This is a genomic window from Mesorhizobium sp. WSM4813 (assembly GCF_055811555.1).
This window is the reverse complement of record NZ_JBVVQU010000055.1, coordinates 1-44,977: the sequence shown is the minus strand read 5'-3', so window position 1 is coordinate 44,977 and position 44,977 is coordinate 1. Positions and strand designations below refer to the sequence as shown.

At 59.8% G+C, this 44,977-nt stretch carries 47 protein-coding genes and 1 pseudogene; 33 read left to right on the top strand and 15 right to left on the bottom strand.

Going from position 1 to position 44,977, the window contains the following annotated elements; genetic code table 11:
• Nucleotides 1–181: 181 nt before the first annotated feature.
• Nucleotides 182–619 (bottom strand): CBS domain-containing protein, encoded by a 438-nt coding sequence (locus AC0L25_RS26010; RefSeq protein WP_473598135.1) that lies wholly within the window; start codon nucleotides 617–619, stop codon nucleotides 182–184.
• Nucleotides 620–903: 284 nt separating this feature from the next.
• On the opposite strand from AC0L25_RS26010, the gene AC0L25_RS26005 reads away from it, so the two are divergent.
• On the top strand, nucleotides 904–1,314 hold the full coding sequence (locus AC0L25_RS26005) for a DUF427 domain-containing protein (RefSeq protein WP_473598134.1): 411 nt from the start codon (nucleotides 904–906) through the stop codon (nucleotides 1,312–1,314).
• A gap of 55 nt (nucleotides 1,315–1,369) precedes the next feature.
• Here AC0L25_RS26005 and AC0L25_RS26000 read toward each other — a convergent pair whose 3' ends face one another.
• Nucleotides 1,370–1,786 carry an HD domain-containing protein gene (locus AC0L25_RS26000; protein ID WP_473598133.1) on the bottom strand — a complete coding sequence of 139 codons (417 nt, stop codon included), beginning with the start codon at nucleotides 1,784–1,786 and terminating at the stop codon, nucleotides 1,370–1,372.
• 159 nt (nucleotides 1,787–1,945) lie between these two features.
• Nucleotides 1,946–2,185, bottom strand: a complete 240-nt coding sequence (locus AC0L25_RS25995; RefSeq protein ID WP_473598132.1) for a hypothetical protein — start codon at nucleotides 2,183–2,185, stop codon at nucleotides 1,946–1,948.
• Between the two features lie 252 nt (nucleotides 2,186–2,437).
• Here AC0L25_RS25995 and AC0L25_RS25990 point away from each other — a divergent pair, with 252 nt between their 5' ends.
• On the top strand, nucleotides 2,438–2,779 hold the full coding sequence (locus AC0L25_RS25990) for a hypothetical protein (RefSeq protein WP_473598131.1): 342 nt from the start codon (nucleotides 2,438–2,440) through the stop codon (nucleotides 2,777–2,779).
• A 49-nt stretch (nucleotides 2,780–2,828) separates the two neighbouring features.
• Here the strand turns inward: AC0L25_RS25990 and AC0L25_RS25985 are convergent, their stop codons facing one another.
• From AC0L25_RS25985 to AC0L25_RS25970, 4 genes are all read right to left on the bottom strand, one after another.
• Entirely contained in the window at nucleotides 2,829–4,223 is a 1,395-nt protein-coding gene (locus AC0L25_RS25985; protein WP_473598130.1) for a PAS domain S-box protein, read from the bottom strand.
• 169 nt (nucleotides 4,224–4,392) lie between these two features.
• Nucleotides 4,393–4,557 carry a DUF3309 family protein gene (locus AC0L25_RS25980; protein ID WP_473598129.1) on the bottom strand — a complete coding sequence of 55 codons (165 nt, stop codon included), beginning with the start codon at nucleotides 4,555–4,557 and terminating at the stop codon, nucleotides 4,393–4,395.
• A 314-nt stretch (nucleotides 4,558–4,871) separates the two neighbouring features.
• Nucleotides 4,872–5,093, bottom strand: coding sequence for a hypothetical protein (locus tag AC0L25_RS25975; protein ID WP_473598128.1), 222 nt, complete (start codon nucleotides 5,091–5,093; stop codon nucleotides 4,872–4,874).
• An 8-nt stretch (nucleotides 5,094–5,101) separates the two neighbouring features.
• The gene (locus AC0L25_RS25970; protein ID WP_473598127.1) at nucleotides 5,102–5,284 is read right to left on the bottom strand and encodes a hypothetical protein; all 183 of its coding nucleotides are present in this window, start codon (nucleotides 5,282–5,284) and stop codon (nucleotides 5,102–5,104) included.
• 164 nt (nucleotides 5,285–5,448) lie between these two features.
• Here AC0L25_RS25970 and AC0L25_RS25965 point away from each other — a divergent pair, with 164 nt between their 5' ends.
• The 5 genes and pseudogenes from AC0L25_RS25965 (at nucleotide 5,449) to AC0L25_RS25945 (ending at nucleotide 8,940) form a co-directional block, all read left to right on the top strand.
• The gene (locus AC0L25_RS25965) at nucleotides 5,449–5,880 is read left to right on the top strand and encodes a hypothetical protein (protein WP_473598126.1); all 432 of its coding nucleotides are present in this window, start codon (nucleotides 5,449–5,451) and stop codon (nucleotides 5,878–5,880) included.
• Between the two features lie 383 nt (nucleotides 5,881–6,263).
• Nucleotides 6,264–6,470: a sugar phosphorylase gene (locus tag AC0L25_RS25960; RefSeq protein ID WP_473598125.1), complete on the top strand. Its 207-nt coding sequence runs from the start codon at nucleotides 6,264–6,266 to the stop codon at nucleotides 6,468–6,470.
• Between the two features lie 63 nt (nucleotides 6,471–6,533).
• Nucleotides 6,534–7,940, top strand: coding sequence for a Do family serine endopeptidase (locus AC0L25_RS25955; protein ID WP_473598124.1), 1,407 nt, complete (start codon nucleotides 6,534–6,536; stop codon nucleotides 7,938–7,940).
• Nucleotides 7,941–8,125: 185 nt separating this feature from the next.
• A pseudogene (locus AC0L25_RS25950) lies at nucleotides 8,126–8,212 on the top strand (DUF2267 domain-containing protein); the annotation flags it as partial.
• Nucleotides 8,213–8,475: 263 nt separating this feature from the next.
• Nucleotides 8,476–8,940, top strand: a complete 465-nt coding sequence (locus AC0L25_RS25945) for a YbhB/YbcL family Raf kinase inhibitor-like protein (protein ID WP_473598123.1) — start codon at nucleotides 8,476–8,478, stop codon at nucleotides 8,938–8,940.
• 28 nt (nucleotides 8,941–8,968) lie between these two features.
• Here AC0L25_RS25945 and AC0L25_RS25940 read toward each other — a convergent pair whose 3' ends face one another.
• A complete protein-coding gene (locus tag AC0L25_RS25940; protein ID WP_473598122.1) occupies nucleotides 8,969–10,444 on the bottom strand; it encodes an FAD-dependent oxidoreductase in 1,476 nt (491 codons plus the stop codon).
• A gap of 365 nt (nucleotides 10,445–10,809) precedes the next feature.
• Nucleotides 10,810–10,977, bottom strand: coding sequence for a Thivi_2564 family membrane protein (locus tag AC0L25_RS25935; RefSeq protein ID WP_352957945.1), 168 nt, complete (start codon nucleotides 10,975–10,977; stop codon nucleotides 10,810–10,812).
• A 444-nt stretch (nucleotides 10,978–11,421) separates the two neighbouring features.
• Between AC0L25_RS25935 and AC0L25_RS25930 the strand changes: the two genes are divergently transcribed.
• On the top strand, nucleotides 11,422–12,696 hold the full coding sequence (locus AC0L25_RS25930) for a cation:proton antiporter (protein WP_473598121.1): 1,275 nt from the start codon (nucleotides 11,422–11,424) through the stop codon (nucleotides 12,694–12,696).
• Between the two features lie 409 nt (nucleotides 12,697–13,105).
• Nucleotides 13,106–13,750 (top strand): hypothetical protein, encoded by a 645-nt coding sequence (locus AC0L25_RS25925; protein WP_473598120.1) that lies wholly within the window; start codon nucleotides 13,106–13,108, stop codon nucleotides 13,748–13,750.
• Nucleotides 13,751–13,866: 116 nt separating this feature from the next.
• On the opposite strand, the gene AC0L25_RS25920 is transcribed toward AC0L25_RS25925, so the two are convergent.
• Nucleotides 13,867–14,925, bottom strand: coding sequence for a LacI family DNA-binding transcriptional regulator (locus AC0L25_RS25920; RefSeq protein ID WP_473598119.1), 1,059 nt, complete (start codon nucleotides 14,923–14,925; stop codon nucleotides 13,867–13,869).
• A 211-nt stretch (nucleotides 14,926–15,136) separates the two neighbouring features.
• Here AC0L25_RS25920 and AC0L25_RS25915 point away from each other — a divergent pair, with 211 nt between their 5' ends.
• The 7 genes from AC0L25_RS25915 (at nucleotide 15,137) to AC0L25_RS25885 (ending at nucleotide 22,724) form a co-directional block, all read left to right on the top strand.
• On the top strand, nucleotides 15,137–16,126 hold the full coding sequence (locus AC0L25_RS25915) for a substrate-binding domain-containing protein (RefSeq protein WP_473598118.1): 990 nt from the start codon (nucleotides 15,137–15,139) through the stop codon (nucleotides 16,124–16,126).
• 89 nt (nucleotides 16,127–16,215) lie between these two features.
• A complete protein-coding gene (locus AC0L25_RS25910; RefSeq protein ID WP_473598117.1) occupies nucleotides 16,216–17,730 on the top strand; it encodes a sugar ABC transporter ATP-binding protein in 1,515 nt (504 codons plus the stop codon).
• Nucleotides 17,723–18,724 (top strand): ABC transporter permease, encoded by a 1,002-nt coding sequence (locus tag AC0L25_RS25905; protein WP_473598116.1) that lies wholly within the window; start codon nucleotides 17,723–17,725, stop codon nucleotides 18,722–18,724. Before AC0L25_RS25910 ends, AC0L25_RS25905 begins: the two co-directional genes overlap by 8 nt.
• Complete coding sequence (locus AC0L25_RS25900) at nucleotides 18,721–19,716, top strand: ABC transporter permease (RefSeq protein ID WP_473598115.1); 996 nt, start codon at nucleotides 18,721–18,723, stop codon at nucleotides 19,714–19,716. The genes AC0L25_RS25905 and AC0L25_RS25900 overlap by 4 nt, the downstream gene beginning before the upstream one ends.
• A 5-nt stretch (nucleotides 19,717–19,721) precedes the next feature.
• The gene (locus AC0L25_RS25895) at nucleotides 19,722–20,570 is read left to right on the top strand and encodes a sugar phosphate isomerase/epimerase family protein (protein WP_473598114.1); all 849 of its coding nucleotides are present in this window, start codon (nucleotides 19,722–19,724) and stop codon (nucleotides 20,568–20,570) included.
• Nucleotides 20,571–20,574: 4 nt separating this feature from the next.
• Entirely contained in the window at nucleotides 20,575–22,035 is a 1,461-nt protein-coding gene (locus tag AC0L25_RS25890) for an FGGY family carbohydrate kinase (RefSeq protein WP_473598113.1), read from the top strand.
• Nucleotides 22,032–22,724 (top strand): class II aldolase/adducin family protein, encoded by a 693-nt coding sequence (locus AC0L25_RS25885; protein ID WP_473598112.1) that lies wholly within the window; start codon nucleotides 22,032–22,034, stop codon nucleotides 22,722–22,724. The genes AC0L25_RS25890 and AC0L25_RS25885 overlap by 4 nt, the downstream gene beginning before the upstream one ends.
• A gap of 151 nt (nucleotides 22,725–22,875) precedes the next feature.
• On the opposite strand, the gene AC0L25_RS25880 is transcribed toward AC0L25_RS25885, so the two are convergent.
• Nucleotides 22,876–23,388 carry a phosphatidylglycerophosphatase A family protein gene (locus tag AC0L25_RS25880; RefSeq protein ID WP_473598111.1) on the bottom strand — a complete coding sequence of 171 codons (513 nt, stop codon included), beginning with the start codon at nucleotides 23,386–23,388 and terminating at the stop codon, nucleotides 22,876–22,878.
• A gap of 315 nt (nucleotides 23,389–23,703) precedes the next feature.
• Between AC0L25_RS25880 and AC0L25_RS25875 the strand changes: the two genes are divergently transcribed.
• Nucleotides 23,704–24,330: a CDP-alcohol phosphatidyltransferase family protein gene (locus AC0L25_RS25875; protein ID WP_473598110.1), complete on the top strand. Its 627-nt coding sequence runs from the start codon at nucleotides 23,704–23,706 to the stop codon at nucleotides 24,328–24,330.
• A gap of 67 nt (nucleotides 24,331–24,397) precedes the next feature.
• Here AC0L25_RS25875 and AC0L25_RS25870 read toward each other — a convergent pair whose 3' ends face one another.
• Nucleotides 24,398–25,072 carry a protein-L-isoaspartate(D-aspartate) O-methyltransferase gene (locus AC0L25_RS25870; RefSeq protein ID WP_473598137.1) on the bottom strand — a complete coding sequence of 225 codons (675 nt, stop codon included), beginning with the start codon at nucleotides 25,070–25,072 and terminating at the stop codon, nucleotides 24,398–24,400.
• 477 nt (nucleotides 25,073–25,549) lie between these two features.
• On the opposite strand from AC0L25_RS25870, the gene AC0L25_RS25865 reads away from it, so the two are divergent.
• From AC0L25_RS25865 to AC0L25_RS25830, 8 genes are all read left to right on the top strand, one after another.
• Complete coding sequence (locus tag AC0L25_RS25865; protein ID WP_473598136.1) at nucleotides 25,550–25,843, top strand: hypothetical protein; 294 nt, start codon at nucleotides 25,550–25,552, stop codon at nucleotides 25,841–25,843.
• Between the two features lie 308 nt (nucleotides 25,844–26,151).
• A complete protein-coding gene (locus tag AC0L25_RS25860; RefSeq protein WP_473598109.1) occupies nucleotides 26,152–27,501 on the top strand; it encodes an SGNH/GDSL hydrolase family protein in 1,350 nt (449 codons plus the stop codon).
• A gap of 443 nt (nucleotides 27,502–27,944) precedes the next feature.
• Nucleotides 27,945–29,336 carry an endo-1,3-1,4-beta-glycanase EglC gene (gene eglC / locus AC0L25_RS25855; RefSeq protein ID WP_473598108.1) on the top strand — a complete coding sequence of 464 codons (1,392 nt, stop codon included), beginning with the start codon at nucleotides 27,945–27,947 and terminating at the stop codon, nucleotides 29,334–29,336.
• 105 nt (nucleotides 29,337–29,441) lie between these two features.
• Nucleotides 29,442–31,184, top strand: a complete 1,743-nt coding sequence (locus tag AC0L25_RS25850; protein WP_473598107.1) for a type I secretion system permease/ATPase — start codon at nucleotides 29,442–29,444, stop codon at nucleotides 31,182–31,184.
• Nucleotides 31,184–32,494 (top strand): HlyD family type I secretion periplasmic adaptor subunit, encoded by a 1,311-nt coding sequence (locus AC0L25_RS25845; protein ID WP_473598106.1) that lies wholly within the window; start codon nucleotides 31,184–31,186, stop codon nucleotides 32,492–32,494. The genes AC0L25_RS25850 and AC0L25_RS25845 overlap by 1 nt, the downstream gene beginning before the upstream one ends.
• 142 nt (nucleotides 32,495–32,636) lie before the next feature.
• Nucleotides 32,637–32,885 carry a hypothetical protein gene (locus AC0L25_RS25840; protein ID WP_473598105.1) on the top strand — a complete coding sequence of 83 codons (249 nt, stop codon included), beginning with the start codon at nucleotides 32,637–32,639 and terminating at the stop codon, nucleotides 32,883–32,885.
• Between the two features lie 577 nt (nucleotides 32,886–33,462).
• Entirely contained in the window at nucleotides 33,463–35,994 is a 2,532-nt protein-coding gene (locus AC0L25_RS25835; protein ID WP_473598104.1) for an NAD-dependent epimerase/dehydratase family protein, read from the top strand.
• A gap of 189 nt (nucleotides 35,995–36,183) precedes the next feature.
• Nucleotides 36,184–36,489 (top strand): hypothetical protein, encoded by a 306-nt coding sequence (locus AC0L25_RS25830; RefSeq protein ID WP_473598103.1) that lies wholly within the window; start codon nucleotides 36,184–36,186, stop codon nucleotides 36,487–36,489.
• Nucleotides 36,490–36,639: 150 nt separating this feature from the next.
• On the opposite strand, the gene AC0L25_RS25825 is transcribed toward AC0L25_RS25830, so the two are convergent.
• On the bottom strand, nucleotides 36,640–37,851 hold the full coding sequence (locus AC0L25_RS25825; protein ID WP_473598102.1) for a serine hydrolase domain-containing protein: 1,212 nt from the start codon (nucleotides 37,849–37,851) through the stop codon (nucleotides 36,640–36,642).
• A gap of 481 nt (nucleotides 37,852–38,332) precedes the next feature.
• Here AC0L25_RS25825 and AC0L25_RS25820 point away from each other — a divergent pair, with 481 nt between their 5' ends.
• On the top strand, nucleotides 38,333–38,857 hold the full coding sequence (locus AC0L25_RS25820) for a metallophosphoesterase family protein (protein WP_473598101.1): 525 nt from the start codon (nucleotides 38,333–38,335) through the stop codon (nucleotides 38,855–38,857).
• A gap of 30 nt (nucleotides 38,858–38,887) precedes the next feature.
• Here AC0L25_RS25820 and AC0L25_RS25815 read toward each other — a convergent pair whose 3' ends face one another.
• The gene (locus AC0L25_RS25815) at nucleotides 38,888–39,916 is read right to left on the bottom strand and encodes a ribonuclease Z (protein ID WP_473598100.1); all 1,029 of its coding nucleotides are present in this window, start codon (nucleotides 39,914–39,916) and stop codon (nucleotides 38,888–38,890) included.
• A 267-nt stretch (nucleotides 39,917–40,183) separates the two neighbouring features.
• On the opposite strand from AC0L25_RS25815, the gene AC0L25_RS25810 reads away from it, so the two are divergent.
• From AC0L25_RS25810 to AC0L25_RS25780, 7 genes are all read left to right on the top strand, one after another.
• Nucleotides 40,184–41,338, top strand: coding sequence for a DUF3182 family protein (locus AC0L25_RS25810; RefSeq protein WP_473598099.1), 1,155 nt, complete (start codon nucleotides 40,184–40,186; stop codon nucleotides 41,336–41,338).
• 155 nt (nucleotides 41,339–41,493) lie between these two features.
• Nucleotides 41,494–41,694 carry a hypothetical protein gene (locus tag AC0L25_RS25805; RefSeq protein ID WP_473598098.1) on the top strand — a complete coding sequence of 67 codons (201 nt, stop codon included), beginning with the start codon at nucleotides 41,494–41,496 and terminating at the stop codon, nucleotides 41,692–41,694.
• On the top strand, nucleotides 41,691–41,903 hold the full coding sequence (locus AC0L25_RS25800; protein WP_473598097.1) for a SpoIIAA family protein: 213 nt from the start codon (nucleotides 41,691–41,693) through the stop codon (nucleotides 41,901–41,903). The genes AC0L25_RS25805 and AC0L25_RS25800 overlap by 4 nt, the downstream gene beginning before the upstream one ends.
• A 19-nt stretch (nucleotides 41,904–41,922) precedes the next feature.
• Nucleotides 41,923–42,144 (top strand): hypothetical protein, encoded by a 222-nt coding sequence (locus tag AC0L25_RS25795; RefSeq protein WP_473598096.1) that lies wholly within the window; start codon nucleotides 41,923–41,925, stop codon nucleotides 42,142–42,144.
• Nucleotides 42,145–42,456: 312 nt separating this feature from the next.
• Entirely contained in the window at nucleotides 42,457–42,675 is a 219-nt protein-coding gene (locus AC0L25_RS25790) for a hypothetical protein (protein ID WP_473598095.1), read from the top strand.
• A 223-nt stretch (nucleotides 42,676–42,898) separates the two neighbouring features.
• Nucleotides 42,899–43,426, top strand: coding sequence for a YciE/YciF ferroxidase family protein (locus AC0L25_RS25785; RefSeq protein ID WP_473598094.1), 528 nt, complete (start codon nucleotides 42,899–42,901; stop codon nucleotides 43,424–43,426).
• 258 nt (nucleotides 43,427–43,684) lie between these two features.
• Entirely contained in the window at nucleotides 43,685–44,320 is a 636-nt protein-coding gene (locus AC0L25_RS25780) for a LysE family translocator (RefSeq protein WP_473598093.1), read from the top strand.
• An 86-nt stretch (nucleotides 44,321–44,406) separates the two neighbouring features.
• On the opposite strand, the gene AC0L25_RS25775 is transcribed toward AC0L25_RS25780, so the two are convergent.
• Nucleotides 44,407–44,724: a hypothetical protein gene (locus AC0L25_RS25775; RefSeq protein ID WP_473598092.1), complete on the bottom strand. Its 318-nt coding sequence runs from the start codon at nucleotides 44,722–44,724 to the stop codon at nucleotides 44,407–44,409.
• Between the last annotated feature and the right edge of the window lie 253 nt (nucleotides 44,725–44,977).

Below are 44,977 nucleotides of genomic sequence, written 5' to 3'. Positions count from 1 at the left end.
GTGGCCCCCCCCAAAAAAAAATTTTTTATCAACCTCCCCCTCCCTGGGTGTCTGGGGGGGGGGGCCGCGGGGGGGGGGGGGGGCGGGGGGGGCGCGGGGGGGGGGGGGGGGGGGGGGGGCGCCCCCCCCCCCCCCGCCAAACAGGATACGTTGATTTGTCACTGCCGTGTCGCCGCCTCACTCAATGAGCAGCCTGCGAACGCTCGCCGCCCGGCTTCGAGATGTCGCTTAAAGCATCTCCGGCTTCTGCCGCCTCGCCGCTCGTCGCGAGATCGCCAAGAGAGATGATGCCGACGAGCCTCTTGTCGCGGTTCAGAACCGGAAGCCGACGCACCTTCAGATCGCCCATGTTCTCAAGCACATGCTCGACGTCTTCGTCATCGAAACAGTATTTGACCTCCGGGGTCATGACATCACGCACCTTGGTGTCAGGTCCCATACCCAATGCTACGCCGCGGATCGCGATATCACGATCGGTGATCATCCCGACCAGCCGGTCGTTGTCGCCCACCGGCATCACTCCGGCGTCAAGCTTGCCCATGATCTGCGCTACTTCGCGAATGGACTGTTCGGGGTTCGCGACCTGGACATTCCTCGTCATGCAGTTGCCGACTTTCATGGCAATCTCCCTTCATTTGCGAAGCCCGCCGCCGATGCGGTGTTGGTGACCAATGAACGAAGTTTTCGGCGGTAACGTTCCCTTGAATGTGCATTGGATGGCCCGCAAAAGGTTTTCAGCTGCAGCTGGAAGGCTGGGAAAAGCCTGCGCCGCGGGGTCTTGCGGCATGTCTTTGACGCGGAGTCGAACCACCCGACGTCACACTCCACTGAGCCTGTCGCTGCTGGAACCCTGATGGGCGATCCGACGTTCCAAGGAGATGAAGCAGCCAACGGAGAAGTCGAATGCAGCCCTTAGCCGCAAATTCCGCCAGCCGTCCCCGCGCGCTTACGATTACCCGGTTCAATGGAACCGTGACGGTCAGGTTCTCCGATGCGATTGTTGCCTCGACCGAGCGGGCAAAAGTGCTCCATGAAGATGGACACGATCCCGTCTTCTATATCCCCTTCGAGGACATCTACTTCGACCTTCTGGAGAAGACGAACACCACAACGCAGTCCTCGGTGAAGGGCACGGCGAGTTACTGGCGGGTTCACGCGGTCGGCGGAGCGGCTGACGACTTCATGTGGGCCTACGAGACCCCCGACACGCCGGCATTGGCTATCGCCCGCCATGGTGCCTTCGATCCCGAGAAGGCGCGGATCGATGCCGATCCTGCCGAGGACAAGCGACATACGCCTCACATCCCCGAGTAAAGCGGCGCTTGAATTTCCACATCGGCCCGTAACGCCGCAGGCGGCAATCTTTTCGTCATTCGGAGAATTCTTGGTCGATGATCCGCAGGCAGTCTTCATATTTCGATGTCGAGGTGCCAATCTGCTGTGCCTGCCACAGATTGTCGGCGAGATCTGCGCGCTTGACTGGCAGCGCCAATCGGTTGGCTGCTGCTCTGCGCACGAAGGCGAGATCGTCCTCGTCCGGCCGGCGTGTCATGGCATCGACTGCCGACACGATGGATGTTCCAAAACCAGCCGCCTCGAGCCGATCGCGGTCCCAACCGTCGCTTTTCTCAAGAACGTCGTGAAGGTAAGCAACGGCCTTTTGGTCGAGGGTTTGGACAGCGTCAACGACCCGGCGGCAATGTTCGATATAGGGCCGTCCGGTCTTGTCCGTCTGCCCGGCATGAGCTCGTTCGGCGATTTTTGCTGCGCGGTAAAGCACGCTCACTGCTTCGATCCTTGCTGGCCTGTGTGTTGATGAAACCAGCCTTTGCTCCTATGCACGGCGTGCCTCAAGAAAGCGTGTGGCGCGGTAGCCCGTGTCACGAACGCGCGACGATTGGCGGAAGTTCCAGAGCGCAGGCCAGACGCGCGGTGTCCGAGGCGGCTAGCCGCCGTCGGACGGTCCATCGACAACCCCGGAACTGGGCAGAATCCCAAAATCCTGTGACTTGGCACCTTGTGCTGCCGTCAAAAATCCGTCTGCATGGAGACCGCGCCGCAGCAACTCTCTCACCGCCGCCGACCGGCTTGGCATGCGCCTTTCGAAGCGCCAGTTTTCCAATGCAGCCAATTCATCAGCAGTCAGCATGATCTGCAGTCGTTCGGGTCTTTCCAAGTCGGCCATTTTTGCCCTCCAGCCGCTCAAAATTAGTATTTGTCTAAGATTTAGGAAGAGTCTCATCGCCCGTCAAGACCGGTTCATACGCTATCGGCATGAAAGGCTGACAGTTACTGTAATGCCTCGACGGCACAGTCTGTACTATGTGATAACTCATTGATTTTATGCGATAATTTTATCGATGCCCTTGCCATTCGGATCGATGTGGCGCATGCTTTCCAACGAGGGACAAACCGCTCCTGAAAGAGAGGGTTTTCCATGAGATACGGTTACTCGGCTCATTTGTGTCAAGACGTCGACTTGGAAGTTAGGGCAGCCGCGCGCTATAAGGGAATGGTCAATGTCACTACGGTGGCCGAGGCCGTGCGGCTGAGAAACATCGCGGAAAACGTTGCGCTTGAAGACATCGAACGCCTGGTACTTTTGGCGGCCCAGTTCTGCGGGGTGGCGATGGAATTTGACAGCTTCACAGTTCTTGAATCACACAACGTCGATCGCCGCTCAGTGAATTGCGATGCTCTGCCTGGCAGCGGCGGCTTCGATGTTCTGCAGGACAGGACTGTTTCGCTCTATCATCGCCAGCCGGACCGAACGCAATAGGTCCGTCGGTCGAAAGATTCAGCTTCACGGGCGCATTCAAACGGTCACGTTATCCCGCAACAGACGTCTGGACGAAGGATAGCGGCGCCTCGAGCGTCCAGGTGACGCCTTGCTCATCGAATTCCAGCCGGCCGCTGCCGCTGAGAGCCTGCGGCGCCACTCGCTCGAGGACGACCACTCCGAAACCGCGCCCCTTGACAGCGTCCATGATCGGCCCGTCCAACTCACGCCAGACCAGTCGAAAGGTTTCGGCACCGCCGCCGGCAGCGATCACGTTCCAATCGATTTCGACGCGCCCGCCGCTGCAGGACAGCGCGCCATGTTTTGCCGAATTGGTGGCAAGTTCGTGAAAGGCTATGCCGAGATACTGCACGGCGTTCGGCTGCAGCATCAGCATTGGCCCGGCCATCGACACGCGGGACTGCGCTGCGAAGGCCTTGAGCTGTGCCTGGATGAGCTCGCCGACCGTGGCGCCGCGCCATTCGGCATTGACCAGGAGATCATGGGATTCCGAGAGCGCCATGATGCGCTCCCGAACCTGCCCGAGGAAGGCCTCAGGTGTGCTCGTCAGCCTGCTGGTCTCGCGGATCATCGAGATGATGACCGAAAACTGATTCTTCACCCGATGATTGACCTCGCGCATGAGCAGACGGATGCGCCGTTCGTTCTCCTTGTGAGAACTGATGTCGCGCGCGATCTTGGAGGCGCCGACGACCCGGCCAATGGTGTCGCGGATCGGCGAGACGGTGAGCGAGACCGAAACGAGGGTGCCGTCCCTGCGCAGGCGCATCGTCTCATAGGAGGGGACGCGTTCGCCGGCGCGGATGCGGCTGATGATCGAGACTTCCTCGTCGAGACGGTCGGGCGGAATGAGCATCGTCACCGGCCGGCCAATCGCCTCGGCAGGCGTGTAGCCGAACAGACGTTCTGCAGCGTCGTTCCAACTGGTGATGATGCCGTTTATATCCTTCGAGACGATGGCGTCCATCGAAGACTCGACAATGGCGGCAAGACGCATGCGGGCTTCATCGCCCAGCGTCTGGGTGCGCAGGTCGAGCAGCGTGTTGATGGCACCGACAACGTCGCCCGCTTCGTCGCGAAGCAGGCGTGGGTGAGCCCTGAACGGGACGAGTTCGCCATCCGGCCGCTCCGCAATCGCCTGGTCCCACGAGACATTCCGTCCTTCGCGCAGCGCCACAGCCATCGGACACTCGCCATGTGCCATATCCCGACCGTCAAGATGACGAAGCTTCCACGAACCGCACCATAGGTCCCGACCGATAACGGGACGATGGCCCCAGAGCTCAGCTGCGGCTTCGTTGAAGAAGGTGATGCGTCCCTGCCCGTCGACGGTGTAGACGGCGACTGGCAGTGCCTGCATCAGATCGGCAGCGGGAATGCCCGGAACTCCGAGGCCGACATCGGCTTGTTCAACGAAGTTCACTTATGGCGCCATTCTCGTGGATTTCTGAGCGGCTATAATGCACTTGAGCGATTTCGGTTCCGTACGGGCAATCACGTGCGCCCCCCTTTGCCTGCAGCCTCGGCGACATTCCTGGACAACGCATCAGGGCGACACAGGATCGTCGCCAAATTGTTCGCCTAATCGTGTACTAAATGCGCCCGAGAAGGACCAGGATAATAACGATCAGCAGCACGAGACCGAGGCCGCCGCCACCATAATAGCCGGTTCCGTAGAACGGTCCACCACCCAGACCGCTGAACCCGCCAAGCAAGATAAGGATCAAAATGATGATTAGTATGGTTCCGAGGGTCATGGTGGCTCTCCCATTCTTGCGCTGCCGCGCCATACAAGGGCACGTCGATGCGCCTGTTGATGACGATATGAACTCCCAGAGGGGGCTTCCCGTTCCACCGGAAGTAGCATCGTTGTCGCTCGTCTAGCGGGAAAAGCCGGTAAGTTCACGAAAAGCCCGCCGGCCAGGAGCCAGCGGGCAACAGGCTTTTTCAGCCGCGACGGAGGGCAAAAAGCTACTCCGGCGCGGTGCCCCAAAGTTGGAAGCACCTCGCGATTTTCAGCAGAAAATGCGAGGCGCCACACCGCAGGCTTCACGAAGACGTGAACAACCATTCATCTTCCCGGGTGTGCCGGTCGGGTGCCGCCGCCCTTCTTTTCGGGGTCATGAGTATGGTGGCTGTCGCGTTCGCCTCCACCGCCTGAGATCTTGCTGCGGCTGCGCAGATCGGAATCGGCTGGCGGCTTTTCTATCACCAGCGGCTCCTTGGCATTTTCGTGCGATGCGCCAGGACCGCCATGGCGGATGCTGGCGCGGGTCTTCTTCGACGTTGACATGAAATCACCTAACGGTCCTGCTGGTGGCCTTGATGGGTCGTATTGACCCTCGTGTTGCCCTGCTGGCCCTGTTTGTCGGGATTTGGGGCGGAATGGCCGTGCTGCGTTTGGTCGACAGGAACCGACTTCTCATCGCCGGGACCCTTAGGGCTCTGGTTCTGTGCCGGAACGGGTGGTGGTTTTGTGCTCATGAGGTTCTCCTTTCACTAGCCAAAACAAGCTGGCCCCCAAGAAGGTTCCTGATGCGAACCGTGCGAGGGGCAAACTCCTCCGATTCCGGCCTTGTCGGCGCGTCGCAGCGCAATAGTCTTTTTGTTAGGGCGTGGGCGTTTCGACTTATCGAAAGGAGCCGACCATGAAACACCAAACACTCGACCAACTGCAGACAATTGCAACAGTTGAGCCCTCGGCGACATACCCGACCATGTCTCGGACGCAGCGGATCGAGCGTTGGGCAAAGCTTCTCGAGCAAAATCCGCGGCGTTGCCTCGGAGCGCTTTCAGGCACCGAATATCTCAGTCCTGAAGCCCGTGCCGTAGCGCGTGGCGCGGGGTCGCCGATCACCGTTGCCTATGAGGATCCGGTGCTGCGCGCCATGGGTCTGAAAGATGACACCTACGGCGAGGCAAAGCGCTTCTTCGAGCTAAGCGACTGGCAGTTGCACAACATCGTCTGTCACTGCCACGTCGGTGCTACGATGCAAGCGCGATGGGCTGCCGCCAGAGTTCGCCGGACAATTACCGGCAACAGACTTCTGGGTTGGCTGAGGGCAACGTTTGTGCATTGAGGCCAGCCAGAACGGTGACGACCAAGTCTTGATCGTTCTCGTTAGCGGCTGGCCGCAAAAGGCTGGTGGCATCGTCGGCGCCGCAGTGTTGATCGAGCCGATGCCGTGCTTTCCGAGCGGCCGGGTGAAGACCTCATGCTCGCCCGGTCGGGGCTCATTGTCGGCGAGCACGATTTGGAGCGGAGCCCATCTAGAGGGTGACCAGGATGAAGCTCGACTTCATGTGAACACGGCCCGCGCCTATGATCCATGCCACCACAGATGCATCGTTGGCGAATCTCGTCCCTGTGACATGCCGCAGATATCATCAGGGAACCTTTCTTGGGAGACATGGTTGGAATGTGCCGCCGAAAGAATCCGGGCCTGTGCCAAGGAGGTTCGCCATGAAGCTTCGCGAGTTGATGGACCAAGTGAAGGATCTGCCACCGGATACTCTGGTCTGTGCCGCCGAGATTGACGAGGCCTTCGCTGCCAATGTCGCTGGCATAGAAACAATAGAAAGCGCGCGGATCGAAAGCCGCAAACCGGACGGAACCGAAGCTGTCGAACTCGCCAACGGGAACGACAAGGTCGTTGTAATCCGCTGGTGAGCCCCGGCTCATGCTGGAGCCGTCGCATGCTTGATCACAGAACGCTGGAGGAGTCCGCAGACCATGTTTCCGGTATTGAACAAAAGACTGTGCGCCGGCCTGATCGCCGGAACTCTGATGCTCTCGGCCGGCGGGTTTGCTCCGCTCGCAGCCCAGGAAATCCCAAACGACTTCACGGCGATCGTGCGCGAGAAAATTCCGGCCGTGGTCGCAATAACCACCCGTCAGATCATCCAGGACCAGGCGACGCTGGACGACTTTTTTAGTCCTTTCGGTGGCCGCGGCCTGGGACAGGCTCAGCCACGGGTGCGAGAGGCTCTTGGCTCCGGCTTTGTCATCAGCCCCGATGGGTACATCGTCACCAACAACCATGTCGTTGCCGATGCAAGCGAAATCCATGTCGTATTCTCCGACAAGGAGACTTTACCTGCGCGGCTCGTCGGCCGGGATCCGGCAACCGACCTCGCGGTGCTGAAGATTGACCCACGGTCCAACATGACAACGACCGCCTGGGGTGACTCCGATGCCGTACAACCCGGCGCATGGACGATCGCCATCGGCAGTCCGTTCGGGCTCGGTGGGACCGTCACCGTCGGCGTGCTTTCGGCCCGTTCGCGCGACATCAATGCCGGTCCTTACGACGACTTTCTCCAGACGGACGCCTCAATCAATCGCGGCAATTCCGGCGGCCCCCTGTTCAATGCACGCGGCGAAGTGATCGGGGTCAACACGGCCATCGTATCTCCCACAGGTGGCAGCATAGGGATTGGCTTTGCCGTACCATCCCGCACCGCCCGCAACATCGTCGACCAGTTAATCAGCACTGGCCGGATCGAGCGCGGTTTTATCGGGGTGCGTCTCCAGGAGATCACGCCGTCGATTGCCGAGGCGCTTGGAATAGCCAGCAGCAAGGGAGCGCTGGTCGCTTCGGTCGAACCCGGCAGTCCGGCAGAGCAGGCAGGCATCCAGGCAGGAGACGTGATTACTCGCTTTAACGGCAAGGACATCCAGAGCGTGCACGATTTGACGCTCGCGGCTGCCAGCCAAAAGCCGGGGACAAAAACGACGCTGACAAGGAACCGCGGGAGCAGCCAACAGGAAATAGCTCTAACGATCGGACAACGCGACGATGAGGAGCAACAGACCGGCGCCGTTCCAAAGTCGGAAACGGCCGACATGCGTCTTGGATTATCGCTCAGTCCAATTCCAGATGAGGCCCGCCAGCAGCTCGGACTCCAGCCGGACACCACAGGCGTATTCGTGCAAGAAGTGGCTCCCAACAGCCTCGCCGCCGAGAACGGCTTGCAGCCCGGCGATGTGATCGTCTCGGCCAACAACCGGAATGTAACGCAGCCGTCGGATATCCAGGAGGAGTGGACGAAATCGCGCCAGCAGAACAAGCCCATATTGTTCCGCATCAGCAGGCAGGGGCAATCGCTTTTCGTTGCCGTTGCCACGGCCAAATCTTGACGGGCCAATCTTGGCGGGAATGCCTTAGGTGTAAGCTTGGCGACTGAAGCTTGGCGAGCGCAAACCTGGCCGAATAGATCAAACGCTTTCGCGGGAGGCGGCCTTTGGGGTTGGGACGGGGAACAACAGCCGACCAAGGCCGTTTCGTCCAATGAGCCATTCAACCTGTTGAAAAGGAGGCTTCGATGAGCGCCACCGGACTCGACGTATTCGACAAAACGCTGCAGACCACAAACATCTGGCTCGACGAGATCATGGCCAAGATCGGACCAGCCTTCCAAGACGCCCGAGAAGTTGCGATCGCTCGACGAGTTTCTAGCTAAAATCGAGGCGGAGCTTGAATTCACCCGACGGGCCAAGACTGCATTTCAGGGTCGTATCCAAGGTGCTCGCTCACCATGTGGGAGAGGGCAGATGACCACGGTTTGGGAATCCCTGCCGGCAGAAATCAGGCGCGTCGCGAAACTCAGCAAGCGGCGTGAATACCGCCAGATATCGGCGGTCTCGGCCGTAATGCTTCTTTGAGGAAATGGAAATGCCACTCACCCTTATCAGCCCTGCGTTCCCGGCCGGCGGGAAAATCCCTGAAAGGTATACCCATGACGGCCAGAACGTCTCGCCGCCGCTGAAGTGGTCCGGTGTTCCGGACGGTGCGAAGAGCCTTGTTCTTGTCGTGCAGGATCCCGATGCGCCGAGCGGGATTTTCGGGCATTGGGCGGTGTTCAATATTCCGCCCGATGCCAGCGAACTCGCCGAGGCGCAGGATGGCAAGCCAGGTCCGTCGGCACTTCGCCAAGGCACCAACGATTTCGGCAATGCCTATTACGACGGCCCGCAGCCGCCAGTGGGGCATGGGGTCCATCATTATCATTTCCGGCTGGCCGCGCTCGACGTGCCGAGCCTCAGTGTGCCGGGACAGGCGGGCGTGCAGTCTGTCTGGAAGGAAGCCCAGAAGCATGCGCTGGAGCAAACCGAGCTGGTCGGAACCTACGCGCGGTAACGCTGGGCCGTGTCAGTCGCCGCCTTTTTTACAGCGCGGCCGGGGCAAGCGGTTTTCGAGCCGGGCCGTGGACGACCGAACCGTCGGCGGCGAAAATCGAGCCATGGCAAGGACAATCCCAGGTGTTGTCCGCGTTGTTCCAGGTCACGGTGCAGCCCTTGTGGGTGCACGTCGCCGAAACGGGGTGGAGCACCCCTTCAGTGTCTCTCCACGCTGCGATCTTTTCGTCACCCCTGACGATCACACCGCCCATGCCGGGCCCGATGTCGTCGAGGCTTGAGACAATCGATTGGCTGCGGCCATTTTTATGAAAGTCCTCCGGATAAGACCGTGCCGGATTATAGAGCTTTTGCCATGGGGTCAGCCGGGCGCAGATCAAATCCGCGATCATCGCGCCTGCGGCCGTTCCATTGGTGATGCCCCAGGCGTTGAATCCCGTGGCGATATGAAAGCCGGAGGCTTTGTCCGGATCGGGTTCGCCAGCATACGGAACTCTATCGGCCGTATCATAATCCTCGTTACACCAGCGCCACGCAACGTCCCCAACCGGAAGGCTCATCCTTGCCCATTGTTCCAGCTCGACGAACCGTTTCGCCACGTCGCCGTCCTGGCCCGTGTCGAACTTGGGACCGAGCGCGACCAGCAGCGGGCCTTCGGCATCACGGCCCATGCGGATTGAATGCGTCGGATCGTCGATGCCGATGAACATGCCGTCGACAGCAAGAGGGTCATCGACCCGAAACGCCATGGCTGTGTGGCAGCGCGGCTGGGTCCGGTTCGCCATACCGATGGGGCTCTTCACTGTCATGTTGGTGGCGACGACCACATGCTCGGCGTGAACGGTGCCCCTGTCGGTGACGACGCGCCAGCGGCTTGCCTCGCCAATCGAGATCGCGCGGCTGTTTTCGAAAATCCGTCCGCCACGGGCCGTCACCGCTTGAGCCAGGCCAACCAGATACATCGCCGGATTGAACTGAGCCTGGTCGGAAAAACGCAGAGCGGCGGCCGTTTCGAAAGGCAGCGGCGCCCGCTCCAGAACATCGGCGTCCAGCCCAACTTGGCGCGCGGCCTCTGCCTCGGCCACGATCTCCGCGCGCCGGCTTGCATCGCAGGTGTAGGTATAGGCGTCCTTGTTCTCGAGATCGCAGGGGATTGCATAGTTGCGAACCCATTCCCGGATATGGACAGCGCCTGCGGAATTCGCATTGGCATAGGCTTGCGCCAGGTCCCGCCCGAAAGTGTCGATGAGATGGTGGTAAATCAGCGCGTGCTGCGTCGTGATCTTGGCCGTCGATCGGCCGGTCACCTGGCCGCCGGTCCGCAGGCCTTCGACGACGATTACCGACCGACCGGCCTCGCAAAGGCGAAGCGCCGTCGTGAGCCCGACAATCCCGGCGCCCACGACAACGGCATCGGCATGGATCGAGCCCTCGAGCGGGGGATAGTTCGTAGCGGTGGCTGCCGCCACCCAACAGCTTCCCGGTTTTCCCGAAAGAATGGCCATTTCACCGGCGTCCCATGCGTTTCGATGCATCTCCATCGACAACCCGCGCCGGCGCGAAAACGTTCCGGATTTGCCGTCTTCAATCGTTGTTTGGCCGTCCCGAAACTACAAACGCCCCCGGAACATGCGAGGCGCAAGCCATCACCCGATCGTATTCGTCGCTGCGCGCCGCAGTGCGTCGGCGCGCAGCGACATTTTGGCCCCGATCGAATTGGGGATGCGCCCGCAGGCCCAAAAAAATCCAGGAAGACAATGATGAGCCTGAGGCGTAGCTTGCCCGCTTCGGCGATGAGGAAATCAATTTTCTGCATGACGTTCGCGCCGTGTGCCACGACAGCCCCATGGCCTATGGCGTGCGTGGTGGCTTAAAACACCGCGAGGTACTTCAGCAGCGAAATGATGCCGATAATGATCACGATAATCTGGGCAATCTGACGAGTACGACCATCAAGCGGCAGCCGGTTGATAAGATACAGCACCAGCACGATTACGAGGAAAGTGATCAGAATACTGATCAAAGGAGTGCCGGCCATTGTCCCTCCGTGGCACGAAGAAAGCAAGCCAGCAACACCGCGTTGCGTGGTCGAAGATTCCCCCATGCATATTCAAATCCTAGCACTCAGTGCGTGATTCGAACAGCCTGGCTAGTGGTGTCGATAAATCGGCTTTGTCGATATCTCTGGGTGGACACGATAGGTGACGGCGCGTGATCTTGCTGATCCCCGGCGGTGTCAAACTGCAAACCAGCGTTTGCATTTGCTCACTCGCCAATAATAGGCGAATGATTCAACGACATGATGCGATCTTCTCCAGCAGAAAAGCGAGCTGCCCTTAGGCCGGACAGCAGTTCCATATCCGTGTTACGATGGCGTCGGTCGAGCGACTCGCTGGGTAAGCACATGGCGGGCGAATATTGGGTGAAGTCGGGTTGGAAGCAGGTTGGCGCTTCGAACATGCGTTCAACGGTCTAAACCCACATGCAGTCCGATGCCCTCCTCTTGGCGGTTTTTGGAGCAATCGTGCTCGTTACGGCCTGGCTACCCATGCTTCTCAGGAAGCTTCCGCTTTCGCTGCCAATGGTTTGCATCGGGATCGGGGTTCTTTTGGTTTGGTCACCATTCTCTCCGCTCGTCGGGGTGAACCCACTTGAGAACCGGGTACTAACCGAACGCCTCACAGAGTTGGTTGTCATCGTCGCCCTTATGGGGGCAGGCCTGAAGCTGGACCGGCCAGTGAGTTGGCGGGGTTGGGAGTCGTCTTGGCGCCTCCTCGGCATCGCCATGCCTCTGACGATCGCAGGAATTGCATTTCTCGGCTGGTCAATGCTCGGGCTTGGCCTTGCCGCAGCACTTCTGCTTGGAGCTGCTCTGGCGCCAACTGATCCTGTTCTGGCAAGCGACATACAGGTTGGTCCACCTCAATCCGGCAAGGAGGATGACGTGCGCTTTGCTCTTACCTCCGAGGCCGGCCTCAATGATGGAGCGGCGTTTCCGTTCGTCTATCTCGCCATCGCAATTGCGCTGTCCAGTGAGTCGGGCGAGCCTTACTTCACACGCTGGCTCGCCGTTGATGTTCTATGGAAGATCGCCGCAGGCGTTGGAATCGGATGGCTGGGCGGAAAAGTCATGGGCTACCTTACGTTTCATCTACCAAAACGGTCGGGTTTGTCAGAGACGAGAGACGGCTTTGTTGCGCTGGGTATCACCTGCCTTGCGTACGGCTCGACCGAAATGCTTCACGGCTACGGCTTCCTTGCAGTGTTCATCGCGGCCGTGGCGCTACGGTCCGTCGAGCGCCAGCACGAGTATCATGAGAGCTTGCACGACTTCGCGGAGCAGATTGAGCGATTGCTGATGATGGTTCTGCTGGTCTGCTTTGGGGCAGCCATCGCAGAAGGGTCGATATTTGGCGCCTTGAGTTGGCAGGTGATCGTCATTACCGCCCTGGTGCTGTTCGTTGTACGACCGATCGCGGCGTGGGTTGGGCTAATCGGATTTCCGGCGTCATCACGCGAAAAGGCTGTGATTGCTTTTTTTGGAATACGCGGCCTTGGGTCGTTCTACTACCTCGCATTTGCACTCGGGCAGGCTGAATTCGACGGTGCGACAATTCTCTGGGTAACGGTCTGCTTCACCGTTTTGAGTTCAATTGTTATGCATGGCGTTATGGTCACCCCGGTCATGCACCAGTTGGACCGCGGCCGACCACGCTCTTGGATGAGGATGCCCGGCGCTCGGCCAAGACAGAACTAACGCGTTTGGGGTCCGCGCCTAGCGAAACAACGATGCGTGATCGACCCAATCGCAACGCGGACTTTGTTGCCCCAGTTGGCGGAATTACTGTCCGTCCACAGAGCCGGCCTCTGGAGCAAATTGGTGCGTAAGGGAGAGAGTATCGCGTCGGCGGGCTGCCTTCATTGAGCCTTGCCGGCCTTTCGTTAGTTCGCCCTGTCTCTAAGCGCCGTCCTTAGCAACCCGGCGACAACTATGGCCACGATTACCGACTGAGGCCGTTGTCTTCGCGAGCCGTTTGGCAGGGCCGAAAGAAGAGCTCGAGGTATAGGATGACCCGCATCCAGTATTTTGGCGACAAACCAATTCGTACCTTGTTTTTCCCTGTGCAATTGCGAACCATGGAAATGGATTGATTCGGAGCTTGTCTATGCGGGGACTGCAAGTGGCGCTGGCTGCGGTGATCTTGAGCACTTCAGTCAGTTCTGGCCTCGCCGATGACAACTCTCCCTTTATCTATTTTGCCAGCCAAGACCCTTTCACAGAGGGTCTGCCGACGAAGAATGATGTCTATGTCTTTGGTGGCGTGTTTGCGAGCGGGGCCTTCGGGGATACGATCAACGTTTTTGGTGCCGACTATACTGACAATTATATAGTCGGGGCCGCATACGGTCGCGATCTCGTCGATATAAGCGCTGGTTTCGTTCTTGGTGGCGTCACCGGCGCGGCCATAAGATTTGGCGAAGACGATGATACATCAGGCGAACTTTGGGCCGGAGCGCGACTTCGCCACCAGGGCCTTGTCATTGGTGATTTGGCGATTGCGCCCGCACTGACGGCTGGATTCAGTGCCGTTACAGGCCCTACCGAGATCGAGCGCGAGCGCGAAATCCGCTACGATGGCGATGCATCATTCCTCGGCTTCGTTGGTGCGGAGCTTTCTTTCAGATTGAGGCAAGCTCCCAAAGTCGAACTTGTCTACCAACTCCATCATCGATCCGGCGCCAACGGTACAATTGGCGATATGAAAGAGGGTTCTAATGCGAACACTCTTGGAATCCGTTATCGCTTCTAACGCTCACTGCTGTTGGTCCTTTGCATTCGCCCACGTGCCCCCGTATTGGGCTCACAGTGAAGACGGCGACACTGTCTTGAGGGTCGGCACGATCGCCCTATAGCACCGATTCACCCTCAGGATATATCCTTCAGAGTGTCCAGCGGCCCTTTCAGTGCAGATCTGGGCTGGATCAACTCTGGCGCAATCAGAAAGGTTTGCGGGACCGTCGGCGGTCCATCGATCAGCTCGAATGCCTTCGTGATCATCGCCTCAACATTCTGCCGCACCATGATTACCGGGAAAGGCAGGAAGGAGCCGAATGGATCATAGTCGTAGCAACCGACGACAAGCTCACTGAACATCTCCGCCGGCCGGCCCGCCATGAAACGCAGCAGACCTTCCATATTGATCGACGAATTGATGAACAGCGCGCGCGGCAGCTTGCCATGGCGTCGGTAAAACGCCTCGAAGGCACGCAACGTTATATCAGGCGAATACCCGGAGGATTGCACACCGTCTTCAGGGTCGGCGCCCAGCAGTGCTTTTTTGGTCGCATGGAAAGCGGCGATGCGTTCGCGGCTCGCATGGTCGTTGCGGCCGCCAAACAGAAACAGCTCGTCCGGCCGCAGGGGATCGTCACTGCCGAAGTGGCGGATGATTGCCTCCGTCAGCATCCGCGCGCCTTCATAATTGTCGCTGATCACCGAATGCGCCTTCGCTCCCGGCAGGTCGATGTTGATATGCCTCAGCCCCGCCGCTTCGCAGACCTTGTGGACGCCGTCCGGATCGGTGGCGCCGACGATGAAGAGCTGGTCGATTGAATAGGAGATCAGCGTCTCTGCGGTCCGCCGTTCCTCTTCCGGGTCGCGGCTGGCGCTAACCACGACCGGGCATTGACCGCGGCTGCGCACATGCCCCTCAAACGTCTGCGCCATGGAGGAGAAGTAGCGATTGTCGTGGACGGGCAGCATCAGGCCGACCAGGCCCGATCGCGAGCGTCGCAAGCCTCGCGCCTGCAGATTGGTGGTGTATTGGTGGAGTTCGGCGAGGCCGAGAATTGTTTGGGCCGTACTTTCCTTGATGCGGCGCTTGCGCCAAGTGCCGTTCAGCACGGCACTCACGGTCGACGGAGAACTGCCCGATAGCAGGGATAGGTCATAGATCGTCGCCTTTTTCTTGACCCGCTGATCCATCTGGCGCCTCCGGCGCGTCTATTTGGAGCAATATCCCGCTTGACGAGAGCTTCTCGATGCACAATAGTTTCTGCACCATCGATTGTGCAAGCGAAAACCGGTGGATGATCGATGGGGAAGTGCCCCGTCTCTTTCGGGGAGGTTTCTAACGGCCGCCGTCGTTCGACGGCTCGAGTGTGTTCCCACTAGGAACGTTATGGGAGGAGTACAGATGAAAAAGATCATGATCGCGGCGCTTGCCGCGACCCTTATGCTTGGCGGATCATTCGCTGCGATGGCACAGCAGGCCGGCAAGGTCGGCGTCGTCGTCAAGATCGGCGGCATTCCGTGGTTCAACGCGATGGAGGCGGGTATCAAGGAGCGCGGCCAGAAGCTCGGGATCGACGCATTCATGGTCGGCCCGACTAGCGCTGATCCAGCACTGCAAGTTCGCGCCATCGAGGATCTGATCGCGCAGGGCGTCAAGGTCATCGGCGTCGTGCCGAATGATGCGAAAGTGCTTGAACCAGTGCTGCAGAAGGCCAAGGACGCCGGCATCATCGTCATCACGCATGAATCGCCCGGCCAGAAGGGCGCCGACTGGGATTTCGAACTCGCGTCCGCGACCGGCTTCGGCGAGGCTCACGCCAAACTCCTGGCGGAAAAGATGGGCGGCAAGGGTGAGTATGCAGTGTTCGTCGGTTCGCTGACGGTGCCGCTCCACAATGCCTGGGCCGATGCGGCAATCGAGTATCTGAAGAAGAACCATCCGGACATGAAACTTGTCGGCGAACGTTACGGCGTCGCCGAGGATGTCGACAAGAGCCGCAGCACTGCGCTTGACCTGATCTCCGCCAATCCCGGCTTGAAGGGCTTTCTCGCCTTCGGCAGCCAGGGCCCGATCGGTGCTGGCCGCGCAATCGAAGAGCGTCGGAAGGTGGGCGAAATATTCGTGCTCGGGCCATTCTCGCCAGGCCAGGGCCAGAAGCTCATCAAAAGCGACGCGATCTCCGGCGGCTTCATGTGGAATCCGAAGCAGGCGGGCGAGGTTTTCGTCACGCTGGCCGACCATCTCATGAAGGGCAAAGAGATCAAGGATGGCGATACGATCGAAGGCCTAGGGACAGTTAAGCCCGACTTCGAAAACCGCAATATCATTGTCGATCAGCTGGTCCCCATCAACAAGGACACTGTCGACGATCTCGCGGCCATGGGCCTGTAAAGTCTCCCAAGGCTAGTGGCAGCCGGGCTGGCCTCGAGCCGGCCCGGCTGCAGGATTGCAAACGCGATTGGATCCAGGTTTCAAACCCGATGGCTGATCAGGCACCCGATGGCGCCGCACCACGGCCGCTGCTGTCGCTTCGCAACGTCAACATGACGTTCGGCGGCGTGAAGGCGCTGAAGAATGTCAGCTTTGAGGTGCTGCCGGGCGAGGTGCATTGTCTCGCCGGCGAGAACGGCTCCGGCAAGAGCACGCTGATCAAGGTCATTACGGGCGTGTACAAGCCCGAGGCGGGCGCCGTGATCGACTATGATGGCCAGAGCTACTCCCATATGTCGCCGGTTACGGCGCAGGCCGGCGGAATTCAGGTCATCTGGCAGGACCTCGCCCTGTTTCCCGAGATGACTGTCGCCGAGAATATCGCGTTCCAGACTGTCATCGGTCGCTGGCCGCGGCTGGTGAATTATGCCGAGATCCGCCGCGTCGCGTCCAACGCCTTGCAACGCCTTGGTGTTACCTTCGATGTCGATCTAGCACTCCACCATTTTCCCATCGCGCAGCGGCAGATCGTAGCAATCGCGCGTGCCCTCGTCGGTGAGGCGAAGCTCGTCTTCATGGACGAGCCGACGGCGTCGCTCACCCAATCCGAAACCGACTATCTGCTAGACATTGTGCGCAATCTGTCGGCGTCGGGCGTTGCCGTTGTGTTCGTCAGTCACCGTCTGGCGGAGGTTCTTGAAATCTCCAGCCGCGTCACCGTCCTGCGCGACGGCGCGCTGGTTGGCGTCTATCCAACCAAGGGCCTGACCCAATCGCGCATCACCGAGCTGATGACCGGCAAGACCTTCGACTATTCCGTCCTGCATCGCGATTTGAGCACGAGCCCGGTCATGCTTGAGGTTAGGGGACTGTCGCGACCCGGCGAATTCGAGGACGTGTCCTTGACAGTCCGCCGCGGCGAGACGCTCGGCATCACCGGGCTGCTCGGAGCAGGGCGCACCGAGCTGGCGCTGACATTGTTTGGCATGCGCAAGCCGAAATCGGGCTCTGTAATCCTGGACGGCAAACCCGTTCGCTTCGGTTCCAACCGTGACGCGCTCGCCGCCGGCGTCGCCTATCTTTCGGAAGACCGGCTGTCGCTCGGCCTCATTCAGCCCCAGGCGATCGCCGATAACATGGTCATCGCCTCGCTGGACAAGATCCTTTCGGGCGGTTTCATTTCGAGCGATCGCAAGCGATCTTTGGTCAATCGCTGGATAAGGGATCTCGGCGTCAGGATCGGAAAGCAGGACGACGCGATCTCGACCCTGTCAGGGGGAAATCAGCAACGTGTCGCCATTGCCAAATGGCTGGCGACCGATCCGAAACTGCTTATCCTCGACGCACCGACGGTCGGCGTCGATGTCGGCGCGCGCGCCGGCATTTTCGACATCGTTTCCAAGCTGGCGGACAGCGGCCTCGCCATTATCCTGATCTCGGACGAGGTGCCTGAAGCCTATTTCAACGCGGACCGTGTGCTGCACATGGCTCAGGGTCGCGTTGTCGGCGAATATGCGCCGGGCGCCACGACCCTCCAGGCAATCGAGGAGGCGGTCTATGCGTAGGTTTGTCCGCTCCCACGCAACGGAACTGGCTTTGCTGGCCGTTATCGCAGTCATCTGCGTCTTCCTCTCGTTTGCGACAGACCGGTTCTTCACCGTTGGGAACGCGTTTGACCTTCTCAACACCAGCTCGGTCAACATCATCTTCGCCGTCGGCCTGCTCGTCGTGCTGATTGCCGGCGGCATCGACATTTCCTTCGCGGTCGCTGCCTCCGTTGTGCAATATCTGACGGCGACCATCCTTGGATGGGTCGGCGGCGGCAATTGGATTATCGGCCTCATCATCGCCGGCGCATTGGGCGTCGCGTTGGGCTGCATCAACGCCTTCCTGATCCACGGATTCAGGATCATCTCGATCGTCGCCACGATTTCGACCTTCAATATTTTCTTCGGCTTGCTGATGTTCTTCACAGGCGGCGTGTCGATCTACAATCTGCCGGACTGGCTCACCACCCGCGTCGTGCTGTTCGAGCGGGAGATGGCTGACGGGACCTGGGCGGAGATCACCCTACCTGTGCTCATTATGGCGATGTGCGTGTTCGCTACCTGGGCGTTGATCACTCGCACCACCACTGGGCGCCAGCTCTACGCATTTGGCGACAATCCGGAGGGCGCGCGCCGCTTCGGCATCAATATCGGTGCCATGCAATTCATCGCCTTCGGCTGGCTGGGCCTGATGGCGGGCATCGCCGGTCTCGTCCAAGCGCATTACGCGCAGGAAGTAGTGCCGAACGCCCTTTATGGGCGCGAACTCGACGTCCTGGCAGCCGTGGTCCTCGGCGGTGCGCGGCTTGGTGGCGGCAAAGGCAGCGTGCTCGGCTGCATTCTGGGCGTACTGCTAGTCTCGATCACCCAGAACGGACTTAATTTGATGGGTGTGTCGCCTTTCGCGTTCAAGATGATTGTCGGCGCCATCATTCTTGCCGCCATCACCTTGTCGAACACCAGCATCGAACGCCTGCTGCCGTTCCTGAAAAGCCGGCGGGTGCCTTCATGACGGTTTTGATTGGACGCGTCCGCAACGCGCTCGGCCCCGAATTGGCAGGTCCGCTCGCCGCGTTCGTAGCTGTCATGGTCGTGTTCGGCTTTGCCGCGCCGAACTTCTTGTCCCGTGCCACCTTTGGATCGGTCGCCTTCCAGCTGCCGGAACTCGGCCTCCTCACGCTTGCCATGCTGCTGCCGATCCTGACCGGCGGCTTGAACCTGGCCATCACCTTCACGGCCAACATGGCCGGCCTGACGCTGGCTTGGGTACTGCAAAGCCAAGGAGGCGTCGACGCCGGCATCGGCGCCTTTGTCCTTGGTTCGGTCCTTGCCATCGCGGTCGGAGCGCTGAGTGGGCTGATCATGGGGCTCGTCATCGCCTACACCAAGGCTCACCCGATCCTGGTCTCGCTATCGATGATGATCTTCCTGCGCGGTCTCGGCGAATTCCTGACGCGCGGCGGCGACGTGTCCGGCATTCCCGGCTTCCTCGCGGCGATCGGTTACGGTTCGATCTTTGGCATCCCGGTGCCATTGCTCATCTTCATCGCTTGCGTGCTGATCTGGCATGTCCTGCTGACGCGCATGAAGCTAGGCTTCAACACCTATATGATCGGCTCCAACATCGAGGCCACGCGTTATTCCGGCATCAACACCCGCAAGGTGCAGGTTCTCGTCTACACATTGTCCGGCGCGATGTGCGCGGTCGCCGGCATCATCATGCTGGCGCGCTTCAATTCGGTGCGTGTCGGCCACGGCGAGTCTTATCTGCTGATCACCGTGCTTGCCTGCTTTCTCGGCGGGGTCAATCCGTTCGGCGGCTTCGGTCGGGTGATCCCGGTCTTCGTTGCGCTGGTCGTGCTCCAGCTTCTGTCCTCGGGACTCAATCTGATGGGCGCAAACCAGCATCTTGCGACGGCGGTGTGGGGCATTTTGATGATCGCTGTGATGATCCTGCGCTGGCTTGCCGGGCGCCTCAAATTCCTAAACACAAACAGAGGGTGAGTTAGATGCATGGTTTTGGGGTCCACACCTCGATGTGGACGATGAACTGGGATCGGGCCGGCGCGGAGAAAGCAATCGCGGCTTCGATCAAATACGGGATGGACTTTATCGAGATCGCGCTTCTGAACGCGCCGGCGGTCGATGCCGCGCACACACGCGCCTTGCTCGAAAAGCACAATCTTCCTGCCGTTTGCTCGCTCGGCCTGCCAGAGCGCGCCTGGGCCTCGGTGCGGCCGGATGCCGCCATCGAACATCTCGAAGTGGCGATCGACAAGACTGCGGAAATGGGCGCGCTGGCGCTTTCCGGCGTGATTTTCGGCGGTATCGGCGAACGCACCGGCCTGCCACCGACGGAAAAGGAATACGATAACATCGCGCATGTGCTGACCGTCGCCGCCAAGCACGCCAAGAAGCGTGGCATCGAGCTCGGAATCGAGGCGGTGAACCGCTACGAGAACCATTTGATCAACACCGGCGCGCAGGCCGCCTGGATGGTCGAGAAAATCGGGGCCGACAACATCTTTGTTCATCTCGACACCTACCACATGAACATCGAGGAGAAGGGGGCCGCTAATGGCATTCTGGCCGCCCGCGACCACCTGAAATATATCCACTTGTCCGAGAGCGATCGCGGCACACCAGGCACAGGCAACTGCCCTTGGGACGAGATCTACGCGACGCTGGCGGCGATCGGCTTCAAGGGCGGACTTGCCATGGAAAGCTTCATCAACATGCCGCCGGAAGTCTCCTACGGTCTCTCAGTCTGGCGGCCGGTCGCCAAGGACGAGGCCGAAGTGATGGGCAATGGCTTGCCGTTCCTGCGCAACAAGGCTCGCCAATACGGTCTGATCTGAGACGATGGGTGACGGGCAGAAGACGGACGGCGCGAGGATCGGCGTCTTCGATGTCGGCAAGACTAACATAAAGCTCTCCGCGATGACGCTCGACGGCGTGCTCGTGGAGAGCCTCTCTGTCCATAACGAAGTGCGGCCCGGTCCACCTTGGCGGCAGCACGATCTCACGGACATTAGCGACTGGCTGTTCGGCTCGCTTGCCACTTTGTGCCGTCATCATCCGTTGGAAAAAGTGGTCGGCACTGGACATGGCTCTGGGGGTGTTCTGGTGAACGCAGATCCCGACGAGACTTGCGCCTTGCCGATGATTGATTATGAGCAGGACCTGCCACCTGCAATTCGCGATGGCTACGCGCCGCTTTCGGGCGATTTCTTCGATCGCGGCAGCTCGATCATGCTGAAGGCCGCCCACCAGGCGCGCCAGCTGTACTGGATGCAGCAGGTTGATCCGGAGAGCGTCGCTCACGCTCGTTGGTATCTGGGCTTGCCCCAATATTGGGCCTGGCGGCTGTCAGGCGTACCATCGGCCGAAACGACGATCCTCTCGGCGCAATCACATCTGTGGAACAACGTGCGCAAGCAGTGGTCGCCCATTGTGGCGGGGCAGGGGTGGAGGCGCCTCATGCCACCATTCCATCCGGCCTGGGAGACATTGGGGCCAATCCGGCAGGATCTGGCGCGCCGGCACCGCATACCGGAAAACCTGTCTGTCCTGACCGGCGGCCACGACAGCAGCCTGAATCTCTACCGCTACCAGGCGGCAGGCATGCGCGACGCCTGCGTGATCTCTACCGGAACCTGGATCGTCGGAATGTGCGCGGCGACACCTCTCGACCAACTCGATGAAAATCGCGGAATGGTGCTGAACAGCGACGTGACCGGACGCCCGGTCGGCGGCGTTTTGACGATGGGCGGACGAGAGTTCAGTCATGTGGCAGGGCAGGGGCAAGAAGGAAGTGCGGCCGACGCTGCGCTGGTCAGCTTGTTGATCGAGCGGGGCACTTTCGCATTGCCATCGTTCGGCGACGATGATGGTCTGTTTCCCGGCAGCGCTGGGCGCGGCCGGTTTGAAGGGCCGTTTGCAGAAACCCCTGCTGAGCGCAAGGCGCTCGCAGTGCTCTATGCCGCGCTGCTGACGACCGAATGTATCAATGCACTGAACGAAGACGGGCTGGTTGCATTGGATGGCACCTTCCTGAGGGATCCGCTCTACGCCACGTTGGTTGCCGCGCTGCGGCCAAACGCCGAAACGGTCTACAACCTCGACTCCTATGGCACCGCTGCGGGTGCGGCGCTACTTGGCGAACATGAAACTCGTGACACACCGGCTCCGATAGCACTCAGCCTGCCGGCCGCCTTTGCTGGCGATCATGCGGCGCTCGCAGCCTATGCACAGCGGTGGTGCGAACTGGCGAAGCGAAACAACTTGCAACAGGACAAGACCAGCAAAAGGAACGATCGATGACTGATGACAGCGCTCTGCGCCGCGAGATGGTGGATGTTTGCCGCAGGATGAACTCCAGCGGTATCAACCAGGGCAATGCTGGCAACCTGTCGGTGCGCTGCAGCGACGGTTTCCTGATCACGCCTTCGTCGCTGCCCTACGAAACGATGACGCCCGAAGACATCGTCGAAATGGACTTTGACGGGACCTATGTCGGCCGACGGCCCTCCTCGGAATGGCGCTTCCACCGTGACATTTTGAGGGAGCGGCAGGAGATCAACGTCGTGCTGCATTGCCACTCGCTCTACGCCACGACATTGGCCTGCCATCACAAGACGATCCCGAGCTTCCACTATATGACAGGAGTGGCTGGCGGTACGACCATCCGCTGCGCGAAATACGCAACCTTTGGCACGCAGGCCTTATCCGACAATGCCCTGGTTGCACTCAAGGATCGCTTCGCCTGCCTGCTCGGCCAGCACGGCCAGATTTCGCTCGGCAAGACCATGGAAGCCGCGTTGTGGCTGGCGAACGAGGTCGAAACCTTGTCGCGCATGTATGTCCAGGCGCTTACCCTTGGCGAGCCGCCGGTCCTTTCCGACGAGGAGATGACGCGGGTGATCGAGCAGATGAAGAAGATGAGCTATGGCCAAGCGCCGGATCCGGAGGGAACGAACGATTTGGCGCGACCGCGCGGTGGAGCGGCCTAACACTGCTTTGGTAGCTTTTTGTGGAGAGATGCCTGAGGCCGCGTGGGCAGCGGATTGGCGGCGGCTGTGCAAGGGCTGAGGGGCGCCTGCCGATCGTCCTCGTTTTATCCCATTCGCCGCCTTGAGCTCGGCAGGTGAAGACTGAACTCCCCTATGACAAACGTTGAATCAAATCGTTCAGCAAGAGCAGCGACGCCCCGGCGAACACAGCCGCAGCCGCGTCGTCCAACATGATGCCGAGACCACCCCTTACCTTGTCATGCATGGCGCGGATCGGCCAGGGTTTTACGACATCGAAAAACCGGAACGCAAGGAAACCTGCTGCCCACCAGACCGGGTCGAGCGGCAGCATGGAAAGTGTTGCGGCCGTACCGAAGGTCTCGTCAATGACGACGATCTGCGGATCCTCCGTTCCGGTACGGGAGACGACATGCGACGACGCCCATACTCCCACGGCGAATACGGCCATGTAGGCAACCACGATCAGCCAAGGCGATGCAGGTATCAGCACGGCGGCAAGAACCACTCCAACAGCCGCGCCGCCCGTGCCCGGCCATAACGGGGATAATCCTGCGCCGGCCGAGGTCGCGAGCATGTAAGCAAACTTAGGCAAAAATTGACGCATGGAGTTTCGGACGGCTTCCCGTGGATTGTAATTAAGCATTATAGTCACATCTTTTAGGATACTGCCGCTAGACCGCCAGTCGATTTGCAACGGCCGACGCAGGGGCGGCAGAAACTCGAAACAACATCGGAGGGTTATCGCAGCGACCGGAGTTTCTGTGGTTCGCCGTCAGCTTGACAGTTCTCCGGCTACTTTTGATCCATTGGCGGCATCCGCCAAAGACTTGAGCCGGGGAAGGGCCTGATCCAATCTCGACCGCGCTGACCACCTCGATCGGCGTCCGGCGGGCTGGAACGAACCACAATTTACCGGTTAAGCTTCGCGGAACGACATCATCACAGGAGCCAAGTCATCATGATCGCCGGTCTCATGAAACGTCGTATCGACCCGCTGTGGGAGCAAGCCGCTTCTCCGCTGATCGGGATCGGCATGACCCCAAACCAGGTTACATCAGGCGGGCTGGTGCTCGTCGCCCTGTCGTGCGCCGCCTATATGTACCACCAGTCAAGCCTTGCCCTTGGCCTTTGCCTCGCGTTGGCCTTCACCTTCGACGCGCTGGACGGCGCGGTTGCCCGTCGGAGACATATGAGCACCAAGGCCGGCGGCTATTTCGACGCGATGGCCGACCGGTATCAGGAACTTGCCGTGTTTGCGGCAATAGGCTGGGTTGCCGATCTGTGGGCGATCGCAATGGTCGCGTTCGCCGGCGGAATCCTCACCAGCTACGCCAAGGCGCGGACGGCAATCGAAATCCCCATAGAAAATCAGGCGTGGCCGGACTTCTTCGAACGGATGGAACGGCTGGTGTTCATTTGCGTGCTATTGGTCGCCGACGGGATCGCGACCGCCATCGGCGCCACTTCGCCCTGGATTCTCTCGGGCGGGTTCGCGCTTTACGCACTGCTGGCAAACGCCACAGCGCTGCAACGGATCAATCGCGCATTTGCGATGCTCAAACGAGCGGACGCGAAGCAGCCGTGAGACCGCCTGCGTCATTTCTGGCCATAGCGAAGTTGCTCACCCTGTGGGCCAGATGTCCGCATCCTCACTAGACCGTTTCGAGCCGGCTGAACCGAACCGGGATGAGTTTGCGGGTCTTCAGTTGCCCTGCCGAATCCTTGTCGATGACCGTCAGCAACTGCCCTTGTTCTGGGCCCACAGGCAGAACCAGGCGGCCCCCCGGCTTGAGCTGCTCAAGCAAAGCCGGCGGCGCCCGCCCAGCCGCGACGGTGACTAGGATCTTGTCGAACGGGGCATGCTCGGGCCAGCCGCGAGACCCGTCTCCGACACGAATGCCCACATTGGAGAGACCGAGGCCTTGCAGGAGCGCCTCGGCGTGGCTTGCGAATTCCTCGATGATTTCGACGCTCCAAACGTGCCCGGCGAGTTCCGCAAGGAGTGCGGTTTGGTAGCCCAGGCCGGTGCCGATCTCGAGCACCGCCTCATGCGGTTGGAGAGCAAGAAGATCGGTCATGAGAGCGACGATGAACGGCTGCGAGATGGTTTTGTCGAAGCCGATCGGCAATGGCATGTCCTGGTAGGCATAAGGCGCGACCGAGCTTGGCACGAAGAGATGGCGCGGCACCCGCTGCATTGCTGCCATCACCCTTTCATCGAGCGCCGCCTTGCCGAGCTCCTCGCTTGCAAGGTCGGTATGGATTGCAATCATTTCGACCATGTGTCGGCGTAGAACTGCGAGGTGTTCTTCGTTCATTGGCTTCATGACGGTGTGGCTTTCCTCAACCAGCTTACTGCCAGATAGGCTTACATCCTGTTCGTCACAGCAACGCCCGCCATGGTTTCCGGTTGCGGGTGGCCCGTGGCGACCGGAGGTAATTTTGCGTTGCGTCTTGGCATCGGCGGCGGCCCCGGAGATCCCGTGCCATGTCGCCATAACGGGTATGTCCTGGATCGTGGTGATCGAACAATGAACGGCTGCATTCCGTGCATGCGTGGGCAGCCGGCGATCTCGACCGGGGCGTTGTCGTTTAGTAGTGGACGCCTGTTTCACTGAGCGATGCTGCGACTGCTGCATGGCTTCGGGCAGCGGGAATACCGCGACGGGCAGTTTTGGGGATTGCACAATGGCACCCACAAGGAGCACCGCCTTTTTTGCTGTACGCCGCGCGACTTTGCTGTTGGAGAATACGGGACTGCGTTAAGATCGGCGTCGCCCATAATAGGTCACGTCGGTGGAAAAATGGATTTGCAAGCCTTCAGAGATTCGATTGCGAAATCACAGCCGCCCGCTGGCTTGAACCCTGCCCTGCAAGCGCTGTGGTGGGATGCAAAGGGCGATTGGGATAAGGCGCACGAGCGCGCGCAGGTGCGCGACGACACGGCGGGTATGCGCGTGCATGCCTACCTCCATCGCAAGGAAGGCGATCAATCGAATGCGGAATATTGGTATCGTCGCTGCGACACCGCGCCGTCGACTTTGACGCTTGATGAGGAATGGCAAGAGTTAGCGCGTGCACTTTTGGGGCAAAGCTGACGCCTTCAGCACGGCAAGTCTGGTTCTGGCCGCGATCCCGTCGTCATATGCAAAAGGGTCGAGGTAAGCGTCGGGGGCTTCACTCGAATCGCAGCGATGACCTCTGGTATAGTCCCCGATCGGGACCGCGGTCACGATCGAACGGCCTGCCCAGTCCGCCGCTCGCCGGAAACAGGCGGCCTATGCCACAGTCGGACATCTTGCTCCTGGCGTTGGTCCAGGATCGCAACGGAAGTTCAGTTTCATTTCCTGTTCAGCCCGCCATAATTAGGCCGGCGGCGGCATTACCAGCATGTCTTGAGGAGGATATGAAAGTGCAGCTCAATAGGTGTTTTAGTTTTGCAGGTAAGGTTTCATCGGCGCTTTCTCCCGCAGCAGGGAGGAAACGGCGTCTGCACCAAACTATCCTGATATGTGCAGCTGTTGGCGCCGGCTCCGCGATGACTGGTTTCGGGGCACAAGGCGCCGAAAAAGGAGCCTGGATCACCACTTGGGCTGCCACACCAGCTCCGCGCTGGTCGGATGATCTTCCTGCGCCTTTCGGAGTGCCGGAGGTATTGGAGAATCAGACCGTCCGCCAGGTTGCCCGCATCAGCGTTGGCGGCAATAGCGTCCGGGTCGTGCTGTCGAATGCTTTCGGCGCTAGGCCGCTGACTGTCGGTGCCGGCAGCGTAGGAATAGCAGGCAAGGACGGCGGCGTCGATCAGGCGACCCTGAAGCCTATCACCTGGGGCGGCAAGAGTTCTGTGGTCATTCCGCCGGGAGCCCCGATCCTCAGCGATCCCGTCGCGCTCCCGGCAGAAGCGCTTTCCGAAATCTCGGTCAGCATCTTCCTGCCGAAGAAGACGGCGCTCTCGTCAGTGCATTGGGATGGTGTGCAAACCGCCTACATCTCCGGCCCGGGCAATTTCACGAACGACGCGGCGTTCAAGGCTGACAGCACGCTCAAATCGCGCCTTTTTCTGAGCGATATATGGGTTGACGCCCCGCCGGAATCCCAGGCCATCGTGTTCTTCGGCGATTCCATCACGGATGGGAATTGCTCGACCCCCGATGCAAATAATCGCTGGCCGGACCATATCGCCAAGCGATTGCAGGAGGCCAACCGCAAGGTCGCGGTGGTTAACGAAGCTTTTTCCGGCAATCGCGTGTTGACGGACGGTATGGGTGTCAATGCTCTTGCCCGTTTCGATTCTGATATACTGAGCCATCCCAAAGTCTCGACCGTGGTCCTGATGATGGGCATCAACGATATCGGCTGGCCCGGAGAAAATGCAATCACGCCGGAAGACAAGGAACCGACCGCCGAAGACATTATCACCGGATATAAACAGCTCATCGACCGCGCGCATGCCCATGGCGTACGCATTGTAGGCGCGACGTTGACCCCTTTCGCCGACACCTTCAAAGGGCTTCCGACCGAGGGTTACTACACACCAGAGAAGGAAAAGATACGCGTCGCTGTGAACGAATGGATCCGCACCGGTGACGGCTTCGATGGCGTGATCGACTTCGACAAGGTGATGGAAGACCCGGCCAAGCTGGGATACCTGCGCGACGACTACGACTGCGGCGATAACCTCCATCCCAACGACGCGGGATACAAGGCGATGGCAGACGCGGTCGATCTCGACGTCCTATTGGGTCCAGCTAAGTAGTCCGCTGTTGCTGCTGACCTTGCCGCGCTGCTCAGGCATTGCGGCAAGGTCGGTTCGAGCACGCCTCAAGCCAGCCCGAGCCGGACAAGATGGCGTACGACCGGTGAGAACATCTCCTGACCGATGTAAGCTCCGGTGTTGGTATTTTCGAAGAATGGGCTGGCGACGGCCGCATCCTCTCAGTGATGAGAATCGCCCAGCGTCATGGTCCATCTATGACCGACCTCAAGGCATTGCTGGTATTCTGGTTCCGAGTTTTGCTCGGGTGTCGAGACGGAGAATTGCAACCTGGTGCTTGGGACTGTGGTCCGGATTTTTCCGCACAGATCCCACGACGTGTTAGGCTTTTGGTAACGCTCCTAGGTCGAAAGCCAAAACGTACTGGCTCCTTTTGCCTCGATATATGGTAGGGCTGCCATCGAGACAAAGGAGAAAAGACCGGGATGGCCACGGTACTGAACGCCAAGGGCGTTCCACTTCCCTACAGCGGGTCCTCCGTAAAGTGGTATTCGGCGACGAATTCCGGCCCAACACTTTATGGCAGCACGTACAACGACTCTATGTATGGCGACGGTAACGTCACCGTCACAATGCGTGGCGGCAAGGGCGATGACATCTATTATCTGTATTCCGCGAAAAACAAAGCGGTCGAGCTGTCCGGCGAGGGGGTGGACACCATCTCGACCTGGATGAGCTATAAGCTCCCAACGAATTTCGAGAACCTGACGGTCACGGGCGACAAACGCTATGCTTTCGGAAACGAGCTGAAAAACATCATTACCGGGAGCTCCGGCCAGCAGACGCTCGACGGCTTACGGGGCGATGACGTTTTGAAGGGCGGATCCGGGGCGGACATTTTCGTCGTGAATCCCGGCAACGGCAGTGATCTGATCCTGGACTTTGGCGCGACGGATACTGTTCGCGTCGGGAGTTACGGCTTCACCTCGTTCGAGGAGGTGCGCGCCAACATGGTGCAGTCGGGAGCGAACGTCCGACTTAATCTGTCCGACAGCGAGTTCCTCGTCTTCGCCAACAAGACGATCGGCGATTTCACCGCAAGCCAGTTCAAGCTGGCCGTGGACAGGTCGGCTCTGGAACTCACCTTTTCGGACGAGTTCGACACGCTGGACCTGTGGAATGGCTCGAGCGGCACCTGGGATTCGAACTACTGGTGGGGGGCCGCGAACGGTAGCACGCTCACCGGCAACAAAGAGCTTCAATGGTACATTGATACCGACTACGCCCCGACGAGTTCCGTCAACCCGTTCAGCGTTGAGGACGGTGTTCTCACCATTACCGCCGCCCGCGCTCCCGAGGCGATCCGGCCCCACATAGATAACTACAAATACACGTCAGGGTTGCTGACGACCTACGAATCTTTTGCGCAGACCTACGGCTATTTCGAAATTCGCGCCGACATGCCCGAAAAACAAGGGGTGTGGCCGGCCTTCTGGCTTCTCCCGGCCGACGGTTCCTGGCCGCCGGAACTGGACGTCATCGAGATGGTCGGGCAGGATCCGAACAAGCTTATTTTGACAGGCCACTCGAACGCGACGGGGACTCATACAACAGTAGGCTCGACGGCCTATGTCGCGGATACCCAAGGGTTCCACACATACGGCGTGCTGTGGACAGAAGACGAACTCGTCTGGTATTTCGACGACGTCGAAGTCGCTCGTGCCGCAACGCCTGCCGATATGCATGACCCCATGTATATGCTGGTCGACCTGGCGGTTGGCGGCATGGCGGGAACGCCTGCCGACGGGCTTGCGACGCCTGCCGAAATGCAGATCGACTACATCCATGCCTATGCGTTGAACGATTGGTTTATCTAGGCGTCATACCTAAGCGTGGGCTCGGCACGCACACGTTCGTCGTCAGGCCTGATTTCGGGCGCGGTCATGACCGCCTGAAAGTGAACCGGGACTGATGTGAAGGCGATGTCGCATCCCCATCCATCCGAGCCGCAAACGACCCTCGCAGCGGTTCTGGCTTCCTTCCGGCGAGCGTTGGCCGGAATTGCGTTGATGAGCGGCGTCGTCAATGTTCTGGCGCTGACCGGCTCATTTTTCATGCTGCAGGTCTATGATCGCGTCATACCCGGCCGCAGCGTGCCGACGCTCGTCGGGCTCGCCGTGTTTGCCGGCACACTTTTCGTCTTTCAGGGCGTTCTCGAACTCATCCGGTCTCGTTTGCTGGTCCGCATCGGCATGGCGCTGGACGCACGGTTGAGCGGACAGGTCTATGCCGCCCTCATGCGTTTGCCGTTGCGCACCAAGCTCGCAGGCGACGGCCTTCAATCCTTGCGCGATCTTGATCAGGTGCGTTCGTTTATGTCGAGCGCCGGTCCAACCGCACTTTTCGACCTGCCCTGGATGCCGCTCTACCTGGCAATCTGCTTTCTGTTCCATTTCTGGATCGGCATGACGGCGCTGGCCGGCGTGGTCATTCTCTTCAGCCTGACATTGCTTGCCGAAATCCGCACCAGAGAGCCCGCCAGAAAGGCAAACAGTCAAGCGGCAGCGCGCAATACACTGGCCGAAGCGACGCGCCGCAACGTCGAGGTTCTGCAGGCCATGGGCTTTGGCTCGCGCATCGCCGAGCGCTGGTCGGGGATCAATGCTGACTATCTCGACACCAATGCGACAGCGAGCGACCTTGCCGGGACGCTCGGAACGATCTCGAAGATCCTGCGCATGATGCTGCAATCGGGTATCCTGGCGATCGGCGCGTATCTCGTCATCCATCAGGAAGCGACCGGCGGTATTATGATCGCCAGCTCGATCATGATGAGCCGGGCGCTCGCACCGATCGAACTGGCTATCGCGCACTGGAGGGGTTTCGTCACCGCCCGCCAGGCCTGGGCCCGCTTGACCCAGCTTTTGGTCCTGCTTCCCGAAACTGCGATTAGTGTCTCGTTGCCTGCGCCGAGATCTGCTCTTACGGTCGAAAGTATCAGTGTCACGCCGCCGGGGGAGCGTCGTATGGTCGTGCAAGACGCCACCTTTGCATTGGAAAAGGGCGTCGGCCTCGGTATTGTCGGGCCGAGCGCTTCTGGCAAGTCATCGCTCGTGCGCGCAATTGCCGGCATATGGCTCCCCGTCCGTGGAACCGTCAGGCTGGATGGCGCAACGCTCGACCAGTGGTCGCCAGAAGAGCTCGGCAACCATGTCGGCTACCTGCCGCAGGATGTGCAACTGTTCGACGGCACCATTGCCGAGAATATCGCGCGCTTCGAACCGCAAGCGCCCTCGGACAAGATACTGGCGGCGGCGCGCGCGGCCGGCGTTCATGATCTCGTCATCCACCTGCCGGAAGGCTACGAGACGCGGATCGGCGAGGCCGGATCGGCGCTTTCGGCGGGCCAGAGACAGCGGGTGGCGCTTGCCCGGGCTCTCTACGGCGACCCGTTTCTTGTTATTCTCGACGAGCCTAACTCCAACCTCGATGCGGAGGGCGAGGCCGCGTTGACGGAAGCAATTCAAGGTGTCCGCGCGCGCGGCGGTATTGCCATCGTGGTCGCACACCGGCCGAGTGCGCTGGCAAGCCTGGATCAGGTTCTGGTGATGGCGAACGGCCGTATCCAGGCCTTTGGCCCGAAGAATGAGATCTTGAACAAGATCACTCGCCCAGCCGGCGTTCCCCTGAAGGTCGTTTCCGGACTGGAAGAGACGGCATCCTGATGGCACAACGCACGATCTTCGCGGCCGATCGCACCATTCGACGCTATCTGCTTGGCGGTGTCGCAACCTGCATCCTGCTGGTTGGCGGGGCGGGGAGTTTGGCTGCCGTCACCGAGCTTTCCGGAGCCGTTATCGCTTCGGGAAAATTGGTCGTCGATTCCAGTGTCAAGAAAGTACAGCATCCAACCGGTGGCGTGGTCGGCCAAATCTTCGTCCGGGAAGGCGATGCCGTGCAATCGGGCAAGGTGTTGATCCGCCTCGATGAGACGATCACCCGGGCCAATTTGGCGATCGTCACGAAGAGCCTGGACCAATTCGAGGCGCGCCTGGCTCGCCTTGAGACCGAGCGCGACGGCAAAGGAAGCATCATCTTTCCAGCTTCGCTTGTGTCACGGCAGGATGCCCCCGAAGTTGGTCGGGCGACGGCCGGCGAGCAATCTCTGTTCGAATTTCGCCGACAGGCACGCGCCGGTCAGAAGGCTCAGTTGGAAGAGCGCATTGCGCAGCTTGCCGAAGAAGTTTCCGGCTTGACCGAGCAAAGAGATGCCAAAAGCCAGGAAATCAAGTTGATTGGATTTGAGCTTGAAGGCATGCGCAGACTTTGGCAGCGCAAGCTGGTTTCAATCGATCGCATTACTGCGCTTGAACGCGATGCCGTGCGGCTTAAAGGTGAGCACGGGCAACTGACTGCATCGATTGCGCAGGCGAAGGGTCGTATCGCGGAAACCCGGTTGCAGATCATTCAGATCGACCAGGATTTGCGCAGCGAGGTGGCGAGCGAGCTGCGAGACGTCCAGGCAAAGATCTCTGAATTCGTCGAACGCAAGGTTTCGGCCGAAGATCAGCTCAAGCGGATCGATATACGCAGTCCCCAGACCGGCGTCGTTCATCAGCTCGGCGTGCACACGGTCGGCGGCGTTATTTCTCCGGGAGAGCTCATCATGCTGATTGTCCCGGTGACAGACGACCTGACCGTCGAGGCGCGCGTGGCTCCGCAAGACATCGATCAATTGACACCAGGGCAAAGCGCGACCCTGCGGCTGTCAGCGTTCAATCAGCAGATAACGCCGGAGCTGAACGGTGCCGTCAGCAAGATTTCAGCTGATCTCAATGTCGATGAGAAAACAGGCGCCGGCTTTTATACCGTGCAGGTTGTTTTGCCGCGCGCAGAGCTTACCAGGCTCAAAGGCCTGACCTTGGCGCCTGGAATGCCTGTCGAGGTGTTCTTTTCGACCGGCAGCCGCACCATGCTGTCCTATCTCGTGAAACCTTTGGCGGACCAAATCCAACGGGCATTCAGGGAAGAGTAGCTGCGTCTCTGGACGACCCCACGAGCTGAATTCCGGAACAAGGACGCGATTTTGCCGTTTCGCCTGAAACTGGAAGCGATCCCACATGTCCGAGTTGACGAATGAAGAGATCGAGGGGCGGCTGAATGCCCAGCGAGAGACCTTGGCGCTGGTCGTCGCGCTTCTCGACGCGACTTCCGAACGAATATGGGCCGAACTAGAGGCCCGTTTTCAATTCCAGAATAATCAGGAAGACCCCGGCGTCCAGCCAAGCAGTGCGTTCGCCATTGAGAGTGCGATGACGCGGGAGTTCAAGCTGATCGTCGAGGAAGCGCGAGCACGCAAGGCGGAATGGAACGATGCAGACAAGCCGCTCAAAAGCGGCGCCAATTGCTCTGCACAGGGGATCTGATTCTTCGACTGATGGTCCGCTGTCGGCCTGCAGCCATTCTCTGACGCTGGCGATTGGCCACAGCCTACTATACTAATTCTAGGGTCTGCGCCGCGTCGCTTCGCTCCTTGCTCCGCCCTAGGATGACGAAGCGGAGGGAAGTTCGGGCTAATCTCCAAGGTTCCGATTTCCACTGACGATATCAACGTTCGCTGCCGATCACCGATCTGTCAAAATCACTGTGCCGAGGAAAGCTGAAAATCGCGGTCGTCGGCATCGCCGAACGTTCGTGCGAGCGTTGCGGCCGAGCGGGCCTACAGTTCCGAATAGACGGGCGGCACAAAACCCGTGGCTCCGGATGGATACCAACAATTTTTCTGGCCGACTCGGAAACATTTCCGGCATGCCAGTGTTTACCCACTGAGTGGGCGCGAGGTGCTTCCTTCTCCTTGAGGCAATGATGAGCTTCGACAAGACATTGCAGATCGCCCACATCCGGCTGAATGGAACTGCGGCTAACCTTGATCCGAACCGGCAGGTTGCCCCGTTGAAGTGCAGACGGCTTGGCGAATAGGGCTGAGCTGTGGCAAATCACGGCATGACCCTTCCGACGGTTCTTATCACCGGCAGCAGCGGTTTCCTGGGGCAGGCGATAGCGCGAGGCTTTATTGACCGCTACCGCGTCATCGGCCTCGATGTTACAAAACCGAAGCATGCCCCCGCCGGCATGGAGACGATCGAGATCGATCTCACCTCCGACGACAGCGTGAGTAGGGCTGTGGCGGCGGCACGCGAGCGCAGCGGTGGTCGCATCGCCTCGGTCGTCCATCTTGCCGCCTATTATGACACGACCGGCGAGGACAACCCGAAATATGACACCGTCACCGTGCAGGGCACGCGCCGGCTCCTGAAGGCGCTGACGGCGATCGAGACCGAGCAGTTCGTGTTTTCCAGCACGCTTCTCGTCCATGCCCCAAGCCCGGGGAGGGGCACGAAAATCAATGAGGACTCGCCGCTCGACCCGGCCTGGGCCTACCCAAAATCGAAAGCCGAAACCGAGGCGCTGATTTCGAGTGAGCGCGGGCAAATAAAGACGGTGATCCTGCGGCTCGCCGGCGTCTATGACGAAGACTGCCGGGCGGCCTTCATTGCCCAGCAGATTGCTCGCATCTTCGAGCGCTTACCGACCGCCTATTTGTTCGCCGGCGATATCACCGCCGGCCAGCCCTATCTGCACAAGGAGGATCTCGTCGATGCGGTGGTGCGCACCGTCGACCGGCGCGCCGAACTTCCAGCCGAGGCGGTGCTTCTGATCGGCGAAGAAGACACACCGTCATACGAGGAGATGCAGAAGCGCATCGGCCGGCTCATTCATGGCGAGGACTGGCGCACCTTCGCGCTGCCGAAGCAGCTGACGAAGCTGGGCGCCTGGGTCCAGACCGAGGTGCTCGACCAGGACACCGACATCAAACCGTGGATGATCGAGAACTCGGACGATCACTACGAGATCGATATCTCGCGGGCCAAGGCGCTGCTGGGCTGGGCGCCCAGACATAGCCTGCAGGACACATTGCCGGAGATGATCCGCCGGCTGAAACAGGACCCCACAGACTGGTACGCGGCCAACAAGCTCGATCCGCCCGTTGTCGCGGCCTCGGACCCCGAGATCGAGCAGGCCGAAAGGCGCCTCAAGGGACCGCTCGAACGAAGCAAGGAGGAGGTCGATGCAGCGGTAAAACGGCGTCGCTCGAGGACGCTCTGGGCGCCGATGACCAACGCTGCGCTCGGATTGTGGCTGATCACATCACCGATGACAATTGGCCTGTTCGATCCCGTCGCAGCCGCGATACCTCCCGCTCTGGGCCACGCTATTGCGGAGCCGCAATTCCGCAACGCCGGCCTCGGTGTCAGCGAGATCGTTTCCGGCCTGCTCGTGACGGTCTTCGCGTTGATGGGCATGCTCCGACCCTGGCGCTGGGTGCAGTGGATCACGGCGTCGCTTGGTCTTTGGGTGATGCTTGCGCCGTTGCTGTTTTGGACGACCAGCGCCGCCGCCTATGCCATCGACACGCTCGTCGGCATGCTGATCGTCGCCTTTGCTGTGATGATCCCGCCGACCCCCGGCATCAGCCGCCGCGCGCTGGCGGCCGACGACGATCGCCCGCTGGGCTGGACCTATTCGCCATCCACCTTCACGCAGCGGATACCCATCGTGGCGCTTGCCTTCGTTGGCCTATTCGTTTCGCGCTATCTCGCCGCCTACCAGATGGGCCACATAGACGGGCTGTGGGATCCGTTCTTCGACCCCGGCGGCGCGCCGGTGCGCAACGGCAGCGAGGCGGTGGTGACATCATCGGTCTCGAAGGGTTTCCCAATCGCCGATGCCGGGCTCGGCGCCTTTGCCTATTGCCTCGATATCCTCGCCGGCGCGATCGGCGACCGCCGGCGCTGGCGCACCATGCCGTGGATGGTGCTCCTCTTCGGCTTGCTGATCGTTCCGCTCGGCGTGGTCAGTGTGTCCTTCATCATCATTCAGCCACCGTTGATTGGTGCGCTCTGCACACTCTGCATCCTCCAGGCCGCCGTCACGGTGGTGCTGATCCCTTACTCCGTCGATGAGGTGCTGGCGACCATCCAATATCTCTGGCGCGCCACGAGGGCGGGCGAGCCGTTCTGGCGTACCTTCTGGATGGGCGGACCGGCACTGTCGGAGAACCAGACACCTGAGACCGACCTCGACCGTCCGGCTTCCGAGTTGCTGAAGGAATTTGTCACCGGCGGCGTGAACTTCCCATGGACGCTGGTAGCGAGCACGCTGCTCGGCGCCCTGCTGATGACGACGCCATTGATCTTTGGCACGCAACCACCGCTCTATTTCAGCGATCACGTCGTCGGCTGCCTCATTGTCATGGTCGCAGTCACAGCCATGGCCGAAGTTGTCCGGCCCGTGCGATTCTTCAATGTAGTGCTTGGTGCATGGATCGCGGTGTCACCCTTCGTGCTTTCCGGCGGTGAAACCCTGGCGATCGTGGCGGGCGTTGCGTTCGGTGTGGCGCTGATCATGCTCAGCCTGCCGCGCGGCACGCGCAGCGACCAACACTATGGCGGTTGGGATCGAGCGATTGTCTAAGCAACTCAGTTTCAGCACCTGGCGACCTGGGCCGATATCGTCAGAGGTTCAAGAGTGCCAGTCTGCCGAGGTTGGATGGAACGAAGCTGCAGATCTGCCGTTTGGCCTCCAACGAAACATATGCCAAAGGCGAGACGCACCTCACAAGGTTTCACCCAGTGGAGATCGGGGAGCCAGAGTATGACCAACATGCCAGACGAGACGATTGGCGGAGATCAGATCTTCTCAGGCCAAGACGATACTGACCATGCCGACGAGCGCAGTCCCGATGATCATAAGGGCAGAAGGGACAAGCGACAGGATCAAGCCGCCGCGCCGGACGACCGCCCGCAAGAGGATCCGGCAGAAGGTTCGCGCGATACGGTGGACCACGAACTGGACAGACAGAGACAATCGGGTTCGGAGGCACATCACGGCGAGGCGGAGCGCGCGCGTGACGATCTGCAAAAGCAGGTCAAGGAAGAGATCGAGTTCCCTGAACGAGGCTCTGCCTGACGGGCTGGTCTAGATTTGCTCGCCGAGCAGGATCTCGCGTCCTTGGCCGCGACGATGAACGCTTGGTGCGCGACAGACTCGATCCGCGAAGTGGTCGACGCCGTGCGCGCCGGCAAGGCCTGGAGCCCTGACAAACTTCCGCCTGGGTCGTTATTTCGCTTTTTGAAGCGGTGACACCGTGTAGATCTGATCCAGTATCTTCACCATCAGGGAATTCGCTGTTGCCTTGCCATCGGGCGACAGCGTCAGGTTTGTCCATACGATCAGCGCGACATCGTTGGCCGGGTCATGCCCCATGAAGGAGTTGTAGCCGGGCATCTCGCCGCCATGGAAATAGACCTTGTTCGGCCCGAAGGTGATCACGCTGATGCCGTATCCGTATTTCTGGCCTTCAGGCTTGCTTGGGTCCTCTGGCTCGGGACTGTCCAGCCACTGGCGATGATAGTCGGCATTGAGAACCTTGCCGCCGACGAGCGCGCGTATCCAGGTCGCGAGGTCGTCCGCGGTCGAGATGACGCCGCCGGCGGCAAAGTACGGCGAAGGGTTCTGCCACGTGTCATCGTTCGGCTTGAGCGTTCCCGCCCTGGCCGCTGCCTGGAGATCGTCCGGATAGGGCGCATCGACCAGAGCGTATGAGGTGCCGCCGTAGAGGTAGCCGTGCGCATAGGGCTCGGGGATGGTGTTCGACGTGCTCACCGGCAGCGCCGTATTCTTCATGCCGAGCGGCCCGAATAAGCGTTCCTGAAAGATGCTGGCCAAAGGCTGGCCATCGATCTTTTCGGCGACGAGGCCGAGCAAATAGTAGTTCGTATTGTTGTATTCGAATTGGGCGCCCGGTTCGAAATGTGTCGGCCGATCGAAGGCCAGGGCGAGTACCTCCTCATTCGTCCACACCTTATCCGGATCATGGTCTAGGCTTTCGGCAAGTTCCGGAGCGTTGGTGAAGTTATAGAGGCCACTCCGCATCTTAATGAGTTGGCGGATGGTGATCCTGTCGCCGTTCGGGACGCCCTGAACATATTTCGAGATCAGATCATCGAAGCCCAGCTTCCCTTCCTGGACCAGTTGCACGATCACGGCGGCCGTCATCGTCTTGGTGTTCGATGCGGGCCGGAAATGGGTATCGGCGCGCGGCGGGTTCGTGATCCCTAGCTCGGTTGTTCCGTAGCCGAAGACAAAATTGCCCTGCGGAGTCTGCAGAAGAACCATGGCGCCCGGCAGCAGGAGTTCCTTAGCCGCACCTTCCACCATTGCTTGAAGCGCAACCGGGTCAATCGGCTTGAGAGCCGGCGTAGACGCGCCCATGGCGCTGCCCGTTGCGCACACCGCAACAACCACGGCACCCAGTGTTCTCGCTATCATTGTCCCACTCCCTGTCAGGTCGACGAGGTGAAGGCGGAAAACGCCAAGTCCTTAAATTCTACTCCCGCACTTCAGAGCGAGACCCTATCCGGTCGACGGCGAGATAGCCATCGCAAGGGGCCTTACTCGGCGCGCCCGTCACCGACGTTCGGGCGGCGCCGCTCCGGAATTTCTGCTTCTGGCGCGTTCCGGGTGGCCCGACCTTAAACGACTTCCGGAGTTCAACCAAAGCGGACTCTCGTCAGCCACGCACGTGTTTATGAGTTCACGGCCTCGGTTCTTGCGATCTCACCTAACCCCGCGCAGTTGGTGTAATGCAAGGTGCTGCCACGAAGGTCCTTGATGGAAGCCACCGGTCTCTGCCAAGCAGACGTGGCCAGAGAGCGAGAGCGCGCTATCTCATCCCGCTGACAGGCTCGACGACTGCATGCTGAGGTTCGGGCTCCTTGGTCTATATCGCCCGCAAAGGCTGTGAACGACCATGATCTATTTCACGGCCGACACACATTTCAGCGATCCCCGCATCCTGCGGATCGATCGTCGCCCGTTCGGCTCGCTGGCAGAACACGATCGAACGCTGATTTCGCTGTGGAACGAAACCGTCAACCCAGACGACGAGATCTGGCATCTCGGCGATTTTGCGAGGGGATCGGCCGAATTCGTTGCATCGCTCCTGTCGTCTCTTCATGGCCAGAAGCATTTGATTATCGGCAACAACGATGGCGCAGCGACCATCGGCGCCGCAGGTTGGGCCAGCACTCAACATTATAAGGAGCTGACGATAGACGGCAGGTTGCTGGTCCTTTGCCACTATCCTTTTCGCACCTGGAATCAGATCGGCAACAAATCGATTGATCTGCATGGCCATTCCCACGGCAGACTGAGCCCGGTTACACGTCAATACGACACCGGCGTCGACAGCTGGGATTTTCGCCCGGTCACCCTCTCCGCCATCCTTGCAAGCCGATGGCGACGAACGGTCCGCCGGGATCTTCAACGTACATGATCGAAAAGCGCGAGTGATCCCGGCTGTTGCCTAGATGGTGGTATTCTTTGTCCCCGGTTGACAAGCGCTTCGGGTGCCTAGATTTGCCGCGAACTCTGCATACAGGCCATCCTCGTGTCCGAGATAGCGGGGCGAAAAGTGCATCGGCACGGCATGTTCAACACCGGCAAGCCGCGCGATAGTGCCGGCTTCGGCTGCCGTGAGATGCCGCTTCGCGGTGGCCAGCTCGCGATCTTCCTGCAGGAAGCCCGCTTCGATAAACAACTGGTTCGCGCCGTGCGCAAGCGCAACGACACACGCAAGATTTGCCTCATTGAATGCGAGGTCGGTCGCATAGACGATCCTCTGTCCAGGGCCGGTTCTCAGGGCTCCGGCACCGAGCAGTTCGCCGACCGAGATATGCCGATCAGCAGTTGGGGCGAGCGTTGTGCCCGGATCAGCTCCGCGCCGGACCGCACGCTTGGCTTCGCTCAGCCAAGGTCCGACGCGCAAACCCAGTGCTTCCAGTTGCGGTTTTTGCACATTGACCCGGATCTTTTCCTGAAACGCGAATGCAAGGCATGGAATGCCGTGGTCAAGCATTGCTGCTTCGACACGGAAATCGGGATCGTCGAGCAGTACATTTCCCTCGGCTGCGGTCGAGGCAGTGTCCTGCCGAGCGAAGCCCGATCGCGCCCGAAACAGGCGGGAATGATGAAATCCGGCCGGCGTCCAGTCGCAGGCAACTATCATGAAATCGTGGGACTGTTCGTCGAGGAGGTTCCACGTGTATGCGTTGAGCTTGGCTTGCACGGCCTCGGTCAACCCAGGCGGGCCGAAGAAATGCACCGTTCTATTCCTGTATAGAAATAGCCGCAGGAGCCGATCGAACCCGGCGAAATGGTCCATGTGCATGTGTGAAACGAATACGTGGCTGACGCGCAGGATTTCGCGCGGCGAAAGTGGCGACAGATCACCAATGTCGAAGAGCATCGCCCGGTTGCCGAATCTGAAGTCCAGAAGAAGCCCCGCATCCGAGAAGGGGTCGTTGACCAGGCGCGGCTGAACCAGCAACGTCACCGAATCCATCCGATACTGTTTTCGAATTTCGCCACTAGCTGCTTACCTTCAGACACGATTTGGACCTGACGCCTATTCCTCTTTAATCGGCCGGTCCGGGTAGCGGTTCCCGACGGATATCGTTCGAAAAGGGCGCAAAAGACGGCGAGCCGGCCAAGCCAGGCTGAACGTTTCTGCCATCTTGTGCGTTCTCTTGGGTCCGAGCGAGTAGCGGGCCACAACATCGATAGCCCGCAGCCATAACGAGGTAGCACCAGAACGAGCGCGATGACCGATCACAGAGACACTCAGCCGAGCGGGACAAAAGGCACCGTGATCGCATTCTCCGCGCCGGGCTGCGAGCCTCTCTACGCGCACGAACGGGAAGCCATGGCTGCCGTTGCCCGCACGATTGCAAACCTCAAGGGATTTGCCTTCCGGCAGGGCCTGGGCAACAGCAGCGGCAACGGCGGGGGCTTGTATTTCGTGCCGGACGAAAGCTTGCTTGCTCACGATGCGGCACGGCTGGGTATCAATGGGCCGCAGGATCTCTTCGGCGGCGTGGTGCCTTGGCGCTTCGCAATGACCAAGGCCATAACCCATGAATTGGTGGACGGCTTGGCCGAGCGGCCGAAAGAATGGTCAACCGGCTTCGGCAGAACTGTCAGCGCAGCAGTATTGCCTGGCTACACCGTGTTTTCGCGGCACGATGCGCTGCGAGCAGCGCAACGTCTGCTGAGCCTCGGGCCGGCCCGAATTAAACCACCGCTTTCTTCGCGAGGCCAAGACCAGCGTATCGTTCGCACGGTTGCGGACGTCGAGAGACTGTTCGAGCGATACAACTCCCCCGACTTGGACGAGTGCGGTCTGGTGCTCGAGGCGGACCTTCGCGACATCGTCACGCTAAGTGTTGGCAGAACGGAGATCGACGAAATAACGGTCGCCTACTACGGCACTCAAAGGACGGCGACCGATAATGCGGGACAATCCGTTTATGGCGGATCCGATCTCATTGTAGTGCGCGGCGGATGGGAAGCTCTCGAAGATCTTCAGCTTCCTCGCGCACTAGCTTTGGCCACGGCGCAGGCGAGGGCCTATGACGCGGCGATGGCTGAATACCCTGGGTTTTTCGCCTCGCGGCGCAATTACGATATCGGCCAGGGCGTCGATTCGTCGGATACCTGGCGATCCGGTGTGCTCGAAGCCAGCTGGCGCATTGGCGGCAGCAGTACTGCCGAGCTTGCGGCAATAAAAATTATGAAGCAGGACCCGGCCATCCAACTCGTCCGTGCGTCCGCAGTCAAGGAATTCGGCAAGACCAGCCGGCTATCAGTGAACGCGGACGTTCACTTTCAAGGAGAAGACCCCGATGAGGGGCCGGTTACGCGCTATACGGTCGTCACACATGTGACCCGGGAGCCGCCCAGGAAAGCGGCCGATTAACGTCTTATGCTCGTTGCGATCGTCTTGCACTGTTGGATTTGTCCTGCGCCGTCGATGATCGCTGCACAACTCTGTGCCATTTGCGCCCCGCTTATGAGCGTCAAATTAGGATCGCAAAACGCTTAGGACCAGGGAACATCCGTGGGCGGCTTGAGTTGTTCGGCATAATCCTGAAACCCAATTCGAAGGAGGAAAAAGTGATCGAGGTTATTTCTGCTCCTGAGAATGTCGCCGCATTTCGCGTTGCCGGTACGGTGACGGCGGAGGACTACGGTAAAGTCATCCCGGCCATCGAAGAGAAACTGAGCGAACATCAAGAGATCGGCATCCTGGCCTTACGGAGTTGGAGGACATGACGGGCGACGCGTTGCGCCGCGATCTGCAGTACGGCTTGAGCAAACTTGGCGAATTCCACCGCTTCCAGCGTGCCGCAGTAGTGTCCGAAAAACAGTGGATCAAGGCAGCTACGGAGATGACAAGCGCGCTTTTCCCGCAGATCGAAACACGGGTGTTCCCGGCGGACGAAAAGACCGAGGCTCTGGAGTGGGTAGCACGTATTCAATAGCGGTATCTAGGGAGCGGCCATGCCAACCATCTACAACAAACGACAGGATTCGGAGGGCTTGTGGGAAGTCTATGACGAGGAGAGCGGGGAAGCCGTCATCGTTGATGGTTTGCCGCTTTCCGGCCTGGATGAAATCGAAGCCGGCGAAGCCATCAGAAAACTCAAGCGGGGTGAGGTGACTTCCGACAACATTCCGCCGACGGCTCAGTCTGGGTGGCCTCCGACAAAAGACGGGATATGAAGGGTTCAAGCGGTCTTGAACCTCCGTCGTCTCGACCAGAGAGCGGACCGATTTAGTGTTGCAAAACCGCGAACCACGTAAGCTGTTGTCCAGAACCGCACTGGCAGCAATTGCAATTATCTGCGCGCTAATTCTTGCTGCGTTCTTCATCGGCTTTGAATATTCGGCCCCTGACGAAGGCGCGCTCGTTATTCCCGGATCGCAACAATCGCCGTGATGCCCCTATCGTTGTACAATTTCTGACCGACCTCGTCTGACCAGCGCGAGCGAGGTTGCAGGGGCCACATTTCCGGTGCATTCTCGCCATCGTCCATGACCAATCAATATCTTAACCACCAGTTGGAGTGCCCTTATTGCCTGACGATAAGGCTGAGGATTCCGGCCGACGCCGGTCCTGACGACCGGATCTTATGCGACGACTGCGGCGAATTCCTGGGTACATGGGACGATCTGCTTACCGATTTTGAGAGGCAGGGCGGGCAGGATGGAGTGTTCCGTCTCGACAAGGGCCGTATCAGGCGGATCGATTGAACCGATTGCTCGGCGCGGGCCTACCGGGGGCGGGTCCGAAAGGCGAGCGGCGCTGCGCCTCCGCTCGCCAGCGTAACCCTTTGCAGCACCTGACTATGCGAACCCCGGGGCGTCGGAAAATTTCCAGCGGCTCGAATCATCAGGGAACTTGTTGCCGGCCGGCGGGGTTATCGGACGCCTTCCTAGTTAGGGAAGCTAGCTCCAACCCCAGCGGGAGACGATCATGCCAACTGCGAAGAAAGCCGCGAAAGCGACAACCAAGGGTCTTGAGGACCTGTTCCTCGACGGGCTCAAAGATCTTTACTACGCCGAAAAGAAAATACTGAGGGCCCTGCCGAAAATGGCGAAGGGTGCGGAGTCGGAAAAAGTGACTGCTGCCTTCGAAAAGCATCGTATGGAAACGGAAGGTCACGTCGACCGTCTCGAGGAAGTGTTCGAGAAGTTTGGCAAGGCAGCACGCGGCAAGACCTGTCCGGCGATCGACGGCATCATTGAGGAAGGCTCGGAGATCCTCGAAGAATATGAAGGTGCTCCTGCGCTCGATGCCGGACTGGTCGCAGCGGCGCAAGCCGTCGAGCATTACGAGATCGCCCGGTACGGAACTCTTATCGCCTGGGCGGAACAGATGGGAAAGGCCGATGTTGCCGCCCTTCTCAAAGCGACGCTCAAGGAAGAGGTCGCGACCGACGAAGCCCTGACGGGGCTAGGCGAGGGTGGTGTCAACCAACGCGCCCTCCAAGCGGCCGCATAATTCCTTATGCCACCGGCTTGCGGAGCCCCGGCAAGGGATCGCCAGGGGCTCCGCTCCGGGAATGCAGATATCGGGCCATTCGAGTCTTTCAACCGGCCTTACTGACTTGGCAATTGCAGGAAATTCGCTGCAATACCAAGTCAGTCGACAAATGAAGCGCAGTGGACCGCTGGGACTTAATTGCCTGGAATGGGAATCTTCAAAGATACCAAGCGGTTCAAACGGTGCTGGGCAAATATTAAGCTAAAGAGCAGGATCATGGATCCCGTGTTGTGGGTAGCTTTCCTGGGGACAGTTATCTTCATGCAGGCACCGCCCGGTCCCGACAGCCTGCTTGTGACGGCACGCGCTATCTCTCACGGGCGCAGCACGGCGTTTTTCACGGTGCTGGGCATGACTGTCGGGGCGGGTCTTGTTCAATTGCCTCTCCTCGCATTAGGCGTGTCTTCATTGGTCGCGGCCTCGCCGCTGGCATTCAATCTGCTCCGATGGTCCGGCGCCGCTTATCTGTGTTGGCTCGGATTAAGCCTGTTACGCTCGCCAGCCACGGAAGTTGCCGTCGAAGAGCATGGACATCTTCGTCCGCTGGTTGCTGCACGAGAAGGTATGATCGCCAATCTCTTAAATCCCTGGCCCATCACGTTCATGGTTGCGTTCCTTCCGCAATTCATTGACCCGGATCGAGGATCGGTGACGCTGCAATTGCTGTTGCTGGGTGGCACGCAAAAGGTAACAGGCGTGTTGGTGCTAGGCGCGTACGCGCTCGCGTCCGGTACGCTTGGCGAGCGGATCCTGAAGCAACCAAAGATGCGGCGCTGGCAGCAGCGCATCGCCGGCTCTTTCATCATTGGCCTTGGCATTCGCATGGCCGTGAGTGGCGGAGCGGCCCGTTGAGATAGCCGACCCCACGCGGTTATTGTGTCCCTCCCTTCCTCACAGTCGCTAACCAAAAGGCGGGCCGCTGCCCGCCTTCCCATGGTTCAGTTCTGTGTCGACTCGCCGCCGAGCTTTTTGACATTGCTGCAGAATTCAGGGTGGGTGTTGGCGGCGTTGGCGTTTTCCATCTCCTCATTGCAGACTTTTGTCATTGCCATGCGGTCCTCGTCCGTCAGCGCTTTCCAAGCTGCCGTGAACTCGTCGTCGGACCGCAGGGTGGTCATGCTGGAGTCCGTGTAGAACGGCCCCATCTTTGCGGGGTCATCCAAGGCAGACGTGCCTGTGTCGGCGCCTGCCGCAAGAGAAACGCCGCTTACCATAGAAAGCGCCATCGCGCCTAGACAGATCATCTTGTAGTTCATGACAAGATCCTTCCGTTGTTACTGGTCGCTAATGCAACGACCTGCTGGCAAACGGCCTGTTTCAGAAAAGGTTCCTTTCTCACTTTCTGGCACGGCACTTGACCGGTGCTTTCTACAACCCGAATGGCCATCGCCAAGTGCGCGCTTACCTCTATCCTCAACTGGGACGAAATCTGCTAGAGCGTTCTGTTTTTAGGTAGACGCATATCCGGCGTTCTTGATGTAGTTGGCGCATTCCGCCGGCGTGTAATGA

Bases quoted from the DNA above. Each gene is read 5' to 3' on its own strand.
- AC0L25_RS25930 (WP_473598121.1), top strand. From the start codon at position 11,422: ATGCAGTCCGATGCCCTCCTCTTGGCGGTTTTTGGAGCAATCGTGCTC.
- AC0L25_RS26005 (WP_473598134.1), top strand. From the start codon at position 904: ATGCAGCCCTTAGCCGCAAATTCCGCCAGCCGTCCCCGCGCGCTTACG.
- AC0L25_RS25885 (WP_473598112.1), top strand. From the start codon at position 22,032: ATGACTGATGACAGCGCTCTGCGCCGCGAGATGGTGGATGTTTGCCGC.
- AC0L25_RS25810 (WP_473598099.1), top strand. From the start codon at position 40,184: ATGACCGATCACAGAGACACTCAGCCGAGCGGGACAAAAGGCACCGTG.
- AC0L25_RS25905 (WP_473598116.1), top strand. From the start codon at position 17,723: ATGCGTAGGTTTGTCCGCTCCCACGCAACGGAACTGGCTTTGCTGGCC.
- AC0L25_RS25915 (WP_473598118.1), top strand. From the start codon at position 15,137: ATGAAAAAGATCATGATCGCGGCGCTTGCCGCGACCCTTATGCTTGGC.
- AC0L25_RS25835 (WP_473598104.1), top strand. From the start codon at position 33,463: ATGACCCTTCCGACGGTTCTTATCACCGGCAGCAGCGGTTTCCTGGGG.
- AC0L25_RS25940 (WP_473598122.1), bottom strand. From the start codon at position 10,444: ATGGCCATTCTTTCGGGAAAACCGGGAAGCTGTTGGGTGGCGGCAGCC.
- AC0L25_RS25965 (WP_473598126.1), top strand. From the start codon at position 5,449: ATGAAACACCAAACACTCGACCAACTGCAGACAATTGCAACAGTTGAG.
- AC0L25_RS25960 (WP_473598125.1), top strand. From the start codon at position 6,264: ATGAAGCTTCGCGAGTTGATGGACCAAGTGAAGGATCTGCCACCGGAT.
- AC0L25_RS25925 (WP_473598120.1), top strand. From the start codon at position 13,106: ATGCGGGGACTGCAAGTGGCGCTGGCTGCGGTGATCTTGAGCACTTCA.
- AC0L25_RS25980 (WP_473598129.1), bottom strand. From the start codon at position 4,557: ATGACCCTCGGAACCATACTAATCATCATTTTGATCCTTATCTTGCTT.
- AC0L25_RS25785 (WP_473598094.1), top strand. From the start codon at position 42,899: ATGCCAACTGCGAAGAAAGCCGCGAAAGCGACAACCAAGGGTCTTGAG.
- AC0L25_RS25910 (WP_473598117.1), top strand. From the start codon at position 16,216: ATGGCTGATCAGGCACCCGATGGCGCCGCACCACGGCCGCTGCTGTCG.
- AC0L25_RS25865 (WP_473598136.1), top strand. From the start codon at position 25,550: ATGGATTTGCAAGCCTTCAGAGATTCGATTGCGAAATCACAGCCGCCC.
- AC0L25_RS25880 (WP_473598111.1), bottom strand. From the start codon at position 23,388: ATGCTTAATTACAATCCACGGGAAGCCGTCCGAAACTCCATGCGTCAA.
- AC0L25_RS25775 (WP_473598092.1), bottom strand. From the start codon at position 44,724: ATGAACTACAAGATGATCTGTCTAGGCGCGATGGCGCTTTCTATGGTA.
- AC0L25_RS25780 (WP_473598093.1), top strand. From the start codon at position 43,685: ATGGATCCCGTGTTGTGGGTAGCTTTCCTGGGGACAGTTATCTTCATG.
- AC0L25_RS25935 (WP_352957945.1), bottom strand. From the start codon at position 10,977: ATGGCCGGCACTCCTTTGATCAGTATTCTGATCACTTTCCTCGTAATC.
- AC0L25_RS25955 (WP_473598124.1), top strand. From the start codon at position 6,534: ATGTTTCCGGTATTGAACAAAAGACTGTGCGCCGGCCTGATCGCCGGA.
- AC0L25_RS25875 (WP_473598110.1), top strand. From the start codon at position 23,704: ATGATCGCCGGTCTCATGAAACGTCGTATCGACCCGCTGTGGGAGCAA.
- AC0L25_RS25995 (WP_473598132.1), bottom strand. From the start codon at position 2,185: ATGGCCGACTTGGAAAGACCCGAACGACTGCAGATCATGCTGACTGCT.
- AC0L25_RS25970 (WP_473598127.1), bottom strand. From the start codon at position 5,284: ATGAGCACAAAACCACCACCCGTTCCGGCACAGAACCAGAGCCCTAAG.
- AC0L25_RS25830 (WP_473598103.1), top strand. From the start codon at position 36,184: ATGCCAGACGAGACGATTGGCGGAGATCAGATCTTCTCAGGCCAAGAC.
- AC0L25_RS25890 (WP_473598113.1), top strand. From the start codon at position 20,575: ATGGGTGACGGGCAGAAGACGGACGGCGCGAGGATCGGCGTCTTCGAT.
- AC0L25_RS25790 (WP_473598095.1), top strand. From the start codon at position 42,457: ATGACCAATCAATATCTTAACCACCAGTTGGAGTGCCCTTATTGCCTG.
- eglC (WP_473598108.1), top strand. From the start codon at position 27,945: ATGGCCACGGTACTGAACGCCAAGGGCGTTCCACTTCCCTACAGCGGG.
- AC0L25_RS25825 (WP_473598102.1), bottom strand. From the start codon at position 37,851: ATGATAGCGAGAACACTGGGTGCCGTGGTTGTTGCGGTGTGCGCAACG.
- AC0L25_RS25945 (WP_473598123.1), top strand. From the start codon at position 8,476: ATGCCACTCACCCTTATCAGCCCTGCGTTCCCGGCCGGCGGGAAAATC.
- AC0L25_RS25860 (WP_473598109.1), top strand. From the start codon at position 26,152: ATGAAAGTGCAGCTCAATAGGTGTTTTAGTTTTGCAGGTAAGGTTTCA.
- AC0L25_RS25870 (WP_473598137.1), bottom strand. From the start codon at position 25,072: ATGAAGCCAATGAACGAAGAACACCTCGCAGTTCTACGCCGACACATG.
- AC0L25_RS25850 (WP_473598107.1), top strand. From the start codon at position 29,442: ATGTCGCATCCCCATCCATCCGAGCCGCAAACGACCCTCGCAGCGGTT.
- AC0L25_RS25990 (WP_473598131.1), top strand. From the start codon at position 2,438: ATGAGATACGGTTACTCGGCTCATTTGTGTCAAGACGTCGACTTGGAA.
- AC0L25_RS26010 (WP_473598135.1), bottom strand. From the start codon at position 619: ATGAAAGTCGGCAACTGCATGACGAGGAATGTCCAGGTCGCGAACCCC.
- AC0L25_RS25920 (WP_473598119.1), bottom strand. From the start codon at position 14,925: ATGGATCAGCGGGTCAAGAAAAAGGCGACGATCTATGACCTATCCCTG.
- AC0L25_RS25820 (WP_473598101.1), top strand. From the start codon at position 38,333: ATGATCTATTTCACGGCCGACACACATTTCAGCGATCCCCGCATCCTG.
- AC0L25_RS25900 (WP_473598115.1), top strand. From the start codon at position 18,721: ATGACGGTTTTGATTGGACGCGTCCGCAACGCGCTCGGCCCCGAATTG.
- AC0L25_RS25895 (WP_473598114.1), top strand. From the start codon at position 19,722: ATGCATGGTTTTGGGGTCCACACCTCGATGTGGACGATGAACTGGGAT.
- AC0L25_RS25795 (WP_473598096.1), top strand. From the start codon at position 41,923: ATGCCAACCATCTACAACAAACGACAGGATTCGGAGGGCTTGTGGGAA.
- AC0L25_RS25845 (WP_473598106.1), top strand. From the start codon at position 31,184: ATGGCACAACGCACGATCTTCGCGGCCGATCGCACCATTCGACGCTAT.
- AC0L25_RS25800 (WP_473598097.1), top strand. From the start codon at position 41,691: ATGACGGGCGACGCGTTGCGCCGCGATCTGCAGTACGGCTTGAGCAAA.
- AC0L25_RS25975 (WP_473598128.1), bottom strand. From the start codon at position 5,093: ATGTCAACGTCGAAGAAGACCCGCGCCAGCATCCGCCATGGCGGTCCT.